This is a genomic window from Actinoplanes octamycinicus, from assembly GCF_014205225.1.
Taxonomy (GTDB): domain Bacteria; phylum Actinomycetota; class Actinomycetes; order Mycobacteriales; family Micromonosporaceae; genus Actinoplanes; species Actinoplanes octamycinicus.
The window spans coordinates 1,877,889-1,933,894 of the sequence record NZ_JACHNB010000001.1; the positions used below are offsets into that span (position 1 = coordinate 1,877,889).

The window sequence follows — 56,006 nt, forward strand, 5'->3', positions numbered from 1 at the left end:
CGACGAGCGGGCGATGGTCCGGATCGACATGAGCGAGTACGGCGAGAAGCACTCGGTCGCCCGGCTGGTCGGCGCCCCGCCCGGCTACGTCGGCTACGAGGAGGGTGGCCAGCTGACCGAGGCGGTGCGCCGCCGGCCGTACAGCGTGGTGCTGCTCGACGAGGTGGAGAAAGCCCACCCGGACGTCTTCGACGTGCTGCTCCAGGTGCTCGACGACGGGCGGCTCACCGACGGCCAGGGCCGGACCGTCGACTTCCGCAACGCCATCCTGGTGCTGACCTCGAACCTGGGCTCGTCGACCGCCGACTTCACGATGAGCGACGAGGAGCGGCAGGACGAGGTGCTGGCCGTGGTCCGGGCCCACTTCAAGCCGGAGTTCCTGAACCGGCTGGACGACATCGTGGTCTTCCACGCCCTGACCAAGGACGACCTGACCCAGATCGTGGACATCCAGCTCGGCCGGCTGCGCGCCCGGCTCGCCGAGCGGCGGCTCACCCTCTTCGTGACCGATCAGGCGGTGGAGTGGCTGGGCGAGCACGGGTACGACCCGATCTACGGCGCCCGCCCGCTGCGGCGGCTGGTCCAGGCCACCATCGGTGACCTGCTGGCCAGAGCGTTGCTGGCCGGGGAGATCCGGGACGGGGACACCGTGGTGGTCTCGCTCAACGAGACGTTCGACGGGCTGGCCGTGCAGCGCGGCTGAGACAAGGGAAAAGGGGCCCCGTCCGGGGCCCCTTTCTCATGCGGCGGTCTCGCGGTCGTCCTATGCGGCGGTCTCGCGGTGCCGGTAGGCGTGGGTCATCAGGACGTCCGTGATGGCGTGCTCGCCCTCAGCGGACCAGATCCTGATCCCGTCCCGATGGAGTTGATAGCGGACGTCCTTGAAACGGGTCCGGGTGTCGTCATGGTGAACGACGGTCAGGGTGTCGGCGTGCGGCATGGGACTCACCGGTCCTTGTCAGGTCTGGGGCGGCCGCGGTGTGGTCACGCGGCCGGCGCAATCGGGAAGGTGCCCGGCAGCGGTCTGCCTCGGCCCCGGCGATGGGTGAGCGGGGCGGGCGACTCGTGCGGGCAGCGGGCGTCGCTGGAGGTCTCAGGTGCCTGCCGGACGCCACGCCCTCGAAGTTTAGGTGCTGGCGTCCAGCGTTGCCGCCCCTCGAACGAGCGACCCGGTCAGCAGGCATAAGCGTCATCGTCGCCCGATGCTGTCACAGCGTCGCGGAGCGTGTACGCCGGTCGCGGGACCTGGCCTCCGGCCGATACCGTGAACGGATCTAGAGGAGGACTCTGTGACCGTTCCCACGTACCCGTCGCCGTACCTCGGGGCGCCGCCGCCACCCCGGCGACCGGCCACCGTGACGATCTCATCCGTGCTGCTCTTCGTGATCGCGGCGGCTCAGGTGGGTTACGCGATTCTCACCTTCTCCGCCCTCAACGGCGCTGGTGACGTCTACGCGCAGGAGTACAGCGGCACCGAGTTCGAGGACTTCGGGCCGGGCATCACCTCACTGTCGGTGATGACCATCGTGATCTACCTGATCATCGCGGTCGGCCTGGCCCTGCTCGGCATCTTCAACCTGCGCGGCAAGCAGCCGTCCCGGGTGATCACCTGGATCGTGGCCGGCCTGCTGATGTGCTGCGCCGTGGTGGTGCCGTACACCGCGATCGTATTGGTCACCCAGTTCGCCACGGTGGCCAGCGAGAGCTCCACCGGGCTGGACCGGCTGCCCAGCCAGCGGGAGCTGGACGCGCGGCTCGCCGACGTGGTGCCGGACTGGTTCGAGTCGGTCGGGGTGCTGTTCACGCTGTTCACGCTCGGGGCGCTGATCGCGGTGATCATCCTGCTGGCGGTGCCGCCGTCGAACCGGTTCTTCAAGCGGCCGGTGGCCGGGTGGGGGCCGTATCCGGCGGGGTACGGGCCGTCGTATCCCGGTGGGTACGGGCAGCCGGGTGGGGGGCAGCCGGGGTTCGGGCAGCCGGGGCAGCCGGTGCCGGGGTTGCCGCCCTATCCGGGGCAGACTTCCGGGGAGGCGCCCGGTTATCCCGGTCAGACGTCGGGTGGGGCGCCCGGTTATCCCGGTCAGACGCCGGGATATCCCGGGGGCGGATCTTCGCCCTATCCGGGGCAGCCGGCCGCCTATCCGGGACAGCCCGGTGCGGGTTATCCGGGGCAGCCCGGTGCCGGGTACCCGGGGCAGCCCGGTGCGGCATACCCGGGGCAGCCCGGTTATCCGGGGGCGTACCCGCAGCCGGGGACACCTTCGCCGTGGCAGCCGGCTCCGGGTCACTCGCCGACGCCTGCCGAGCTGGGGCCGCCCAGCGATCCGTGGCAGGTGCCGCCCGCGCCCGAGGCCGCTCCGCCCACCTCGGGAATCCCGGGGACCGCTCCGGAGGCGCCCCGGCCGGCTGCGGAAGCGCCCGCGGCCGATCCCGCGCCGCAGGCCGCCCCGGGGCCGGCCCAGCCCTTCGCCCAGCCGGAGCAGGACCGGCCCGTTGCCCAGCCGGCGCCGGCCCAGCCCTTCGCCCAGCCGGCGCAGCCCCAGCCTTTCGCTCAGCCGGAGCCGGACCGGCCTTTTGCTCAGCCGGCGCAGGACCGGCCCGCCCAATCGGAGCGGGATCAGCCCGTGGCCCAGCCGGAGCAGGAGCGGCCTGCCGTCCAGCCGGAGCACGGCTCGCCCTCGCCTCACCACGAGCAGGCGCCGCCGCCCGCTGAGGAGCGCCGCCCGCCGCAGGATCCGGCCTGACCCATCCCGCACCCTGATCGCCGAACCGGCCCGTCTGTCCACAGGCGGGCCGGTTCGTTTGTCCACAGGCGTGCCGGTCCGCCCACGTCAGGGCCCGCTCACCGGGTAGGTTCGTGCCCAGCCGACCACCGCGGGAGCCATCGATGTCCTACGCCGCCCAGCCGCCCGTCACCGCGCCACCGCCGCACACCGGGGCCCGGCCGCCGGCGGTGACGACCGCGTCCGCCCTGCTCTGGCTGATGGGCGCGGCCGGCCTCGGCTATGCGATCGCCACCGTCGCGGTCGCCGCCAGCGCGGTCAGCCGCTTCCGCGATGCGGCGTCCGGCGCCGAGGCGGACAACTTCGTGTCGGTGATCTGGCTCGATGCCGCGCTCGCCGCGGTGCTGTCGATCCTGGCCTTCGCGCTCTTCGTGGTGCTCGGCCTGGCACTGCGCCGGGGCAGCCGGGTGGCCCGGATCACCGCGCTGGTGGTGTGCGGTCTCGGCGTGCTGGGCGGGCTCGGGTCGTTGACCACGGTGCTGGTGCAGCGTTCCGGCGACCCGGTGCCGGGTTCGATCGGTGACGCGCTGGGCTCCGCCTATCCGGAGGGCTGGATCGGCCTCAACGTGGTGGTCTGCGCCCTGCAGGTCCTCGGCTACCTGGCCGTCGGCGCCATGCTCCTGACCGCCCCGCGCACCTTCTTCGGCTACGCCCCGCGCCCCGCACCCACCGGCCACCCGTTCCCCGGCCACCAGCCCGCGTTCCCCGGCCAGCAGCCGACCTTCCCCGGTCAGCACCCCGGCTTCCCTGGTCAGCAGTCGGGCTTCCCCGGTCAGCACCCCGGCTTCCCTGGTCAGCAGTCGGGCTTCCCGGGGCAGCAATCCGGCTTTCCCGGTCAGCCGTCCGCGTTCCCGGGGCAGCCGTCCGCGTTTCCCGATCAGTCCTCCCAGCCCGCCGGTCAGCCGACCGCTTTTCCCGGTCAGCCGGCCGCTTTCCCCGGGCAACCCCCTTCGTTCCCTGGCCAGCCTTCCGCAGCGACCGGGCAGCCGTCCTCGTTCGGCTCGCCTGTCGCCCCGGCAGCGCCCGGGCCCTATGGCACCCCTCACGGCGCTCCGACGCACTCTCCTTATGGGACGCCCTATCCCGGGGTCCCCGGAGGCAGTCCCGCGGCGGCTCCGTCGCCCTACGGGCCCGCGGGGCAGTCTTCTCCCTATGCGCCGCCGGGATCGCCGGCCGTGAGTGGTTCTGGCTCGGCGGCAGGCGGCGTGGCTCCGGCCGTGAGTGGTTCTGGCTCGGCTGCGGGCGGCGTGGCTCCGGCCGGGAACGGTTCCGGCTTGGCTGCGGGCGGCGTGGCTCCGGCTGTGAGTGGTTCCGGCTCGGCTGTGAGTGGTTCCGGCTCGGCTGTGAGTGGTTCCGGCTCGGCTGCGGGTGGCTCGGCTGCGGACGGGGGTGGGGCGGGCGCCGGTGGGGCGGTCGGGTTGCCGACTGAGGGCGCTGTCGATGGACCTCCGGCGGGCTCTCCGAACGTCCCGGAAGGATCATCCGGCTGGGATGAGCGATCGTCGGGCGGTGTGACGCACGGTTCAGGACATGAAACGGGATCGCAATCGGCTACGCAGAGTGGCGGTGGCCACAGTGGGCTCGTGCCCCGGTCGGGTGATCCGGTGGTGAACCGGCCCGCGCCTGGATCCGATGACGAATACTGGCGCCGGCCGTCCGAGTGACCTTGTCGGCACCTGCCTAGATCCGGTTCCGTATCGACGACTGTGGGTCACTCGAACGGGTACAGACGGTTTCCTTCACTGTCACCCGATCGGCTGTCCGGATAGCAGGAGATCGGCCGTCCGGTGGGTGTTTTCGCCTGGATGGACAAACGTGATTTCCGAGGCTCACAGCACTCTCACAGCGCGGCTACCAGGTCATCTGGAGGGATGACTGGGTACCGTGGCGGTGTTAGGTGCTTTGAGCTGCATCTATGGTCGCCGGAAAGGTCGAGATCCGTTGTCCGATCGGTAAACCTTGTTTACAGAGTCATGTAGGGCCCTGGGTCAATAGTTCCGTTCCGTCCCGGCGGGGCGAAAGATTCCGGTTTCCTTCTAGCCAGTACGCTCGATGTCATGGAAGCACGGCACGACCTGGGTAAATTCATCACTGAATTGCCCGTCGCACAGCGTGGCGTCGTGCTTTCATCGGGTCGTGAGGCGCGTAGCGACCCGTTGATCGCGCAGCGTGGCGTGATGGTGTCGACGCGTTCCGTGCCGAGTCATCGTTCTGGGTCGGTGAGCCGAAACAATCGATGAATTGACAATGTGGGTTGGCTCACTCCCGAGAAGGGGATCGAGAGCTCGACACGGATGGGTAGCGACCAGATGGCGGCTGAGGCGTTGCAGGAGGCAGAGACCGAAGTCGGTGTTGGCGGAAAGGTTGATCGGATGAGTGGTGCGGTTCGGAGCTCCGGCCCGCGCCCGGGGTTGACCGACACGGCGATCGACGTCGGCCTTACGGCCTGAAAGTTAGCCGGTTCGTTCCTGCTCACATGCAGGAGAATCGATGCAGTTGGTGGAAGGATGGAGATCGTGGGAACTGCGTTGGCGGAAATGACTATGCCTCAGATCTCGCCGCTTGCCGGTGAGCCGATTGAACGCGCCGACGCCGAGCGCCTGGCGGGAGTGCTCAAGGCGCTCGCCGACCCGGCCCGGCTGCGGCTGCTGAGCCTCATCCAGTCCGCGACGGACGGTGAGGCGTGTGTCTGCGACCTGACGGCCCCGCTGGGCCTCTCGCAGCCGACTGTGAGTCACCACCTGCGGATCCTGACCGAGGCGGGTCTGCTGGAGCGGGAGAAGCGGGGAGTCTGGGCGTACTACCGCCTGGTGCCGACCGCCATCGCGACCATCGCCGACCTGCTGACGCCGCCCCGCAAGCGGGCGACGAAGAAGGCTCGCTGATCGATGGGCACTGCCTGGCGTCACTGGAACATGGGGGCGTGACGCCAGGCCGAGGACCTCTTCCCTGGCCACCCCTGGCGATTCGAGGAGGATCGGGTGAACTACGTCCCTGGTGACCTGCGTGATCAGCTCGCGCACGTGGGTTACGACGTGGTCCAGGCCGGCCTCGTGTGCGGATCCGGCGGCAATCTGTCCGCCCGGATTCCGGACGAGGAGGCCATCTGGGTCACCGCCAGCGGCGCCTGGCTCGACCGGCTGAGCCGGGCCAGCTTCGCGCCGGTCCGGATCACGGACGGTGAACCCGCGACGGTCGGCAGCCTGCCGCCGCCGCGCATCGAGCCGACCAGCGAGCTGGCGTTGCATCTCGCGCTCTACCGCGCCCGGCCGGACGTCAACGCCGTGGTGCACCTGCACCCGCAGACCGCGTTGCTGCTGGACGCGCTCGGCGAGCACATCCGGATCGTCACCACCGACCACGCGTTCTATCTGCGCCGGGTGTCGACGGTGCCGTTCCGGTTGCCCGGCACCACCGAGCTGGCCGCGCTGACCGCGGCGATGGCCTCGGACGGCACCGACTGTCTGGTGCTCAGCCAGCACGGGTGTGTGGTGATGGGCGACTCGGTGGAACTGGCGCACAAACGCGCGCGCAACCTCGAGGAGGCGGCGGCGCTGACCTACAAGGCGCTGGCCGCCGGCCGGTTGGAAAATCTCCGGGACTGCCCGGAGGCGTTCCTGGACCGGCTCTCCGGTTCCGCCGTGGTCACGGTTTAGCGGGACCGCACTGACGCTGCCAGCCGGCCATCCCTACGGCCGGCTGGATTTGCGTCGTCCGCTTCACGATCAAACCCCAGGCTTGACGGTACGACCGGCGCGCGCCCCGATGGGCATGCGTCGGCAGCGCCGTGCCCAGCGCGTACGCGAAGCGGATCTTGATCTTGAGGGGTCGGGTGCCGCCGGTGGAGACACGTCGGCCGGCCCCGGGGAGCGGGACCGGCCGAGTGGTGGACGGATCAGGCGCGGCGGTGCGAGCGGGGCCTGCGGTTGTGGTCCTCGTCGTCGTCGTGCTGGGTGACCGCCTCGGCGAGCCCGGCGATGCTGGCCGCGGCCACCACGCCGACCGCGGCGGCCGGCGTCGGACCCGGAGCGGTGCCGTTCTTCTTCGCCCGCCGCTCCCGGATGATCTCGATGAAGATCGGCAGTGCGGAGATCAGCACGATCAGCACGACCACCGGCAGGATGTAGCGGTCGATGTGCTCGCCGACGGCGTCGAAGATCTGCTTGGCCAGGGCGTAGCCGATCAGCATCACGCCGTCGGTCCAGAGGATCGCGCCGACCACGTTCCACACGAAGAACTGGCGGGCCGGCATGCCGAGGGCGCCGGCCACCGGGTTCAGGAAGGTCCGGACAATCGGGATGAACCGGGCCAGGACCACGGCCTTGGCCGGGCCGAACTTCTGGAAGTAGTGCTCGGCCTTCTCCACGTACTCCCGCTTGAACAGCTTGGAGTCGGGACGATCGAACATCCGGCGGCCGTATTTCGCGCCGAGCCAGTGACCGAACTGGGCGCCGACGATCGCGCAGATCGGCGCGCCGATCAGCAGGCCGGCCAGCGAGATCCGGGTCCCGTCGCCGAACAGCGCGTCAGCCACCGGGGACGCCGCGATGCCCGCCAGGAACAGCAGCGAGTCGCCGGGGAAGAAGAAGCCGACCAGCAGGCCGGTCTCCGCGAAGAGGATGGCCCACACGCCGTAAAGGCCGAACGTGTGCAGCAGTTCCGCCGCATCCAGCGGGTTCAGGGCGAGCTGCTCGGTGAGCGCACGGATGTCCACGCCATGCAGGGTACCGGCCCTGCCACCGGCCAAACCTGTACGACTGCTGTGGATACCTTGTGGTCACCGGGCGGAAACGGGGGCGCCGGCCCGGAGTGCGACCGGTGCCCCCGTTCGGGCTCAGAGCCGGGGATCGACCGGTTCCGACTCCGCTGCCAGGATCGCGAAGACCAGCTCGTGCACCCGCCAGGACGGCGCGCCCTCGGCCAGCCGGTCCAGCGCGGCCAGGCCCAGCCCGTGCTCGCGCAGCGCCAGGTTCCGCTTGCGGCCCAGGTTCCGCTGCCGGAGCCGGTCCAGCTGCTCCGGCCGGGTGTACTCCGGACCGTAGATGATCCGCAGGTACTCCCGGCCGCGGCACTTCACCCCGGGCTGCACCAGCCGGCCCTTGCCGTCCACCGCGGCGAGCCCGGCGAACGGCTTGACCACCATGCCCTCACCGCCGGCCCCGGTCAGGGTCAGCCACCAGTCCACGGCCTCCGCCTCGGCGGCCGGGTCGGCCAGGTCGAGCACCATCCGCCGGGTCGGGGTGAACAGCTCCGGGTCGGCGGCCACCAGGCGGTCCGCGATCGCCAGGTGCCAGCCGTGGTCCTTGCCCGCGAACGACACCCCGGCGCCGGCCAGCACCGCGAACGGCGCGAGCGTGATCCCGGTCAGGCCGGCGGTCGGTTTCACGTACGCCCGGTACGCCGCCGAGTAGCCGTCGATCTCCGCCGAGCGCAGGTCGATCCGGTCCCGCAGCGCCGCCACGTCCAGCCCCCGGGCGGCCACCCGGTCGAGCACCTCCCGGGCTGCCGGCAGCGCGGCCCGGCCGGCCGCGCCGACCCCGGCGTAGTGCTCCCGGATCAGGCTGCCCGCCTTCGCCGACCAGGGCAGCAGCTCGGTGTCCAGGAGCAGCCACCCGGTCTCCAGCTCGGCCAGGATCGGCGCCACCGCGGTCCGGACCCGGGCCAGCAGCGGCCCGGTCAGCTCCGGTCCGAAGAACGGGCGGCCGGTCCGGGTCCAGATCGCGTCGCCCTCGCCGGACGCCGAGACCCGGACCACGGCCCGCGAGCCCATGTGCTTCTCCTCGCAGACCACCCGGTCGACGCCGGCCGCGCGCAGGTCGGCGAAGGCGGACGACGGGTGCTCCAGGAAGCCGTCGACGGTCGAGCTGGAGCACGGCGCCATCGTCGGCGGCAGCCAGATCAGGGTCTCCGGGTCGACGGCGAACCGGCCCATCACCTCCAGGGCGGCCGCGGCGTTCTCGGCCGGGACGGTGGTCCGGCCGTACCCGTAATCCAGGTGTTTGCGGCCGGTGACGTCGGCGATGTCCAGCCCGCGGTCCGGCTCCGCCGCGGTGGTGAACAGCGGCCGGACCGGCGCGTAGTACTCCTTCGCGGCCGGGGTGTCGACCAGCTCCCGCTCCGGCCAGCGCAGCGCGGTCAGCGCCCCGCCGAAGACGCACCCGGTGTCCAGGCAGATGGTGTTGTTCAGCCACTCGGCACGCGGGGTCGGCACGTGGCCGTAGACGACGGCGGCGGAACCCCGGTACTCCTGGGCCCACGGGTAGCGGACCGGCAGGCCGTACTCGTCGGTCTCGCCGGTGGTCTCGCCGTAGAGCGCGAAGCTGCGCACCCGGCCGGAGGCCCGCCCGTGGTAGGCCTCCTTCAGCCCGGCGTGCGCCACCACCAGCTTGCCGTCGTCCAGCACGTAGTGACTGACCAGGCCCTCGATGAAGGAGCGCACCTCGGTGACGAACTCGTCCGGCTCGGCGGCCAGCTGCTCCAGCGTCTCCGGCAGGCCGTGGGTGAGCTGCACGTTGCGCCCGTTCAGCTTGCGGGCCAGCTTCTGCTCGTGGTTGCCCGGCACGCAGATCGCGTGGCCGGCCCCGACCATGCCCATCACCAGGCGCAGCACGCCCGGCGAGTCCGGGCCGCGGTCGACGAGGTCACCGACGAAGACGGCCTTACGCCCCTCCGGGTGCGCGGCGTCGACCGGGCGGCCGGCGTCGTCGCGGACCAGCGCGTAGCCCAGCTTGGTGAGCAGGGTCTCCAGCTCGGCGCGGCAGCCGTGCACGTCGCCGACGATGTCGAACGGGCCGTGTTCGTCGCGCCGGTCGTTGAACAGCTTCTCGTAGCGGATCTCCGCGCCGGCGATCTCCTCCTCGCCGCGCAGCACGTGCACCTTGCGGAAACCCTCCCGGGCCAGCTGACCCAGCGAACGTCGCAGGTCACGATGCATCCGGGTGAGGACCCGGCGGTCGAAGGTCCGGTCCGGCCGGGCCTGCGTGCGCTCCCAGGCGAGCGACTCCGGCACGTCCAGGACGATCACCACCGGCAGCACGTCGTGCTCGCGGGCCACCTTGATCAGCGCGGCCCGGGCATGGGTCTGCAGGTTGGTGGCGTCCACCACGGTCAGCCGGCCGGCGGCCAGCCGCTTGCCGGCCACGTAGTGCAGCACCTCGAAGGCGTCCGCGGAGGCGGACTGGTCGTTCTCGTCGTCGGCGACCAGGCCCCGGAAGAAGTCCGAGGAGAGCACCTGGGTCGGCGCGAAGTGGGTGCGGGCGAACGTCGACTTGCCGGATCCGGAGATGCCGACGAGCACGACCAGGCTGAGCTCAGGGATGTCGATCATGCGGTCACCTCCGCCTTCGTGAAGAGTGCCAACTGGGTGGGCGCGCCGGTGGTCTCGTCCTCGTCGCCGACGCCGCGGATGGTCACCGTGTAGCCGTACCGCGTGGCGACATCGCCGGCCCAGGTGGCGAACTCGGCACGGGTCCACTCGAAGCGATGGTCCGAGTGCCGCATCCCGGTCAGCCCCTCGTAGTGCACGTTGTACTCGACGTTGGGCGTGGTCACCACGACGGCGCCGGGCCGGGCACGGCCGAACACGCTGGCCTCCAGGGCCGGCAGGCGAGGCAGGTCGACATGCTCGATCACCTCCATCAGCACCGCCGCGTCGTAACCGCTGAGCCGGTCGTCGTGATAGGTCAGCGCGGTCTGGATCAGCTTGATCCGGTCCCGCTGCCGCTGCGGCATCCGGTCCAGCCGCAACCGGCGGGCCGCCTGGTCGAGCGCCCGGGAGGAGACGTCCGCCCCGACGATCTCGGTGAACCGCGACTCCTTGAGCAGGGCGGTGAGCAGCGCGCCCGGGCCGCAGCCCAGGTCCAGCACCCGGGTGGCGCCGGCCTCGGCCAGCGCGGCGAGCACCGCGTCCCGGCGCTGCGCGGCCAGCGGCGCCTTGCGGGCCACCGGCAGCTCGGCCTCCTCCTCGGTCACCGGCTGGTCGGCGTCGAGCAACTCCAGCGCGGTGGTGGCCAGCGACTTGCGGTGCGCCAGGTAGCGCCGGGCGATCAGCACCTTCTCCGGGTGGCCGGCCAGCCAGCCGGCGCCGGACCGGAGCAGCTTCTCGATCTCGTCCGGGGCGACCCAGTAGTGCTTGCCGTCGTCCAGCACCGGGAGCAGCACGTAGAGGTGGTTGAGCGCGTCGGCGAGGCGGAGCGTGCCGGCCAGGGTCAGGTCGACGTACCGGCTGTCGCCGCCGATCTCCGGCTCCAGCGCGATCGGGGTGGCGGTCACCGTCCACCCGAGCGGGGCGAACAGGCGGGTGACCAGGTCGGTGGTGCCGCGCAGCACCGGCACCCGGATCTCCAGCGGGATCGCCCGGCCGGTCAGCTCGGGGCGGTCCTTCGAAGTGCCGCGCTGGGCGCTGCGGAAGACCTTGGAGAGGGCGCTGGCCAGCAGGCTGGACGCGGCGTAGGGGCGGTCGTTCACGTACTGGCTCAGCTCGAAGGCGTCGGCGCGGGCGCGCAGCTTCTGCGGATCGACGTCCAGCATCAGGGCCGCGGTGCAGCGCTCCTCGGTGGCCTCCGGGAACATGACGTACGCCGTACCGGTGGGCATGTCGAACTGATGGACCCGGTCGGGGTGTTTGACCAGCAGGAACCCCAGGTCGGTGGCGGGCCGGTGGGTGGTCGTCACGGTGAGCAGCACGCGTCGATGGTGACAGCGCCGGGAGATCCGGGCGATCGATTTGCCGGCGGCCGCAATGATTCCGGTGCCCGGTCCCGTCGTAGGAGCGGAGGTGCCCGTGACCTACGAGGAATTCGCCGACAGCCGGCTCAGCGCGTTGCTGCGCTATGCCGTCATGCTGACCGGCGACCCCACCGCCGCGCAGGACCTGGTGCAGGAGACCATGCTCCGGGTCCAGCTGCACTGGCGCCGGGTGGCCCGCAGCGACTCGCCGGACGGTTACGTCCGCCGGATCATGACCAACCAGTTCATCGAGTCGCGTCGCGCCTCCTGGTGGCGCCGGGTGCTGTTGCGGGCCGATCCGGACCCGGTGGTCGCGGCGCCCACCGACCATGCGGCCGAGAGCGCCGAGCGGGACCGGGTCTGGTCGCTGCTGGCCCGGCTGCCCCGCCGGCAGCGCGCCGCCCTGGTCCTGCGCTATTACGAGGACCTGCCCGACCAGGAGATCGCCGACATTCTCGGCTGCGCCGTCGGGACGGTGCGATCGTCCATCTCGCGAGGGCTCGACGCGCTTCGCGCCGAGCTGGTGGAGGCCCGATGAGCAAGGTGGAAGAGGAGCTGCGCGCCGCCTTCGAGCGGCACGAGGCGCTGGTTCCGGATCCGGCGCCGGTGCGCGACCGCATCGACTTCGCTTGGGTACGGGTGAAGCGCCGCCGTGCCAGGCAGCGGGTGATCGGGGCGGCCGCCGCGGTGCTGCTCGCCGGCGTCGGTCTGCCGATCGCGGTCCGCGGCTGGGGACACGGCGAGCCGCCGGCCGGGGAGGTGACCGCGGCGGTGGGCTCGGCGGCCCCGGTCACCGGCCCGGTCGACGTGCTGCTGATCGGCAGTGATCTCCGGCTCGGTGAGGCGTCCGCGCGGGCGGACACCGTCATGCTGCTGCACGTGCCGGCCGACCGCGGCGCGGCGTGGATGGTGAGCCTGCCCCGTGACGGGATCGTCGACATCCCCGGTCACGGCACCGACAAGCTCAACAAGACGCTGACGCTGGGTGGTCCGCGGCTGACCGCCCAGACCGTGACGAGGCTGACCGGGATCGAGCCGGATGCCGCGGTGGTGGTCGACCTCACCGCCCTGAGCGCGGTGACCGAGGCGGTCGGTGGCGTGACGATGTGCCTGCACGGGACGATCCCGCCGGCGTTCGGGCGCAAGGGCTTCCCCGCGGGCTGCCACCACATCGGCGGGGACGATGTCACGCCGTTGCTGCGAGCCCGGATCGGTCTGCCGAACGGTTCCTACGACCGCGACGAGAATGCTCAGAAGTTTCTCCGCGCCCTGACCGGCAAGCTGACCGCCGGCGGCGCGGTGGATCCGGCCCAGCTGCGCCGGTTGCTGGCCGCGGCGCGGGACGGCGTCCGGATCGACGGAGACCTGGCCGGTCTGCTGCGGGTCGTCGAGGCGCTCGGCAGACCCGAGGTGATCGGGATCCGCGAGCCCTCCTTCGCCAGCCGGGCCTCGGGCGAGGAGATCTATCCGATCGTGGGGAAAAGCCTGTACCAGGCGATCCGTGACGATCGGCTCGAGGAGTGGGCCACCGCCAACCCCCGGCTGGTGTCCCGCCAGCCGGCCGGTCAGCGGTAGTCGTCGTCGAACTCGACGATGCGGTGCTGCTCCGTGGCGTCCCACTCGTTCGCCTCGGTGAACGTCGGCGGCTCGTCCGGCTCGTCGTCCTGCCAGGCCGGGACCGCGCTCACCGCCTGCTCGGCGGCGTCCACCTCGGGTGTCTCCAGGTCGGCTTCCTCCATCAGGCGGGTCATCCTCGGCTCCCCTCTCGTGTCGCCGGCTCCTGTCTCATGGTGCGCGCATGCCCGCTCGGATGCCGCACAAACCGGCACCGGCCCGCGGGGTCACCGACGGTGGCGGGTCCGCCCGCCACCGGCGCGTCTGTCGGCAGCTGCGTCAGCACCAGGCACGATGCGGTCGGCACAGGGGCATACCGCGCACCGCGGCGGTTCCGTTTCGCCGGTTACGTCAGGCCCGGGGAGCGAATTTCGGGGCGATTTCCGTTACGCACCGCGACTGCGGAATACTGCCTGCTGGAGGACAGCGCGGTCCTGCCCTCTGCTGCCCGCATGCAATAGCAAGGAGCGCACCGATGCCTATCGCTTCTCCCGAGGTCTACGCCGAAATGCTCGATCGCGCCAAGGCCGGCGCGTTCGCCTACCCGGCGATCAACGTGACGTCCTCGCAGACCCTCAACGCGGCCCTGCAGGGCTTCGCGGAGGCCGGCAGCGACGGCATCGTTCAGATCTCCACCGGTGGCGCGGAGTACGCGTCCGGCCCGACGATCAAGAACATGATCACGGGTGCGGTCGCGCTGGCCGAGTACGCCACCGAGGTCGCCAAGAACTACCCGGTCAACATCGCGCTGCACACCGACCACTGCCCCAAGGACAAGCTGGACAAGTACGTCCGTCCGCTGATCGCGATCTCGCAGGAGCGGGTCAACAAGGGCCTGGCCCCGCTGTTCCAGTCGCACATGTGGGACGGCTCGGCCGTGCCGCTGGAGGAGAACCTGGAGATCGCCGAGGAGCTGCTGGCCGCCGCCGCGGCTGCGAAGATCATCCTGGAGATCGAGGTCGGCGTCGTCGGTGGCGAGGAGGACGGCGTCTCCGCCGCGATCGACGACAAGCTGTACTCGACCGTCGAGGACGGCCTGGCCACCGCCGCCAAGCTGGGCCTGGGCGAGCGGGGCCGCTACCTGACCGCGCTGACCTTCGGCAACGTGCACGGCGTCTACAAGCCGGGCAACGTCAAGCTGCGCCCGGAGATCCTCAAGGAGATCCAGGACGCGATCGGCGCGAAGTACGGCAAGGAGAAGCCGCTCGACCTGGTCTTCCACGGCGGCTCCGGCTCGCTGCTCTCGGAGATCCACGGCGCCCTGGACTACGGCGTGGTGAAGATGAACATCGACACCGACACGCAGTACGCGTTCACCCGCCCGGTCGTCGACCACATCATGCGCAACTACGACGGTGTGCTGAAGGTGGACGGCGAGGTCGGCAACAAGAAGGCGTACGACCCGCGCGCCTGGGGCAAGCTCGCCGAGAACGGTCTGGCCAAGCGCGTCGTCGAGGCGTGCGAGCACCTCCGGTCGACCGGAACCACTCTCTCGAAGTAATCCACCGGCAGCGGCCGGTCCCCGTTGGCGGGGACCGGCCGCTGTTGTCTTGCGTGGTTACGCAACGACATGGGTACGATCGTGCGGTCTTGATCAAGGGACGGTGATCGTGCTCGCTATCGAGGGCTGGAAACCCGAGTGGCATCACGATGCCGAGGCCCTCGCCGCCACGCATCGACACATGTTCGTGCGGCTGATCGGCCGGAGACTGCGATCGAGCTGGCTGCTCTGGGATGTCGCCCAGCGGGGCTGGTTCGCCGACGGTCCGGTCATCCTCGACTTCGGACTGAGTCGCGTCGAGATCACTCACCGTAAATTCGATGAGTGCGCGATCACCTGGGACCAGATCGACCGGTCGGTCCCGATCGACATGTACGAGCACTTCGACTGGCGGTCCGACCCGCACACCGCGCTGCGCAAGGCCCGGGGCCGCCCGCTCCGCGCGGTCAACGTCATCGAGCGGACCACGACGGCCGACTGGCGTCCCCGGGTGCTGCACGCGATCGAGTTCCTGTTCGACGGCGCCCGCCTCGCGATCTACAACGCGATGGACGAGAACGGGCTCACCGACGTACCGGAGGCGGACCTGCCGGCGGTGCACTGGCGCCGCGTGCACATCGCCTGACCGGCAGCCCCGGTCAGAGGCCGCCCATCCCGGTGGTGTCGCCGTTGTGCCGGGTCACGCCGCTCTCGTAGCCGGTCTGCGCGGGACCGTGGTGACCCCGGTCGCCGCTGTTGCCCCGGCGCTTGTAGGCGGCCGCGGCGGCGAAGCCGGCCACCACCCCCAGCAGGATGATCAGGAACGTCATCATGTCGTGCTCCTCGTGTCAGTAACTGCCGCTGCTGCCGCTGTCTCCGCCGCCGCCGAACGAGCTGCCCCCGCTGTCACCCCACGAGGACGATCCACTGTCACCCCAGGACGACGACGATCCGCCGTCGCTCCACGAGGAGCCGCTGTCGCCCGAGGAGGACGACCCGCTGTCGTGGTGGTGCCCGTGTCCGTGCCCGTGGTGCTGGTCGCCGCTGTCGTCGGAGTAGATCGGCGACGAATCCGTGTAAGAGGTCCCGCCATCCGGGGTGTCGTAGAACACGGTCCCGGCACCGCCCCGCGTGCTGTGGTGGTGCCGGCGCTGGACCGGACGGCGCTGCTGCCGCCCGGTCACGAACGTCATGAGTGCGATGGCCGCAACGGCCACCAGAACCAGGAGGATAATCGCCATGCCCGCAGTGTGGGGTACCCTGCCAACCCCGGCTGAGCAGGCGTTATTTGACCAGCGCCGCCATCGCCTCGTCAAGCGAGTCGGTCACCACGATCAGACCGGACTGATCGCCGTGCGGTGACCGGGCGAGCAGCGTGCCCAGCAGGTCGACCACCGGCAGCTTGGTCCAGTGCTCGACGCCGAGGAAGACGAACGCCCCGGACGGCCCGTCGGTGCGGTAGAACGTCTTCGTCGCGGCCTGGAAGACCTCCTGCACGGTGCCGGCCCAGCCGGGCGCGAAGACGATCCCGCCCCGGGACAGCCGCAGGATCGAGTCCTCCCGGACCGCGTTGGAGAAGTACTTGCCGATCTGCCCGGCGAACAGGTTGGCCGGCTCGTGGCCGTAGAGCCAGGTGGGCAGCGCCAGCCCGCCGTGCCGCAGCCGGTCGGCCAGATCCACCGCGGGCAGCGGGTAGGACGCCCGGACGCCCAGCGCCGCGGCGGTGTAGGGGTCGTGGTCCAGGAAGTCCGGCGCGGGGGCCAGCATGTCGATCGCGGCGGCCAGGTCCCGCTCGGTCCGGGAGGCGAAGTACGCCCCCAGGTTCGCCGCCTCCATCACGCCCGGACCGCCGCCGGTGACGATCAGCCGCCCGCTTCTCGCCAGCCGCCGGGCCAGCGTCGCGGCCATCCGGTACGGCTCCGACCCGCGCGGCTCGGCGTGCCCGCCCATGATCCCGACCGCGCCGGCCGCGCCGTGCACCGACGCCCAGGCGGCCAGCGCCTTGCCCAGCGCGTTGTCGATCCCGGCGTCGTGCAGCCGCTGGGCGACCGCCTCACGCACGTCCGGGACCGCCCCGCCGTGGTCGAGGAAGTGCCGATAGACGATCGTGTCGTACATCCCGGCGAAGCCGCCCTCGGCGAACCCGGCGGCCAGGTCCTCCGGGGTGTAGAGCAGCGCCGGATGGGTCGGGTAGGGGCAGCTGCGGAACGACGGGATCAGGTGCGCGCCGCGCCGGATCAGGTCGGTCTCCACCTCCGGCGAGGCCAGGTGACAGCCGACGAAGAGCGTGTCCCGGACGTCGACGGCGGACAGATCGGGGGGATGACGGTCCAGGCGCAGACCGAGAACGATCAGTCCGGCCAGGGAGTTCCTGACCAGGTGGGTGTCGAACTCCTCGCGGGATTCGATCTCGAAGGCGGTGGCGTCGAACGGCGCGTCGCCGCCGAGCACCGGTTGCAGGGGATCGGGCATGGCGTCCATGGTGCGCCAACGCCGCCCGCCGATGGCGCACACCCCGAACGTTGACGGGAAACATAGAGTTGTCCCATGCGTGCTGCATCGGGATCGATGTTCGGTTTGGCCTACGGCGATGCGCTCGGGAAACCCACCGAGTTCATGGACTACCCGGCCATCGTGTCCCGCTACGGCCCGGCCGGCCCGCGGCAGCTCGTCGGCGAGCCCGCGCTGGTCACCGACGACACGCAGATGGCGCTCGCGGTCGGCGAGGCGCTCCTCGAGGTGCCGGACCCGACCGCCGGCCGGCTCGAGCCGGTGCTCCGCCGCCGGTTCCTGGCCTGGGCCTACAGCCCGGAGAACGACCGCGCCCCCGGGATGACCTGCCTGCGGGCGATCGGTGAGCTGGCCAAGGACGGGCCGTGGATCGAGGCGACCCAGTCCGACTCCAAGGGCTGCGGGGCGAACATGCGGGTCACCCCGGTCGGGCTGGTCCCCGGGCTGACCGACGACCAGCGGGCCGGGGTGGCGCAGTTCCAGGCCGCGCTGACCCACGGCCACCCGACCGGCCTGGCGGCGAGCGAGCTCACGGCGTACGCGGTGCATTGGCTCCGCGGCGGCCTCGCGCCGGCGGACCTCCTCGCCGCGCTCCGCGATCGCTGCGATGAGCAGCGGAAGATCTACCGGGGGGACTGGCTGGGCGATCTCTGGCAGCGACCGATGACCTCGTCGCCGGAGGACTTCATCGCGAAGGGCTGGGACGAGTGCGCGGCCGCGCTCGACAAGGTCGCCGAAGGGCTCGCCGCCGGGCGGTTCGAGGGCGACCCGTGCCTGGTCACCGGCGCCGGCTGGATCGCCGAGGAGGCCCTGGCCACCGCGCTCTACTGCTATCTGATCTCCCCGGACGAGCCGGTCACGGTGCTCGGCCGGGCCGCCGCCTCGTCCGGCGACTCGGACTCGATCGCCTGCCTGGCCGGCGCGTTCGCCGGCGCGGCCCGCGGCCTGGGCGCCTGGCCCGCCGACTGGCAGACCCAGATCGAGTACTCGGACCGCCTCATGCGCCTCGGCACCGCCTGGGACTGACCACGGTTCTCGTGCGTTGCCGCTGCCTTCCGCCAGCCGCCGGAATGATCTGGGCGGGACCGGGTTGAATGAGGGCATGCAGAACCTCCTTCCCGAGCCGCCGGCCACCCGACTGCCCGCCGACGCCGACGCCGACCAGGCCCTCGCGGCCGCCGCGGCGGCCGGCACCGACGAGGCGTTCAAGGCGGTCGCGGCCAGGTTCCCGGCCTACAGCGCGGCGTGGGCGCCGCTGGCCGCGAACGCCCTCACCGCCGGCGAGCCGGTGACCGCTTATGCCTATGCCCGCACCGGCTACCACCGCGGCCTCGACGCGTTGCGCCGCAACGGCTGGAAGGGCCACGGCCCGGTGCCCTGGTCGCACGAGCCGAACCAGGGCTTCCTCCGGTGCCTGCACGCGCTGTCCCAGGCCGCCGCCGCGATCGGCGAGGCGGACGAGGCGGCGCGCTGCGCCCAGTTCCTCAGGGACAGCGACCCGGCCGCCGCCGACGCCCTGTCCTGAAGAACGAGACGGCTTGAACGAGACGGCTTGAACGAGACGGCTTGAACGAGCCGGTCTGAACGAGACGGTCTGAACGAGACGGCCTGAATGAGACGCTCTGGATGAGACGGCCCGGTCGAGAAAAACTCGACCGGGCTGAACAAAATCGCGCAAAGCCATCTCAAAAGGCACGCCCTCCCAGGGGGAGCCCCCTCAGCCAGTGTGCCGGTGCGGGCCGATCTTGCGGCGCCGGGCTGTGGAGGACTCGCTGGTGTGGACAAACCGACGAACCTCCGCCCGAGCGTGCTACGCGTAGACGGCCAGGTACCCGCCTCGGTCGAGACACCCTTGGGAGCCAGCCGACCCACCGCGACCCGCCCAGCGGTCCGGGGCCAGGGCGCGCACCAGTGGTCCGGTGCCACGGCGCGCGCCTCCACGGTTTGAGGGCCACGCCGCGCGCCTCGCGGTTTGAGGGCGACGCCGCGCCTCGCGGTTTGAGGGCGACGCCGCGCCTCACGGTTTGAGACGACGCCGCCTCGCGGTTCGAGAGCCACGCCGCGCCTCACGGTTTGAGGGCCACGCCGCGCGCCTCACCGTTTGAGGGCCGCGGCGCGCGCCCCGCGGTCCGGCTGAACGCCAGCGGTGAAATTGTGCCGGCACGGCTACGGGTGGCCTACCCGTAGACCGCCCAGGCGCCCGCCTCAGTCCACCAGGACCGCTTCCGGGTGGTCGACCCCGCCACCCCGTCGTCCAGGAACTGCAGCTCACCCTCGCGCGGCAGCACCGACACCGCACGCCCCCGAGCCCGGCGCACCTCCACCCGTACCCGAGTCCCCCTGAACCGCTGTTTGACCACGACCGGGACCGCGACCGCGACCTCGACCCGGCCGTCTGCCGGGTCGCCGTCGGCGAGCAGCCGCAGGCCGTCGAACTCGGCGTAGCCGCCGCCGTTGCCGATGACGCAGGCCAGGATCGGCTCCTCGCCCTCGCTCAGCACGCTGTCGTCGACCTCGACCCGGCCCCGCCACGGGACCGCGGCGCCGTTGTCGTCGGCGCCGCCGAGCAGCGCGCCGTCCAGGGTCACCGAGCCGCCGTCGTTGCGCAGCAGGTCGAGCCGCCGGACCTGGCCGGCCAGTACCGCCTTCGCCACCTCGGACGGGGCGCGGGGCAAGCCGAGTTGCGCGGCCAGGTCGCCGTTATGGGACGGGTCGAGCGGCAGGATGGCCAGCGGCGGCAGGTCCGGCACGGTCCGGGTGGCGGCCAGGTCGCCGGGGCGCTTGCTGGGCGGCGGGGCCCAGCGTCTCACCATCCGGCGGACCACGGCGCGCAGCTGGCCGTCGGTGGCGCTGGCGATCACCAGGCGCCGGTCGTCACCGGCGGCCGGCCAGGTCAGGCCGTCCTCGCGGGCCGGCCCGTCGAACCGGGCCAGCACCGCGTCGATCTCCTGATCCGAGCCGGCCTGCACCGTCTCCACCTGGGCACCGCCGTCGCGGAGTGCGTCCGCGCAGGCCAGCACCGGGGTCCGCGGGGTGGCGCAGACCGCGGCGCAGCCGCCGCAGCCCGAGCCCGAGCCGGAGCCGGAGCCGCACGAGTCGCCGGAGCCCTCGGCCAGGCTGAGGATGACCACGTCCATCAGGCGTCGCCGAGCACCGAGTGCCGCTCGATGACCGCCTCGCGGCCGGGGCCGACGCCGACGATCGAGATCCGGGCGCCGATCCGGGCCTCGACGAACTCGACGAAGTCCTGCGCCTCGCGGGGCAGGTCGGCGAACTTGCGACAGCCGGAGATGTCCTGTTTCCAGCCGGGCAGCGTCTCGTAGATCGGCTTGGCGTGGTGGAAGTCGGTCTGGTTGATCGGCATCTCGTCGTGGCGGACGCCGTTCACCTCGTAGGCCACGCAGACCGGGATCTCGTCCAGGCCGTCGTAGTTGTCCAGCTTGGTCATCGCGAAGTCGGTGACCCCGTTGATCCGCTGCGCGTAGCGGCCGATCACCAGGTCGAGCCAGCCGATCCGGCGCGGACGGCCGGTGGTGGTGCCGTACTCGTGGCCGACCTCGCGCAGGTAGTCGCCCCACTTGTCGTGCAGCTCGGTGGGGAACGGGCCCTCGCCGACCCGGCTGGTGAACGCCTTGAGCACGGCGACCACCCGGTCGATCCGGGTGGGCGGGATGCCGGAGCCGGTGCAGGCGCCGCCGGCCGTCGCGTTCGAGCTGGTCACGAACGGGTAGGTGCCGTGGTCGACGTCGAGCAGGGTGGCCTGCCCGGCCTCGCAGAGCACCACCTTGTCGTTGTCGATCGCCTGGGACAGTTCCAGCGCGGTGTCCGCGACGTAGGGCCGGAGCCGGTCGACGTAGGAGAGCAGCTCCTGGACGACGTCCTCGGCCTTGACCGCGCTGCGGTTGTAGATCTTCGACAGCACCTGGTTCTTGAACGCCAGGGCGGCGGTCACCTTCTGCCGGAGGATCGACTCGTCGAAGAGGTCCTGCACCCGGATGCCGACCCGGTTCATCTTGTCGGCGTAGGTCGGGCCGATGCCGCGACCGGTGGTGCCGATCCGCCGGGCGCCCAGGAAGCGCTCGGAGACCTTGTCCATCGAGCGGTTGTAGGACGCGATCACGTGCGCGTTCGCGCTGATCCGCAGCCGGGACGTGTCGATACCGCGGGCTTCCAGGCCGTCGATCTCCTGGAACAGCACGTTCAGGTCGACGACGACGCCGTTGCCGATCACCGGTACGACGTTCGGGGAGAGGATCCCGCTCGGGAGCAGGTGGAGTGCGTATTTCTCGCCGTCGATGACGACGGTGTGGCCCGCGTTGTTGCCACCGTTGAACTTGACCACGTAGTCGAGCCGGTCGCCCAGCAGGTCCGTGGCTTTGCCCTTGCCCTCGTCGCCCCATTGGGCGCCGATCAAAACGATCACCGGCACTTTTGGATATGCCTTTCCCCAAGGTCGTACCTCGGAGGAGCCCGGGTACTGCCGAAGTTTACGCGACGTAGGATGGGCGGTCGTGCGCGTACTTCTGATCGGCTCTGGTGGGCGCGAGCACGCGCTTGCCGTCGGGCTCGCCGCCGACCCGTCCGTCGAGTTCCTGGCCGCCGCGCCGGGCAACCCCGGGATCGCCCAGGTGGCGGAGTTGCATCCGGTGACCGCCACCGATCCGGCCGCGGTCGCGGCGCTCGCCGTCGAGCTGAGCGCCGACCTGGTCGTGATCGGCCCGGAGGCCCCGCTGGTGGCCGGCGTCGCCGACGCGGTCCGGGCGAAGGGCATCGCCTGTTTCGGGCCGTCCGCCGCCGCCGCGCAGCTGGAGGGTTCCAAGGCGTTCGCCAACGAGGTGATGGAGGCCGCGGGCGTGCCGACCGCGCGGTCGTTCGCGTGCACCACGGTCGACGAGGCGAAGGCCGCCCTGGCCGAGTTCGGCGCCCCCTATGTGGTGAAGAACGACGGCTTGGCCGCGGGCAAGGGTGTCGTCGTCACCGACGACCTGGACACGGCGGTCCGGCACGCCGAGGAGTGCGGCAAGGTCGTCATCGAGGAGTTCCTGCCTGGTCCGGAGGTCTCGCTCTTCGTGATCACCGACGGGACCGCGGTCGCCCCGCTGATGCCGGCCCAGGACTTCAAGCGGCTCAAGGACGGCGACGCGGGTCCGAACACCGGCGGGATGGGCGCTTACGCCCCGCTCGACTGGGCGCCGGCCGACCTGACCGAGCGGGTGCTCCGGGAGACCGTCGAGCCGACCCTGGCCGAGATGCGCCGGCGCGGCACCCCGTTCGCCGGGTTGCTCTACGTCGGTCTCGCGCTCACCCCGGACGGCCCCAAGGTCATCGAGTTCAACGCCCGTTTCGGCGACCCGGAGACCCAGGTCGTGCTGGCCCTGCTGGCCACGCCGCTGGCCGGGCTGCTCAAGGCGGCCGCCACCGGCACGCTGGCCGGTCACCCGCCGCTGATCTGGCACGACGGCGCCGCGGTCACGGTCGTGGTGGCCAGTCACAACTACCCGGGCACGCCGCGCACCGGTGACGTGATCACCGGTGCCGAGGTGCCGGGGGTGATCCACGCCGGCACGGCTCGCGACGCCGAGGGCCGGCTGGTCTCGGCCGGCGGCAGGGTGCTCAGCGTGACCGCCACCGGTGCGGATCTGGCCGCCGCGCGCGAGGCCGCCTATGCGCTGGTCGGCGGCGTCTCCCTGGCCGGCGCGCAGTTCCGCTCGGACATCGCGCTGCGCGCGGTCAACCACGAGATCAAGATCTGATTCCGGTACGACGAGAGCCGCCGTGGCGATGCCCGCGGCGGCTCTTTGTCGTACCGGAAAGGGTGTGTGGCGACCGTGACCGGACCGCACCCCTGGGCAACGGCGGTGATCAGGCCTTGGGGATGTCGAAGAGCTTCGCGATGCTGGCGGCCAGCGCCAGGTCGCCCTTCGCCTTGATCTTGCCGGTCATGAACAGCATCATCGGGTTGCCGTCGCCGGCCACCACCTTGAGGAAGGTCACCGCGTCCATGGTCATCGCGAGCTTGGGCTCGCGGACCGGCTCGTTGGTGACGGTGCAGGCGCCGTTCTCGATCACGGTCTCGTAGGTGTTCGAGGCGCCGTTCGGCCCGGTGATGATCCAGTGGATGACGGCCTGGGCGTCGCCCGCCTTCTCCGCGCGGAACAGGGTGGGCATCCGGTTGAAGACCTCGTCCAGGATCTTGCCCCGCGAGTCCGACGCCATGATCTCGCTGATCTTGGAGTCCGGAGTGGACTTGACGAGCTGCGCGAACTCCTTCGGGCCGATCGAGGAGAGCGACTCAAGGTTGAATTCAGTCATCGGTGGACCTTTCGGATGAGCGTCGAACTTACTCGCCAGTAACCTTAGCGAGAATGCCGCCTTTTCGTGCAGTCTGCCACTCTCAAACAAGTGTTGGACGGTCCTATACTCCCCAACATGCCTTTGGGGGATGCCTCGCTGCGCGCACTGGCCCACCCGGTCCGGTTGCGGATCATGTCGCTGCTCACCGGCGCCGAGCTGACCGCCGCCGACATCGCCCGGGAGCTCGGCATCACCCACGCCAACGCCAGCTACCACCTGCGCAACCTGCTCGCCGGCGGCCTGATCGTGACGGCCGGCGAGCAGAAGATCCGCGGGGGCCTGGCCAAGCGGTACCGCTACGACGTGTCCCGGCGGTTCACCCCGGAGCAGGCCGGGCTCTTCTATCCGGCGGCGGCCGACGAGCTGACCCGGCGGGCCCGGGCGCGCCGGCCCGAGGGCCTCGGCGTGCTGGGTGACGCCGAGGTCTGGGTCGACCCCGAGGTCTGGCGGGACGTGCACGACCGGATCAGCGCCGCACTGCACGACCTGCATGCCGCGGCCCGGCCGGCGGGCACCGCCGGGACGATCCGGACCAGCACCACGGTGGCGCTCTTCGAGATGGACCCGGACGGGCGGCGGTGAGGGTCCCGGCGCCGCTGCGCCGCCCGGCGTTCCGGCTGCTCCTGGCCGGTCGTGCGGCGGACGCCTTCGGCAACGCGTTCGCCACCTTCGCGCTGACCTTCGCGGTTCTCGACCTGACCGGCCGGACCGGCGACGCCGGGCTGGTGGTCGGCGTGCGCACCCTGCTCAACGTGGTGTTCCTGCTCTTCGGTGGCGTCCTCGCCGACCGGTTGCCGAAAAATCTGCTGATGGTCGGCGCCAACCTGGTCGCCGCGCTCACCCAGGGCACCGTCGCCACCCTGGTGCTGACCGGCTCGGCGACCGTCCCGCTGCTGGTCGCGCTCGCCGCGGTGAACGGCTCGGTGGCCGCGGTGGCCATGCCGGCGAGCGCGTCGCTGCTGCCCCGGACCGTCGCGGAGGACGAGCGGCAGCAGGCCAACGCGCTGAACCGGCTGTCGCTGAGCACCGCGATGATCATCGGCGCTCCGCTGGGCGGCGTGCTGGTCGCGGTGGTCGGCCCGGGCTGGGCGATCGCCGCCGACGGCGGCACGTTCCTGGTCTCCGCATGCTGCTTCGCCCTGATCCGGCTGCCGGCCGCGGCCGCCGAGCGGCCGCCGGCCAAGCCGGGCGTGCTGCACGAGCTTCGCACCGGCTGGACCGAGTTCCGCTCGCACACCTGGCTCTGGGTGGTGGTGGCCGGCGCCTGCGTGATGAACATGGCCTGGTCCGGCGCCACCCACATCCTCGGTCCCGCGGTCGCCGCCGAGACCATCGGCCGGCCGGCCTGGGGCGTGGTGCTGGCCGTGCAGACCGCCGGGATGATCGCCGGGAGCCTGCTCGCGATGCGCTTGCGGCTGCGGCGCTTCCTCCGGTACGGCGTGATCGCGCTCACCGCGATGGCCGGGCCGCTGATCGTGCTCGGCCTCGACCCGCACCTCGTGCCGCTGGCCGGGGCGGCCTTCCTGGCCGGCGTCGCGCTGGAGATCTTCAGCGTCGGCTGGGAGACCACGATGCAGGAGCACATCCCGGCCGACCGGCTGGCCCGGGTCTACTCCTACGACATGGTCGGGTCGTTCCTGGCCGTGCCGGTCGGCGAGATCGCGATCGGCCCGCTCGCCGACCGGTTCGGCCCGCAGCCGACCCTGCTCGGCGCGGCCGCGGTGCTGCTGCTCGCCGTGGTCGGGATGGTGAGCAGCTCAGACGTCCGCAACCGGCGTCACCGGCTGCCGGGGGCGGCACCCGGGCACATGGAAGAATCAGTGTCGTGACCATCCCGAACGTGCTTGCCAGCCGCTACGCCTCCGCCGACCTCGTCACGCTCTGGTCCCCGGAGGAGAAGATCCGGATGGAGCGCCGGCTCTGGCTGGCCGTCCTGAAGGCCCAGCGTGATCTGGGCGTCGCGGTGCCCGAGGGCGCCGTCGAGGCCTACGAGTCCGTCCTCGACCAGGTCGACCTCGCGTCCATCGCGGCCCGCGAGCGGGTCACCCGGCACGACGTCAAGGCGCGCATCGAGGAGTTCTCCGAGCTGGCCGGCTTCGAGCAGATCCACAAGGGAATGACCTCCCGCGACCTCACCGAGAACGTGGAGCAGCTGCAGATCCGGGCGTCGCTGGAGCTGATCCGGGACCGGGTGGTGGCCGCGCTGGCCCGGCTCGCCGCGCTCGCCGTCGAGCACTCCGACCTGGTGTTGACCGGGCGCTCACACAACGTGGCGGCGCAGGCGACCACGCTGGGCAAGCGGTTCGCGTCGGCGACCGAGGAGCTGCTGATCGCGTACGAGCGGCTGGAGGACCTGCTCGGGCGGTACCCGTTGCGGGGCATCAAGGGCCCGGTCGGCACCGCGGCCGACCAGCTCGACCTGCTGGACGGCTCCGCTGCCGCGCTGGAGCAGCTCGAGGCCAAGGTGGCCGAGCACCTGGGCTTCTCCCGGGTGCTGAGCAGCGTCGGCCAGGTCTACCCGCGCTCGCTCGACTTCGACGTGGTGTCCGCGCTGGCCCAGATCGTCGCCGGCCCGTCCTCCCTGGCCACCACGATCCGCCTGATGGTCGGCCAGGAGCTGGTCACCGAGGGCTTCAAGCCGGGCCAGGTGGGCTCGTCGGCGATGCCGCACAAGATGAACACCCGCTCGTCGGAGCGGGTCAACGGCCTCGCCGTGATCGTCCGGGGTTACCTGTCGATGGTCGGCGAGCTGGCCGGCGACCAGTGGAACGAGGGCGACGTGTCCTGCTCGGTGGTGCGCCGGGTGGCCCTGCCGGACGCGTTTTTCGCCACCGACGGGCTGTTCCAGACCTTCCTCACCGTGCTCGACGAGTTCGGGGCCTATCCCGCGGTGATCGCCCGCGAGCTGGACCGGTTCCTGCCGTTCCTGGCCACCACCAAGATCCTGGTGGCCGCGGTGCGCAAGGGCGTCGGCCGCGAGGTCGCCCACGAGGTGATCAAGGAGCACGCGGTCGCCGTGGCGCTGGCCATGCGGGAGAAGGGCGTGGCGGTCAACGACCTGTTCGACCGGCTCGCCGAGGACGGGCGGCTGCAGCTGACCCGCGCGGAGATCGACACGCTGGTCGCGGACCGGGCCGCTTTCGTGGGCGCGGCGCCGGCCCAGGTGCGTGCGGTCGCCGACCGGGTCGCCGCGATCGTCGACCGCCACCCGTCGGCCGCCGGCTACACCCCCGCGCCCATCCTTTGAACTGGTGGAACAGTTGACCAGGTAGGCTCCTTCGTGCTTACACCTATCAGTCAGGAGTGCCCGTGGCTCGCGTCGTGGTCGACGTCATGCTCAAGCCGGAGATCCTGGATCCGCAGGGTCAGGCGGTGGCCAATGCCCTGCCCCGGCTCGGCGTCACCGATGTCTCCTCTGTCCGCATCGGCCGTCGGATCGAGATCGAATTCGATGGCGAACCCGACCTGGATCGGGCTCGCGAGATCGCCGACAAGCTGCTCGCCAACCCGGTGATCGAGGACTACCAGGTCCGGGTTGAGGCTGCGGCGGAGGTCGCCTGACCATGCGGATCGGTGTGGTCACCTTCCCCGGATCACTGGACGACGGGGACGCCGCCCGCGCCGCCCGGATCGCCGGCGCCGAGGCCGTCCGCCTCTGGCACGGAGACCCGGATCTGCACGGCGTGGACGCTGTCGTGCTGCCCGGCGGCTTCTCGTATGGCGACTATCTGCGCTGCGGCGCCATCGCACGATTCGCTCCGGTGATGGAGACGATCGTCGACGCGGCCCGCGGCGGCCTGCCGGTTCTCGGCATCTGCAACGGTTTCCAGGTCCTCTGCGAGGCGCACCTGCTGCCCGGCGCGCTGACCCGGAACCAGCACCTGCACTTCCGTAACCGGGACCAGTGGCTCAAGGTCGAGTCGACGAACACCGCCTGGACCAACGGTTTCACCCCGGGCCAGGAGATCCTCATCCCGGTGAAGAACGGCGAGGGCTGCTTCGTCGCCGATCCGGCCACGCTGGACCGGCTCGAGGGCGAGGGCCGGGTGATCGCCCGGTACATCAACGGCAACCCGAACGGCTCGCAGCGCGACATCGCCGGGATCACCAACGAGGCCGGCAACGTCGTCGGCATCATGCCGCACCCGGAACACGCCGTGGAGGCGCTGACCGGCCCGTCGCTCGACGGCCTCGGCTTCTTCACCTCCGTCCTGCGGGCCCTGGCGGGGGCGTCGGCGGGCGGCTCGCAAGCAGGGGGACAGCAGTGACGCAGCAGCAGACGGGACCAGTCAAATCGGAGACCGCCTTCGCTGCGACTGACGTCCTGGCCGAGGGCTTCGCCGACGGGCCGGACACCGTGCAGAAGGCGGAGCAGTCCTCGGACGATCTCCAGCCGTACGCCGACCTGGGCCTCAAGGACGACGAGTACGCGAAGATCAAGGACATCCTCGGCCGCCGGCCGACCGCGTCCGAGCTCGCGATGTACTCGATCATGTGGAGTGAGCACTGCTCGTACAAGTCGAGCAAGGTGCATCTGCGCGAGTTCGTCGCCAAGGTTCCGAAGAACACCCGGATGCTGGCCGGCATCGGGGAGAACGCGGGCGTCGTCCAGGTCTCCGACGACCTGGCGGTCACCTTCAAGGTCGAGTCGCACAACCACCCGAGTTACGTCGAGCCCTACCAGGGCGCGGCGACCGGCGTCGGCGGCATCGTCCGGGACATCCTGGCGATGGGTGCCCGCCCGATCGCGGTGATGGACCCGCTGCGCTTCGGCGCGGCCGACCACCCGGACACCGCCCGGGTGCTGCCCGGCGTGGTCGCCGGCATCGGCGGCTACGGCAACTGCCTGGGCCTGCCGAACATCGGCGGCGAGATCGTCTTCGACCCGTGCTACCAGGGCAACCCGCTGGTCAACGCGCTGTCGATCGGCGTCCTGCCGGTCGAGCGGCTGCAGAAGAAGGAGGCGACCGGCGCCGGCAACATCGTCGTGCTGCTGGGCGCCCGGACCGGCCGCGACGGCATCGGCGGGGTCTCCGTGCTGGCGTCCGCCACCTTCGACGAGGAGGCCGAGCAGCGCCGCCCGTCGGTGCAGGTCGGCGACCCGTTCATGGAGAAACTGCTGATCGAGAGCTGCCTCGAGCTCTACGACGCCGGCCTGGTCACCGGCATCCAGGACCTCGGTGGCGCCGGCCTGACCTGCGCGCTCACCGAGACCGCCGCGGCGGCCGGCACCGGCATGCGGGTCTGGCTGGAGCGGGTTCCGCTGCGCGAGGCCTCGATGTCGCCGACCGAGATCCTGGCCAGCGAGTCGCAGGAGCGGATGCTCCTGATCGTCACGCCGGAGAACTTGGACGCGGTCCTCAAGGTCGCCGAGAAGTGGGGCGTCTGGGCCACCGCGATCGGCGAGGTCACCGCCCGCGCCGAGGACGGCACCCCGGGCCGCCTGGTGATCACCTGGAACGACCACGTCGTGGTGGACGTGCCCCCGGGCTCGCTCGCCGACGACGGCCCGGTCTACGAGCGGCCGCTGCGCGAGCCGTCCGACCTGATCCTGCTGCAGGCCGACCGGGCCGAGACGCTGCCGCGTCCGTCCACCGGGGACGAGCTGCGGGAGACCGTGCTCCGGATGATCGCCTCGCCGAACCTGTGCGACAAGACCTGGGTCACCGAGCAGTACGACCGCTACGTCCTGGGCAACACCGTGCTGGCCCAGCCGGAGGACTCCGGCGTGCTGCGGCTCGACGAGGAGACCAACCTCGGCGTGGCGCTGTCGGTGGACGGCAACGGCCGGTTCGCGCGGCTCGACCCGTACGAGGGGGCCAAGCTGGCGCTCGCCGAGGCGTACCGGAACGTGGCCGTGACCGGCGCCGAGCCGATCGCGGTGACCGACTGCCTGAACTTCGGCTCGCCCGAGGACCCGGCCGTGATGTGGCAGTTCGCCCGGGCCGTGCAGGGTCTGGCGGACGGCTGCCAGCAGCTGGGCACCCCGGTGACCGGCGGCAACGTCAGCTTCTACAACCAGACCGGCGCCGCGGCGATCCACCCCACCCCGGTGGTCGGCGTGATGGGCCTGTTCGACGACGTCACCCGGCGGATCCCGATGGGCTTCAAGGCCACCGGCGAGATCCTCTTCCTGCTCGGCGAGACCCGGGCCGAGCTGTCCGGCTCGGAGTGGGCCTGGGTGACCCACGGCCACCTCGGCGGCCGCCCGCCCAAGGTCGACCTGGCCGCGGAGCAGGCGCTGGGCAAGCTGATGGCGCGGGCGTCGCAGACCGGTCTGGTCAGCGCGGCGCACGACCTCTCCGACGGTGGTCTGGCCCAGTCCCTGGTGGAGAGCTGCCTGCGCTACGGCACCGGCGCGACGGTGACCGTCGAGTCCGCCTTCGTCGAGCTGTTCAGCGAGTCGGCCGGGCGGGCCCTGGTCGCTGTGCCGCGGGGCCACGAGAAGGCGTTCGTGGCGCTCGCCGCCGAGCAGGGCGTCCCGTGCGCCAAGATCGGTGTCACCACCGACGCGGCGGCGCTCGAGGTGACCGGCCAGTTCTCCATCCCGCTGGACGAGCTGCGGACGGCGTACTCGAGCACCCTGCCGAAGCTGTTCGGTGAGCCGGCCGCCGCGCCGCAGGCCGACGAGGTTCGCTCGGTGACGCTGGAGCTCGGACCGATCGAGTCCTGACCGGCGACGGAACGACAAGGGCCCCGCGCGACGCGCGGGGCCCTTTGTTCGCTGTTACCTCAGGTCACTCGTCCCAGTCGCGGTTGCCGCCGCGACGGTTCGGATCCTGACCGTACGTGCCGCCGCGCTGCTCGTAGCCGCCCTGGTTGCCGTAGCCGCCCTGGCCCTGCTGCGGCTGGGCCTGGCCGTAACCACCCTGGTCGTAGCCACCCTGGCCGCCGTAACCGGCCTGGTCGTAACCGCCGTGACCCTGGTCGTAGCCACCGTGGCCCTGGTCGTAGCCGCCCTGGTCGGCGTAGCCACCGTAGTTGGCGCCGCCGCCGCCGTAGGTGCCGCCGCCGCCCTGGTTGCCGTTGTCCCAGCCGGCCTGGTCGCCGTAGCCGGCGCCGTACCCGTCGTGCTGGTCGTAACCGCCGTTGTCCGGCTGGTAGAGGTTGGTGTGCTCGTCGTAGCGCTGCGCGGGCTGCTGCTGCTCCGGCTGGTACATGCTGGTGTGCTCGTCGTAGCGCTGCTGGCCGTTGTCGTAACCGCCGGCCTGCTGAGCGCCGTACTGCCCGCCGCCGTAGCCGCCGTCGGCGTAGCCACCCTGGTTGTCCCACTGGTCGCTGCCCACGCCGCCGCCGACGAAGCCGCCCTGCGGCGGGACCGGGGCGCCGTACGGGTCCGGGAACTCGTCCTCGACCGGGGCGCGGTGGATCATCGTGGGCGCGTCGCTGAGACCCGCGGCGCCCATCCCGGCGCCGGCCACCATGGTGGCGTCGTTACGACCGGCGCCCACCGGGGCGGCCACCCGGGTGGCGTCCGCGCCGTACCGGCCGGGGCCGGCCGGGGTGCCGGTCGGGCCGCCGCCGAAGCCGGCGTCGCCGTCCGGGTCCTCGTTGTTCCGCGCGCTCTTGCGGCGCATCAGGACCAGCACCATCGCGCCGATGCCGGCGGCGACCAGCAGACCGCCGACCACCAGCAGCATCCAGGAGACGCCGCCCTCCTCGGAGGCTTTGGTGGTGTCGGCCGCCACGGTGTTCGCCGGGCCGGTGGTGGCGTCGCCGGTGGCCTCGTCGTCGGTGGCGTCGTCGGCCGGCGTCGCGCTGACCGAGGTGCTCGGTGAGGCGCTCGCCGAGGCGGACGCGCTGGCCACCGGCTTGAGGGTGACGGTCGCGGTGACGCTCTTGTTGGCCCGGCCGGTGACCGTGGTCTTGGCGCCCTTGTACCCCTCCAGCACCGCGCCCACCGTGATCGGGCCCGGCACGATCGGCTGCGCGTCCGACGAGCTGAAGGCGAACTGCCCGTCCCCGTCGGTGGTCGCCTGGTAGGTGTGGTTCTGGCTGTCGGTCATCGCGACGGTGGCGCCGGCCAGCCGGGTGCCGTCCGTGGCGCGCACCTTGCCGGAGACCTGGCGGACCGCCTGCGGCGCCTCCGGCCCCTTGACCGTGATCTCCACCGACCGGGAGGTGGGCGGGGAGCCGGGGGCGGTCGCGGTCACCTGGAAGGTGACCGTCTGGTTCTGGCCCTGGCCCACCTGCGGCAGCACGATCTGCGCGGTGTGCGACTTCGTCTCGCCGGGCTTCAGCGGGTCGGTCGTGCTCCCGCAGCCGTTGCACCCGCTGCCGCCGGACTGGCTCGTGACCACGAGAACATCGGTGTTGCCCTGGCCCTCGCCGCTGCCGCCGCCGTTCGAGTCCCCGGGGTTACCAACCGTGTATTCCACGGTTACAGTAGCTCCGGAGTCACCGCTCAACGACCCTGGCAGGTCCACGGTGGGTGAGGCAGCCAATGCGGCTGTCTGCACGCCGGCCACCAGGCCGGCGACCAGCGCCAGGAACGCACCGGCCTGAACTGCCCGGCCTCGTAGGTGCGTTGTCACGTCCACCGCCTTCCGTGTCGCTCGGTCTCCGGCTTCCTGCCCGTCAGATCTCCCGCGACTCATACGCCGTCGGCAACTATGCCTTGTCACACGTCTTTTGCGCGACCCAGGGGAGTGTGCCGTTGTCGGTGAACCGCGTCGTATCGTCCCGACATGTCGCCTGCGCACAATAATTCCGAGTCGGTCTCCCTGGCGTTGGACGCGCTGGACCGGGGTGCGGAACCTGACCGTCCGGTGCTGCGTGACGCGGTCCGGGCCCTGCTGACCGAGTTGTCCCGCCGCGCGCCTGGCCGTTCGGTGGAGGTACGTATTCCGCCTTTCGGTGCGATTCAGTGCGTGCCCGGTCCGCGGCACACCCGCGGCACACCGCCCAATGTGGTGGAAACGGATCCGACGACCTGGCTGCTCGTGGCCACCGGCCGCCTGGACTGGGCGGAGGCTCTCCGCGACGGGCGGCTGCGGGCCAGCGGGATCCGCACCGATCTCACCGAGTACCTGCCGCTGACCCCGGAATGAGCCCGGACCGGGCGGCTCTGGGCTCGCGTACACTGGGCGGTCGGAGCGAGCGGAGTTCGGGCAGACCAGCGGTGGTCACGCTTCGAGCAGTTCGTGCGAACCGACATGAGGGAGCGAGCAGGTGCCCCGAGGCGACGGCCGATTGACCGACGATCTCGACCCCCAGGAGCGCGGCCCCCAGGATGCCTGTGGCGTCTTCGGCGTCTGGGCCCCCGAGGAAGAGGTCGCCAAACTCACGTACTTCGGGCTTTACGCACTGCAGCACCGCGGTCAGGAGGCCGCCGGCATCGCGGTGAGTGACGGCTCCGGGGTCGTGGTCTACAAGGACGTCGGCCTCGTCTCCCAGGTCTTCGACGAGCCCACCCTGGCCAGCCTGCGCGGCCACCTCGCGATCGGCCACGCGCGCTACTCCACCACCGGCGGGTCCAACTGGGAGAACGCCCAGCCCACCATCCGGGCCACCACGGCCGGCACCACGGTCGCGCTGGCCCACAACGGCAACCTGGTGAACACCGCCGAGCTGGCCAAGGAGGTCGCCGACCGCGGCCTCGAGGTCGGCGACGCCACCTCGGACACCGCGCTGGTCACCACGCTGCTGGCCGGCCGCCCCGACCTCTCGGTCGAGGCCGCCGCGATGGAGGTGCTGCCCACCCTGCGCGGCGCGTTCAGCTTCGTCTTCATGGACGAGCACACCCTCTATGCCGCGCGTGACCCGCAGGGCGTGCGCCCGCTGGTGCTCGGCCGGATGGAGCGCGGCTGGGTGGTCGCCAGCGAGACCGCCGCCCTGGACATCACCGGCGCCAGCTTCGTCCGCGAGGTGGAGCCCGGCGAGATCATCGCGATCGACGAGCACGGCCTGCGCTCCTCGCGGTTCGCCGCCCCGGAGCCCAAGGGCTGCCTCTTCGAGTATGTGTACCTCGCCCGCCCGGACACCACGATCGCCGGCCGCAACATCTACGCCGCTCGCGTCGAGGTCGGCCGCAAGCTGGCCAAGGAGCACCCGGTCGAGGCCGACCTGGTGATCGGCGTCCCGGAGTCCGGCATCCCGGCCGCGATCGGGTACGCCGAGGCGTCCGGCATTCCGTACAGCGCCGGCTTCATGAAGAACGCGTATGTCGGCCGCACCTTCATCCAGCCCTCGCAGACCATCCGCCAGCTCGGCATCCGCCTGAAGCTGAACCCGCTGCGCGAGGTGGTCCGGGGCAAGCGGATCGTGGTGGTCGACGACTCGATCGTCCGGGGCAACACCCAGCGCGCCCAGATCCGGATGCTGCGCGAGGCCGGCGCCCTCGAGGTGCACGTGCGGATCTCTTCGCCGCCGGTGAAGTGGCCGTGTTTCTACGGCATCGACTTCGCCACCCGGGCCGAGCTGATCGCCAACGGCCTGGAGCTGGACGGCATCCGCCGCTCGATCGGCGCCGACAGCCTGGGTTACGTCTCGCTGGACAACCTGGTCCTGGCCACCGAGCAGCCGCGGACCAGGCTCTGCATGGCCTGCTTCGACGGGGAGTACCCGATCGAGCTGCCGGCCGCCGACCTGATCGGCAAGCACGTGCTGGAGGGTGTCGGCAAGCGGGCCGAGCAGGCGACCGAGGCTGCGGTCAACGAGCTCGAGACCGATTACGAGGCTCGCGAGCACGCCGACGACCACGCGGCACCGGCGCCGCTGGTGGCCAGTCCGGGCGGCGCTTCGGCGCTGCACCATCCGTGACTTTTCCGTTTTTCGCAGAACCGCTAAGGGGAGAACCGTGACGCACGTGTCCGAGCGCAGTGCCGGATCGAACGGCGCTGAGGGCGGCGACCGACAGCCGTGGACGGCGGGCGCCGGCCGCGGGCCGCGCAAGCGCTCCGCGACGTACGCGGCGGCGGGTGTCTCGATCGACGCCGGCGACCGGGCCGTCGAGCTGCTCAAGTCCAAGGTCAAGAAGACCACCCGTCCCGAGGTGATGGGTGACCTGGGCGGCTTCTCCGGCCTGTTCCGGCTGAACACCGCGAAGTACAAGAGCCCGATCCTGGCCTCGTCCACCGACGGTGTCGGCACCAAGCTGGTGATCGCCCAGCAGCTCGACATCCACGACACGATCGGCATCGACCTGGTCGCCATGGTCGTCGACGACCTGGTGGCCTGCGGCGCCGAGCCGCTGTTCCTGCTGGACTACATCGCTTGCGGCGAGGTGGTGCCGGACAAGATCGCTGAGATCGGCGCGGGCATCGCCGACGGCTGCCGGTACGCCGGTTGTGCCCTGCTCGGCGGCGAGACCGCCGAGCACCCGGGCGTGCTGCGCCCGGACGAGTACGACGTCTCCGCCACCGGCGTCGGCGTGGTCGAGGAGAGCGAGATCCTCGGCAAGGAGCGGGTCGAGGTGGGCGACGCGGTGATCGCGATGCGCTCGTCCGGCCTGCACTCGAACGGCTACTCGCTGGTCCGCCACGTGCTGCTGGGCGCCGGCCGGATGCGCCTGGACACCGTGGTCGACGACTTCGGCACCTCGCGCACCCTGGGGGAGGAGCTGCTCACCCCCACCAAGATCTACGCCAAGGACTGCCTGGGCCTGATCGAGGAGACCGACATCCGGGCGTTCTCGCACGTCACCGGCGGCGGCATCCCGGGCAACCTGGTCCGGATCCTGCCCGAGCACGTGGACGCCGTGGTGGACCGGTCCACCTGGCGCCCGCAGCCGATCTTCGACCTGATCCAGGCCAAGGGCCGGATCGAGGACTCGGAGATGGAGGCCACCTTCAACATGGGCGTCGGCATGTTCGCGATCGTCTCGTCCGACGACGCCGACCGCGCGATGGCCTACCTGGCCGGCCGTGGTGTCGAGGCCTGGCAGGTCGGCGAGGTGCTGGAGGGCACCGGCCAGGTGCAGATGATGGGCTCCTACACCCGGGGCTGACAGTGAGTAACGGTGGCCGCTCATACGTGAGTCTGGTTCGCCATAGGTCCAGCGTGAAATGATCCGTGTGTGCCGATGTCCGGCACATACGGATCTTTCGCATGAGTTCTGGACCGCGAGGCCTAGCCTGGCCCTGGTGTCATGGGTGCCGGACGGGAGGTGCGCGATGGCGGACGCGTGGAGCGGGATGCGGGGCATCTCCGCGGATCCTACTTACGTCGTGATGCAGCCGACTACTCTGTGCAATCTTGACTGCGGCTACTGTTACCTCCCGTTCCGGCGGGAGAACCAGCGGATGCCCGTCGCGGTGGCCGAGGCGGTGGCCGCGGAGGTGGCCGACCTCGCCCGGTCCGGCCGGTTCTCGGTGGTCTGGCACGGTGGCGAGCCGCTCGCGGCCGGTCCGGCTCACCTGGCCGCGCTGTTCGCGCCGTTCGGCGCCGGCGTGGAGCACCACGTGCAGACCAACGCGACGCTGATCGACGACGCCTGGTGCGAGTTCTTCCTGGCGCACGACGTCCGGGTCAGCGTGAGCGTGGACGGCCCCCGGGCCCGCAACGGCGACCGGGTGGACCGGGCCGGCAAGCCGGCCTACGACCTGATCAGCAAGGGGATCGAAGCGCTGCGCCGGCACGGCATCCCGTTCTCCGCCCTGTGCGTGGTCGCCGACCCACGCCCCGGCGTGGCCGCCGAGCTCTACGAGTACTTCCTGGGCCTGGGCTGCGAGGTGCTCGGCATCAACGTGGAGGAGCAGGAGGGCGTCAACCTCCGGCTGAACCGGCACGACCCGGCCGCGGTGAGCGCCTTCTGGGCCGAGCTGGTCGGCGCCTGGCGCGCGGCACCCCGGATCCACCTGCGCGAGGTGGAGTGGTCGCTGCGCTACGCCGCGGCGGTCCTGGACGGCACCGCCGACGCCCTGCTGCCCCGGCAGCTGGATCCGATCCCGACGGTGGCGCACGACGGCTCGGTGGTGCTGCTCTCGCCCGAGCTGGCCGGCTTCCACGATCCCCGGTACGGCGACTTCACCAGTGGCAACGTGCTGACCACCCCGCTGCGCCAGATCCTCACGGGCGCGACGGCCACGCCGTGGATCGGGGAGTTCCTGGACGGGGTCGAGGCGTGCCGGCGGAGTTGTCCGTACTTCGGCTTCTGCGGCGGCGCCCACGCGGCGAACCGCTACTTCGAACACGGCAGGTTCGACGTCACCGAGACGAACCACTGCCGGAACAGCAAGATTCGCCTACTGGAGGGAGTGCTGGATCATGCCCGAGATCACGAGCCCACGGCTGTCTGACGGCGTGGAGACGGATCCGGTGACGGCACGGGTGCACGAGACCCGGGACGGGCTGGCCGCGCTCATCGCGGAGGCGGAGACGGCCCGCAGGCAGCGTGCCGAGGAGGCAACGCCGGAGAGCGGCTCGGCGGTGTGCGCCTGGAACCACTTCGAGAACATTCCTACGTTCTACAACTGGAACAACCGGCCACGGTGAAGCCAGCCCGGCCCTCGCGAGGCACTGCGAGAGCCGGATGAGCCCACGCGAACAGCACACGCGGGTGGGCGGCAGCTGGCGACGCTGAAGCGAAGCCGGGGCCCATGCGAACGAGACACGCGATGGGTAACCCGGCGACGCTGAAGCGAGGCTCGGTCGAAGCCCACGCGGACAGCGCCCGCGTGGGCTTCAGTGCAACCGTAGGAGTTCGGTGACCGCGACACACGGGAGCACGCGGGTCATTCCGCGTGCTCTGTGCAATACGGGTCAAAGCCGCCTTGGAGGCGACCAGGAATCCTGGTCGTCGTCAGCGTCGTCCTCGTCATCGTCGACGAACTCATCGTTGTCGTCGTCGAAATGACGGTCGGACTGGCGTGTCCCAGCCAGTTCGCGCTGCAAGGCGGTGAGGTCGGTGTTCGGGGAGTGATACTTCAACTCCCGCGCCACCTTCGTCTGCTTGGCCTTAGCACGGCCGCGCCCCATGGCTCGACCCCCTCGCACAGAATTCGGGGCAGCCCGAAGGCGGGCCCCGATGACGTCAGGCATCTCTCGTGGGTCTTACGGTACATGGACGATGCCGTCTTCGGCACCTCGGGTTGCGTGTGACACTGCCGCGCGTCGCGGTTCTCTTTCTCCGACGCCGCGCGGCAGGCCCTGAACCGGTCCAGTGAGGGGTCTACCGGAGGTAGATCGAGCGCAGTCGGCCGACCTCCGCCATGCGGCGCTCAGCCAGCCGGTCGGCGGCCACCGCCGGCGGCACGCCCTCGTCACCGGCCAGCTGGAGGATCCGGCGGGTGGTGTCGAAGATGCCGGTCGCCCGGAGTTTCGCCCGGTCGAAGTTGAAGCCCTCGATCTCGTCGGCCACCTGGATCACGCCGCCGGCGTTCACCACGTAGTCCGGGGTGTAGAGGATGCCGCGGTCGTCCAGCAGCTTGCCGATGCCCGGGTGGGCGAGCTGGTTGTTGGCCGCGCCGGTGACCACCTTGGCGCGCAGCACCGGGACGGTGTCGTCGTTCAGCGCGCCGCCCAGCGCGCACGGCGCGTAGACGTCCAGGTCGGCGGTGATCAGCGCCTGGTTGTCCGCGGCCAGCTCGATCTCCGGGTGCGTGGTGCGGGCCCACTCCAGGGCGGCCGGGCTGACGTCGGTGGCGACCACCGTGGCGCCGTCCTCGATCAGGTGGCCGACCAGGTACTTGCCGACCTTGCCGAGGCCGGCCACGCCGACCGTGCGGCCGGCCAGAGTGGGACTGCCCCAGGTGTGCTCGGCGGCCGCGCGCATGCCCTGGAAGACGCCCCAGGCGGTGAGCACCGAGGAGTCGCCGGCGCCGCCGTGCTCGACGCTGCGGCCGGTGACGTAGCGCGTCTCCCGGGCGATCACGTCCATGTCCGGTACGTAGGTGCCGACGTCGCAGGCGGTGTAGTAGCGCCCGCGGAGGGACTCGACGAACCGGCCGTACGCCCGCAGCAGCGCCTCGGACTTGACGGTGGCCGGGTCGCCCCAGATCACCGCCTTGCCGCCGCCCAGGTCCAGGCCGGCCAGAGCGTTCTTGTACGCCATCCCGCGGGACAGCTTCAGCACATCGGCGAGGGCAGCTTCCTCGCTCTCGTACGGGTAGAACCGGGTGCCGCCGAGCGCCGGCCCGAGGGCCGTCGAGTAGATCCCGATGATCGCCTTCAGACCGGTGACCCGGTCCTGGCAGAAGACAACCTGTTCGTGCCCGGTGGCGTCATTGCCGTCGGTGTCGAACACACCCATCGTTCGTTCTCCTGATTCCTCGTGTGGGCCTTCGTGGGGCCCCGGACCGGCGGGGTGGGCCGGATAGGGCGAGCGTAGTCGCGCGGACGGCACGGCGATTACGCCCGCGCGGGAAGTTCCCTCACGCCGGATTCGTGAAAGGATCGCGCCGTGCCGTCACTGTTCGCGTCGTACCTACGGGTTTACGAGCCGCTGACCGCCTTCGACCGGGAGCGGCAGGTCTTCTGGCGCCGATACGCCAAGGAGGGCCGGGATCTCGGTCCGGTCGAGGGCCCGGTCCGCCAGCGCACCGCCGTCCTTGAGGCGCTCGGGGCCGGCTGGACCAGGCTGCCCGACCTGCCCGACGAGGCGTACGTGCTGGAGTGGGAGAACTCGCTGCTGATCTGCCCGTGGAACCTGCGGTTGCGGGTCGCCGAGGCGGCGCTGAACGCGCGGGACGGCGTGCCCGCGGTGCTGGCCGACGCCTTCGTCCCGCCGGTGCTGGCCGGCCAGGCCAAGGCGGTGGTGGAGGACTGGCGCAGCGGGGCCCGGGTGCTGGAGCAGGGCGTGCCCCGGGTGCACGAGCAGATCGCCACCTGGGGGGTGCCGCTGCGCTGGTTCGCCTTCGTCGACCTGGACGAGCGGGAGATCTCGCTGACCGCCCGCCGGCGCACGCTGCGTTACCGCACGGAGATCTCCAAGGCTCGCCGCCGGGCGCACCGGGCGGTCTCGGTGCTGCGCAAGTCGCTGGGCGACGCGCCGATCACCGAGGCGGTCGAGGAGGGCACCCGGTGGCTGGAGGAGTTCCATCCCCGGTCGGTCGTCGAGCTCGACTACGGCGGCCTGGTCAACCTCCTTCCGGAGGACAAACTCCACGAGGATGATTCACCCGGACTGGTGGCTGCCGGACTGTCGGCACTCTCCCGTGGCGACGCCGACGCGGCCAGCGAGGCGTACGAGAAGCTGGTCGCTAGATGGCGAGTTGTCCAGCTTCTGGAGCGGTGTAACTGACCTGCCGAAATAGGACAGATCAGGAAGTTTTACCGCCGATGAGAGCGCTCCCGAAGCGAACACTCTTCGTGATCAGTGGCAGGCGAAGCGTGATAATCGGACTAAACGAGACACTATCTGGCGTAGAAAACACGTAAAAATCGGGCATGCTTCATCCGTCTATCTGGGGACGTTCGTCCGTTCGGCCCATGTCGGACATCGGGGACTAGCCGGACCATGAGAGACGCACCGGCCGGCGGGACCCCGGCCGATGTTTTTAGGTACCTGTGGAGGAGTGACCGATGGCATCGCGTACGCACGATCCTGAGCCGCTACTAACGCCGGCCGAGGTGGCGTCGATGTTCCGTGTCGACCCGAAGACCGTCACCCGGTGGGCGAAGGCGGGCAAGCTCAGCGCCATTCGCACGCTCGGCGGCCACCGTCGCTACCGGGAGTCGGAGGTTCGCGCCCTGCTGCAGGGGCAGATTCCCACGCAGCGTCAGGGTGACTGACCGGTTCGACCTAGATCGTTGTAAGGGGCGTGCGCTGGGGAAGGCGTATCGCCCCTTCTTCGTTTCCCCCGTTGTCGTCTCACTGATCCAGCGGCCCGTTTCCTAGATCAACGAGGCGGTCGCGGTCAGGATACGAGGACGGCGACGGTTCCTTCGGTGCCCCGGCGGAGCCGGCTGCCGAGCATGGTCAGCCGCCCGATCAGCCCGTACTTCCGCTTCAGCGTCTCGCCGACGCGCAGCCGGTCGGCCAGGTCGCCGATCCGCGCGGTGGCCTCGATCGCCTCGCCGGTCGGGTTGCCCCGCATGTCGCAGGCGGCCACGGTGACCCGCCCGTTGTTGCGGATGCGCTTCAGCTTGCCGGTGCCGGCCACCGTCCAGAACGCCAGGCCACCGGCGTCGGGCACCACCCAGAGCGGGGTCGGCACCGCGCGCCCGTCCTTGCGGAACGTCGTGAGCAGGACGTATTTCTCCGAGCCGAGTTGCTCCAAGGTGGGCATGCCCACAAGAGTAATGACCATGGAGCAGCCGACGATCGGCGACGCCTTCGGCGACATGATCAGAGACGCGTACGCGGTACGCACCGGAATCGGGCCCCGCCCGCTGGCCGGCGGGCGCCTGCCCCGCCCGGTGATCGAGGTGATCGAGCGCGACGACGGGCTGATCAACGGCGCGCCGGCCGACCACTACCTGGACGAGCCGGCGGCCTGGCAGCCGCACGACCACCGGGCGCTGCGGCTCTGCCGCGGCCACGTGCTGGACATCGGCGTCGGGGCCGGCCGGATCGCGCTCGAGCTGCAGCGCCGCGGCATGGCGGTGACCGGCCTGGACACCTCGCCCGGGGCGATCGAGGTGGCCCGCAAGCGCGGCCTGCGGGACACCGTGCTGAGCACCGTCGACGGGTATGCCCGCGCGACCGCCCGTTACGACACGTTCCTGCTGCTCGGCAACAACCTGGGCCTGCTCGAGGGCCCGGAGCGCGCGCCGGCTTTCCTGGCGGCGCTGGCCCGGCTGGCGAACCCGGGCGCGCGGATCATCGCCCAGGGCGCCGACCCGTACGGCACCAAGGACCCGGTGCACGTGGGCTACCACCAGCGCAACCGGGCCCGCGGCCGGCTCGGCGGCCAGCTGCGCCTGCGCCTGCGCTACCGGATGGTGGCCAGCGACTGGTTCGACTACCTCAACTGCTCGGTCGACGAGCTGGCCGGGCTGCTCGACGGCACCGGGTGGCGGCTGAAATCCGTCGACCGCAAGGACCACCCGTACTACCTTGCGGTCATGGAGCAGGATCATTGACCGAACTTTCCCGTGACCAGGTCCGCCTCAGCCGGCGGATGTCCCTGGTGCTGCGGCACCGGCCCGAGGCGGCCGGCCTGACGCTGGACGCGAACGGCTGGGTGCCGATCGCCGATCTCCTCGCCGCCCTGCGGATCAGCCGGGCCGAGCTGGACCACGTGGTGGCCTTCAACGACAAGTCCCGTTTCGCGGTGGCCACCGGCGCGGACGGGGTGGACCGGATCCGGGCCAGCCAGGGCCACTCCCGCCGGGTGGCGGTCGACCTGGACCTGCCGCCGGCCGAGCCGCCCGCGGTGCTCTATCACGGCACCCCGCGCGACAACCTCGCGGCGATCCGGCGCGACGGGCTGCGCCCGCGCTCGCGGCACCACGTGCACCTGTCCGCGGACGTGCCGACCGCGCTGACCATCGGCCGCCGGCGGTCGGCCGACGTGGTGGTGTTCGCCGTGGCGGCCGGCGTGATGGCCGCCGAGGGACACGTCTTCCACCGGAGCGCCAACGGGGTCTGGCTGACCGCGGTGGTCCCACCACAGCACCTTTCGGTAAAACGGACAAATCCGTAATCTCCCAGGTTGAGCGTCCCTCCACAATGGTCGTTCCCCTGGATCACCGGACATCTCCCGGCTGGTCTCGTTAGCGTGGACGGATGGGGACGGTCACGCGGCGTCATCTCACCGATCTCCCCAGCACACCCGGACTCCTCAGCGCCCTCCTTCTGGTCGCCATCCTGGCCGCGCTCTCCCTCGGACTGCCGGCGCTCGACCGCGCCGTCCCGTCCCAGCGGGCGGTGCCTTCCGGGGAGCCGTACCGGGTCGGTGCCGGGGTCACCGTGCTGCCACCGGCGGGCGCGACGCTGGACGTCACCGGGACCCGGCCGGGCGACGACCGCGGCACCGCGCTGTTCCGGCTCGGCCGGGTGCGGTACTCGATCGTGGTCCAGCCCTTCGACGGCGACCTGACCGCGGCGGCCGTCCGGCTCCGGCAGCGGATCACCGGCAACTCCGGCTACCAGGTGACCGGCACCCAGCTCGCGGTCTCCACGGCCGGCGGCCTGGCCGGCCTGCAGGGCGGCTACACGGCCGGCGACCGGGGCGGCCGCTACGCGGTCTTCGTGGCGCACGGGCTCAGCGTCGAGGTCACGGTCAGCGGCGCCGACCTGGACCTGGACCACACCCTGCCGGCCATCGACGCGAGCACCCGGACCCTGCGCTACGAGGGCGGCCGATGAGCGACCCGGTCCGCCCCGGCCCGGTCCGGGCGGGCGCCCTGACCCGGCTGCCCGCGTTCTGGGTGGTGATCACCCTGCTGGCCGCCGGCGCGGTCCGGATGTCCCAGCTGGTGAGCCGGTTCCTGACCGCGTACCCGATCGCCACGCTCACCGCCCTGGCCCTGTTCGCGCTGCTCGCCGTCCCGTTCTGGCTGTTCGTCCAGGAGCTGGACTTCCTGGAGCGGGAGCCGGCCGGCCTGCTGGTGGTGGCGTTCGCCTGGGGCGGCCTGGTGGCCACCACCGTCTCCATCCCGGGCAGCACCGCCCTGGAGAACCTGATCGCCAAGCTCGGCTCGCCCGGCCTGGCCGCCGACTGGGGCGCCGCGCTGGCCGGGCCGACGGTCGAGGAGATCGCCAAGACCCTCGGCGTGGTCGCCATCGTGCTGATCGCCCGCTCCCAGGTGAACAGCGTGCTGGACGGCGTGGTCTACGGCGCGCTGGTCGGGCTGGGCTTCCAGATCGTCGAGGACATCGTCTTCGCGATCGGCGCGGTGGCGCTGGCCGGGCAGGGCGACGAGGTGCAGCCGGTGATCACCACGTTCCTGGTCCGCGGGTTCCTGGCCGGGGTGTGGAGCCACACGCTGTTCGGCGCGCTGGCCGGCGCCGGCATCGGTTACCTGGTGGTCGCCACCGACCGGGGCTGGCCGCGCCGGATTACGATGGCCGCGCTGGCCCTGTTCGGCGCCTGGGCCTCGCACGTGCTGTGGAACTCGCCGCTGTTCCGCGACGGGCTCGGCAACGGCGCGGTGGCGCTGCTCGCGGTGCTGGTGTTCAAGGGCCTGCCCCCGCTGCTGCTGATCCTCTGGCTGGTCCGCCGGGCGCACGACCGGGAGGCGGAGTTCTACGTGGCGCGGCTGGCCGGGCTCGACGACCCCGAGGTGATCACCGAGGGCGAGTTGCGGGCGCTGGGATCGGGTTCGCGCCGGGCCGCGGCCCGCCGTCATGCCGCGGACCGCGCGGGGCGCAGAGCCAGGGCTACGGTACGCCGTCTGCAGCGTGCCCAGGCCCGGCTGGCGGTCGAGCTCAGCCGGGCCCCGGACGTCGCCGGAGAGCGCCACTCGCCGGCCGGCCCGCACCACGCCGAGGTGCGCGCCCACCGGGCGGTCCTGGTCGCGCTCGGGCATCCGGAAGCGGTCGAGGGCACCCGGTCCTGGCGGCACACCGCCTCGACGATCGGCACCGCGGCGGTGGCGATCGCCGTGCTCTGGGTCGCGCTGTCCGCCCTCGGCGGCGCCTGAGGCGTCCCGGCGGCCGGACTCAGGCGGTCGGCGGGATGCCGCCGTCGCCGTCGACGATCGTGTCCGGGGTGCCGTCCTCGTCCAGGTCCACCATCGTCACGTCGACCTTGCCGTCGCCGTCGGTGTCGAACTGGAACAGGTCCGGCTTGCCGTCCCCGTCGGTGTCCGACACCCACACGTCGATCTTGCCGTCGTGGTTGGCGTCGCTGGTGATCAGGTCGACGCGGTCGTCGCCCCGGGTCTCGACGATCTCCTGCGGCTCGCTCATCTCGTCTCCTTCAGCTCGGACTCCGCACGACTGTGCCGCTTCGTCACCCCCGGCACAACCGCCACATCAATACCCGGCACACGCAAGCGGCAGTCCGCCCGCTGTGACGGGTATCGCTGGTACCGGCCGCGACCGGGGGTAACGTACGCCGTCGTGGATATCGCGGCAGACGGCATGCAGCACCTCTTCACCAGCAACGGGGGCGGTGCGCTCGCCGAGCGGATGGGCATCGTGATCACCGAGGCGAGCGCCGAGCGGGTGGTCGGGACGATGCCGGTCGAGGGCAACACCCAGCCGTACGGTCTGCTGCACGGCGGGGCGTCCTGCGTGCTCGCCGAGACCCTCGGCTCGGTCGGCGCGGTGCTGCACGGGCAGACCGTGAACCGGCCGTTCGCGGTCGGCGTGGACATCAACGCCACGCACCACAAGGCGGCCCGCTCCGGGCTGGTCACCGGGACCGCGGTGCCGGTGCACCGGGGCCGCGCGGTCGCCACCTACGAGGTGGTCCTGGAGGACGAGGCCGGCGAGCGGGTCTGCACCGCCCGGATCACCTGTCTGCTGCGCGGCGCTTGATCAGTAAGGGTTCTGCACTGATCAACAGGCAGTCCTTGACGGTTCCGCGTACGGTTCTCAACGTGACCGAAGTACCACAGCATGCGTTCGACGACGCCACGCAGATCCTGACCTGCGCTCTCAGTGGTGACAGCGATGCTGTGGCCAGCACCTTCGACGCCGTCGTCTCCCGCGACGGCGTGGTCGGCGCCTGGGACGTCGCGTGGTGCCTGGCCGCGACCATGGTCGGTGGCCTGCCGGGCGGTGGCGGCTGGACCCTGGAGTTCCCCGGCATCGACGACGCGCGGTATGACAAGCGCTGGGTCGCCCGTTTCGTCAGCGCGTATGTGAACGGCGACTTCCCGACCGGCGAGGCGCTCTTCGGCGCCGCGATCGCCGACGGCCAGCTGCCGGAGTGCCTGCTCGCTCTGGCCGGCTCCACGGTGGCCACGCTGCGTCATCGGGCGGCGTGACTCAGCCCTTCTTGTGGTACAACGCCTTCGCGTACTGCGTACCGGCGGCGGTGTTGTACATCGACGCGAGCGACATGAAGAACTGGTTGTCGGAGATCGCCCGGGACGCCTGGGCGGTGCCGGCGTAACGGATGTCCGCCTCCGCCTCGGACAGCCCGCGCGCCTTGAACTGCCGGCGCATCGCCAGCTTGCCGCCGCGGAAGGCGTCCGCGGCCTCCTCGGCCAACTTCATGAAGGACATCGCCTTCTCACTCAGCGCCTCGGCCAGGTTGTAGGCCGTCTGCTCTTCCTCGTTGGTGAAGGTCTGCACGACGCTGCGCCTCCTCGCGAACCGGGGTCCAGAGCGGACCGATCCCGATAACACTCTGATTGAGGCGGCCGCCGCCTTCAAGAGCCGACGCATGCCGGTGGACAGCCGATCCACCGTGGAGAGTGACCGCCATCACAGCCAATGCGACCGTCAATGGGTCGAAACGGGGAGGCGCGCCGGAACGGTACCGTTCTACGATGGGCCGTCCTTCGGTGATCGACACCGCCGAATCCGCTTCTCACGGGGGAACGCCTTCATGTTCTTGACCAGTCGCAAGGCTCTCGCCACGATCGGCGCCACCGCCGCCGCGGTGGTGGCCACCACCACCCTCTTCGCCGCTCCGGCGCAGGCGGCCACCGCCGGCCTGGCCCGGGTGTCCGGCACCACCGTCAAGTTCAACGCGCTGATGACCAAGTCGAACTCGCTGGTCATCACGGTCTCCGGCCGCACCGTCACGCTGAACGACAAGGTCGCCATCAAGGCCGGCAAGGGCTGCAAGGCGGTCAAGGGCGACAAGACCAAGGTCAAGTGCACCACCAGCTCGAAGCCGAAGAAGCTGGTCATCGCTCTCGGCGACAAGAACGACAAGGTCTACAACAAGACCGGCATCTACATGCTGGCCGACGGCGGCTCCGGCAACGACACCCTCTGGGGCGGTAGCGGCGCCGACCAGCTGCAGGGCGCGTCCGGCGTGGACAAGCTCTACGGCCAGAACGGCAACGACAAGCTGTTCGGCGAGACCGGCAACGACCTGCTCAGCGGTGGCGCCGGCGACGACAACATCTACGGGGGCACCGGCAACGACAAGGCCTGGGGCAACGCCGGCAAGGACCTGATCACCGGCGACGCGGGCACCGACGGCGCCTGGGGCGGTGCCGGCGACGACACGATCTACGGCTACGCCGGCAACGACTGGCTGTACGGCGAGGACGGCGTCGACGTGATCTTCGGCGACGACTACAAGATCGGCTCCTACGGCACCGACACCATCGACGGCGGCAACGGCAACGATGGCATCGCGGCCGGTTACGGGTACGACAAGGTCTACGGCAGCAACCAGGACGACATCCTCTGGGGCGCCTACTTCGACCCGTACTCGGACGACCTGCACCCGGTCGGCATCGCCGGCCCGGACTACCTCAACGGCGGCAACCACGCCACCCGCGGCGACGCCTGCATCACCGCCGGCGGCGCCACCTACAGCGAGTGCGAGTACACCTGGGCGGACGCCACCGTCTCCTCGCTCGACGCCAAGTCGACCCGCCCGGAGATCCCCGCCGACCTGAAGAAGCGCCTCACCGACGCCATCCGCTGACCCTCAGCACGGCATCACCACAGCGCACCACAGCGGCGCCCGGCGGTCCTCCGCCGGGCGCCGCCCCTTTTCCCGAGAGGGGCGCGGCGCCGCCTTCTTTTCCCGAGAGGGGCGGCGCCGCCCACTTTCCTGAGAGAGGCGCGGCCCCCCTTCCTAGGAGAGGGCGCGGCGCTGCTCCCTCTCCCGGAAAGCCCGCACTCGGCACACGGTCCGCTTCCCGCCCGCTCAAACCCTTCCCGGTACGACCGGAGCACCGCGGCCGCGACGGTGGGACTCAGCCGCCGCTCCACCGGGCACAAGGCGGCGTGAGGCCGGCTGTCGACGCGGCGAATGCAGTGTTGCGACAGCAGCCATCGTCCGAAAGGGATCACTGCGGAGCGCTGCCCGCGATGACGCGACCGGAGTGCCGCCGATGCATCTCCGATCGCATCCGGGACGCTGTCCGCACCGGGAGCAGATTTCGGCGGCGATGACGCGGCCCGAGAGCGCCGATGCATCCCCGATCGCATCCGGGACGCTGTCCGACCGTGAGGAGATTTCTGGTGGTGATGACGGTGGGATCTTCCGGGCGCCGATTGCGCCGCGAGCAAAGCTGTGGCGGCGATCACGGCTGGATTTCCGGACGCTGATCGCAGCGAGAGCGGAGCTGTGGCCGCGGTGGAACTCTCGGACGCTGATCGGATGGCGAGCAAGGTGTGGCCGCGTTCACAGATCGATTTTCGCGGCTCGCCGGCGAATGGCCCGGTGCCGAAAATGACGAAGCCCCCGACCGCGACAGCGGCGAGGGCTTGCGTACCGAGTTTCAGTGAGAGTGGCCAGGGGCGGGGTCGAACCGCCGACCTTCCGATTTTCAGTCGGACGCTCGTACCAACTGAGCTACCTGGCCGCGCTTGGTGCTTTGCGGTCCTGACGGGACTTGAACCCGCGACCTCCGCCTTGACAGGGCGGCGAGCACTCCAACTGCTCCACAGGACCTTGCTATTCACTTCTGCCTTACCGCTGGTGTGTCAGCGATTTGCGTCGCTAACCTTACCAGTACCCCCAACGGGATTCGAACCCGTGCTACCGCCTTGAAAGGGCGGCGTCCTAGGCCACTAGACGATGAGGGCAACTCCGCCATCATTGCACATCGAGCTGGCGACTCGATCAGCAACGTTTGGTGGCCTTCGCCCCAACCGCGCCCCGTTGAGGCCTGCAAAGCATATGTGATCCACCGAGCGCCCGCCAAATCGGTATCCCCCTTTTCGTTCGCAAGTCGCTGACCTGCGAAAACGAGGGGCTTAGATCGATGCCAGCAAGTGCAACGCCTCGCCCAGGCCGGTCAGCCGGGTGACCCCGATCGGAAGATCGTCTTCCGGCCAGCCCGGACCGGCGGCTGCGACCACGATCGGCGGGCATGGGGCGTCCCGGACCCGGGTCAGCTGCTCGACGGTCCCGGTGCGCGGCGTCTGCGACCAGAGCACCACGGCGGCCGGCCCGGTCCGCCCGATCGCGTCCAGCAGTGCCGCCGAGGGCAGCCGGGCGCCGAAGAGCCGGCACGGCACCCCGGCCTCGCCCAGCGCGGCGGCGAGCGCCTCCAGGGCGAGCGTGTGCTGCTCCTCGTCGGCGGCGGCGAGCAGGATCCGCGGCACGCCGGCCGGCCGCGGCGTGGTGGCGAGCACCTCGGTGACCGTCCGGGCGAGCAGGTGCTCGACCTCGATGTAGCGCTGGGTCGTCTGATAGCGATCACCGATGCCGACCAGCACCGGGGACACCACGTCGGCCCAGGCGGCCACCACGCCGCGCTGGGTGATCGCCGCGCAGAGGATGTCCCGCATGGCCGGCGCGTCCAGCCGCAACGCGGCCCGGGCCAGCCCGCGAGCGGCCGCGTCCAGCCGCACCGGGGCCGGATGCAGGGCCGGATCACCCTGCGGGGCGTTCCGGGCCCAGGCGGCGGCCTCAGCGGGCGCCACGCCCTGCGCGGTGAGCCGTTGCATGACCTGCAACCGGCCCATGTCCTCGGCCGTGTAGCGCCGGTGGTGCCCGGGCTCGTGCCGGCTGGGGCCGAGCCCGTACCGCTGGTGCCAGGTGCGCAGGGTGGTGACCGCCACACCCAGGCGACGGGCGGCGGCTCCGGCGCTCAGCGCCTCATCGGCCACCCGGCCCCTCCGACAGAAGCGCGTCCGGCCGCCCGGAGGCAGACCGTTCCGAGGAGGGCCGCCCGGAGGCAGGCCGTTCCGATGAAGGCCGCCCCAAGGAGGCCGGCTCAGCGAAGCGCCGCGCCGGATGCACCGGCTCAGCGAAGGACCGATCCGCGGTCACCGGCGAGGCGGGGAACTGGTCCGCGGTCACCGGCGAGGCCGAGTACTGGTCCGCGGTCACCGGCGAGGCCGAGTACTGGTCCGCGGTCACCGGCGAGGCGGACGGCTGGTCCGCGGCGACCGGCGCCGCGGCGGGCCGGCCGGGCAGGCTCGCCACCAGCACCTCGAACACCCCGGCCAGCCAGGGCGCGTAGGACTGCGGCGAGGCCGGCAGGTCGGCCCGCAGCGCCGGCACCGAGACCCACCGCAGCTCGGCGATCTCGGCCGGGTCCGGGGCCGGCTCGACCCCCTCCGGCAGTCGTCCGACCAGTACGTGGTCGTACTCGTGCTCGACCCGGCCGGTGACCGGATCGACCGCCCGGTAGGTGTAGGTGCCGACCTCGGCCAGCGCGACGCCGCGTACCGAAAGCTCCTCGGACAGGCGGCGACCAGCCGCCTCCGCGACCGTCTCGCCGGGCCCGGGGTGGCCGCAGCAGCTGTTGCCCCAGCGCAGCGGGAAGCGGGTCTTCACCGCGGCCCGTCGCTGGAGCAGCACGCGTCCCTCGGCGTCCTGGAGGAAGACCGAGAAGGCCCGGTGCAGCCGCCCCGGCTCCTGGTGCGCGTCGGCGACGGTGGTCGAGCCGATCGCCCGGCCGTCGGTGTCGACCAGCTCGACCAAGTGGTTCTCCCGCAGGCTCATCCGCGTCCTCCTGTGATCCGGCTCGCGGCCAGCTTCCCGGAGATGAGCACCATCGGCACGCCGACACCGGGTTGTGTGCCCGAACCGGTGAAGACCACGTTCGGTAGCTCGGGGTGCAGGTTCGCCGGGCGGAACGGCCCGGTCTGGGAGAACGAGTGCGCGGCCGCGAACGGTGTGCCGGCGGCCATCCCGTCGTCCGCCCAGTCGGCCGGCGTGATGATCCGCTCGACCTCCACGCCGTCCCGGAAACCGACGTATCCGCGCTGTTCCAGCGTCTGCAGCAGCTCGTCGGCGTAGCGCTGGGCGAGGCCGCCGCGCCAGTTCATCGGGCCGGTCTCGAGGTTCGGCGCGGGGGCGAGCACGTAGTACGTCTGCTTGCCGGGCGGGGCCGCGTCCGGGTCGGTGTGGGTCGGGTTGGTGACCAGCAGTGACGGGTCGCTCATCAGCAGCCCGCGGTTGATCACCTCGTCGAAGGTGCGCTTCCAGCCCGTACCGAAATGGATGTTGTGATGGGCGATCTTCGAGTACGCCTGCGTCGAACCGATGTGCAGCACCACACAGGACGGTGAGTACTTGAGGCGGCGCGAGCGGCGCGGCGGGAGCAGGTCGCGGTAGGCGATCGGCAGGTCCGGGTTGAGCACCACGGTGTCGGCCGGGATCAGCTCGCCACCGACGGTGAGCACGCCGGTCGCCCGGCCGTGCTGGGTGACCACCCGCTCGACCGTGGTGTCGTAACGGAACGTCACGCCATGTTTCTCGGCGGCGCCGGCCAGCGCCCGGGGCACCGCGTGCATGCCGCCCTTGGGGTAGTACACCCCGACCACCGAGTCGAGGTAGGCGATCACCGCGTAGACCGCGAGCGCGTCGTGCGGGGCCATCCCGGCGTACATCGCCTGGAACGAGAAGATCCGCTGGGTACGCGGGTCCCGGAAGTAGTCGTTGATCTTCGGCTGGAGTTTGCGGAACGCGCCCATCCCGAGCAGCCGCAGCAGGTTCAGGTTGAGCAGGTCGAGCGGGCTGTCCAGGTTCCGGTCGATGAAGTGGTCGCGCTCCAGCTGCCACAGCTGCCGGGTGAAATCGACGAACCGCAGGTAACCGTCGGCCTCGCGGGCGCCGCAGACGCCGGCGATCTCGGCGGCCATCCGGGTGGTGTCGGAGCGGACGTCCAGGGTGGAGCCGTCCGGATAGTACGCCCGGTAGGCCGGGTCGATCGGGGTCAGCTCCAGCCAGTCGGAGAGTTTCTCGCCGACCGCCGCGAGCGGCTCGGCGATCAGGTCCGGCATGGTCAGCACGGTCGGGCCGGTGTCGAACTCGAAGCCGCCGACCGAGAGCCGGCCGGCCCGGCCGCCCGGCACCGGCTCCCGCTCCACGACGGTGACCTCGCGCCCGGCCGCGGCCAGGTGCAGCGCGCAGGACAGGCCGGCCAGGCCGGCCCCGACTATGACGACCCGATCGGTGGGTCCGGTGACAGTGCGCACGCCGCGGCTCCAGGGGGTGAACGACGGAGGGGGATTCATCATGCCGGGCGCTGCGTCGCGGTGGTGGCCAGCTCGATCAGGGCGGCCCGGGCCTCCGGATCGATCGGCGCCGACGCCAGGGCGGTGAGGCCCTCGGTGACCCGCACCCGGATCATCTCCTCGACCCGCGCCGGGGCGCCGGTCTCGGCGACCACCTGTGCCTTCCGCTCCAGACTCGCACCGTCCAACTCGGACAGCTGCGCCGGGGTGGCCAGCCGGCGGGCCAGCATGAGCAACGCGGTCGGTTTCCCGGTGCGCAGGTCGTCGCTGGCCGGCTTGCCGGTCACCGCCGGGTCGCCGTAGACCCCGAGCAGGTCGTCGCGCAGCTGGAACGCCTCGCCGACGGTGGCGCCGTAGACCCGGTAGGCCTCGGCCACCTCGGGGTCGTCCACCCCGGCCAGGGCCAGGCCGTAGTCGAGCGGCCAGTGCACGGTGTAGCTCGCGGTCTTGTGCCGGGCCACCAGCAGCGCCCGGTCCACCGACCAGGCCGACGGGTCGGTCTCGCCGAGCACGTCCAGGTACTGCCCGGCGATCGCCTCGATCCGCATCCGGTCATACCGGGTACGGACCTCGAGCAGGGTGGTGGCCGGCACCGGGGTGCGGGCCAGCAACTGGTCGGCCCAGACCAGGCAGAGGTCGCCGACCAGGACCGCGGCCGACGAGCCGAACCGGGTGCCGTGCCGGGCCTCGAAGACCTTGTGCGCCGTGGGACGGCCGCGCCGGGTGGCCGAGCCGTCCATCAGGTCGTCGTGCACCAGGGCGAAGGTGTGCATCAGCTCCAGCGCGCCGAGCGCCGGCAGTAGCGCCTCGGGGGAGGCGGCCGGACCGGCGACACCGCGCCAGCCCCAGAAGGCGAACGTCGGCCGCAACCGCTTCCCGCCGGCCAGCACCAGGTCCCGGGCGGTCCGGGCGAAACCGCCCAGCGCCGGGTCGATGGTGTCCAGCGAGGCGATCTGGGAGGCGAGGAAGTCGGCGAGCGTCCCCTCGACGGCACGGACCAGCCCGGCGTGGGAGAGGTGCTGGCGGGGTATCGCACTCAGGCGATTTCCCTCGAGGGTGTCATTGGCCACGCTCAGTACCGTACCCTAACTTTCGGATGTTGCGTCGATTCGTGCGTCGATTTAACCGGAGGACCGGGATGGATACCGATCTGGCCGCTGCCTATGAGCGCTGCCGTGAGCTGCACCGCGAGCACGGACGCACGTACTACCTGGCGACCCGGTTGCTACCGGCCTGGAAGCGCCGGCATGTGCATGCTCTGTATGGATTCACCCGATTCGCCGACGAGATCGTCGACCGGACCGAGTCGCTGCCGCCCGCCCAGCGCGCCGCGGAGCTCGAGGCCTGGTCCGCCGGGTTCCTGGCCGGCCTGCGCGGCGAGCCGGTCGACGACCCGCTGCTGCCGGCCGTCCTGCACACCATCGCGGTCTTCGACCTCGACCTGGAGGACTTCGAGAAGTTCCTGCGCAGCATGGCGATGGACCTGACCGTCACCAGCTACCCCACCTACGCCGACCTGCTCGACTACATGGAGGGGTCGGCCGCCGTGATCGGCACCATGATGCTGCCGATCCTCGGCTCCTCCGACCCGGCCGCCGCGCACGAGCCGGCCCGGCAGCTCGGCCTCGCCTTCCAGCTCACCAACTTCATCCGGGACGTCGGCGAGGACCTCGCCCGCGGCCGGATCTACCTGCCCGAGGAGCACCTGGCCGAGTTCGGCGTCACCCCGGACGACCTGGCCGCCGGGGTGGCCACCTCGCCGATCCGCGCGCTGATCAAGGCCGAGGTGGCCCGGGCCCGGGAGCACTACGCGGCCGCCGCGCCCGGGATCCCGCTGCTCGAGCCGGCCTCCCAGGCCTGCATGCGGACCGCGTTCCAGCTCTACGGGGGGATCCTCGACGAGGTGGAGGCGGCCGGCTACGACGTCTTCGCCCGGCGCGCCACGGTGCCGAACCGGCGCCGGGCCGCGGTCGCCGTCCGCAGCCTGCTCACCCGGCCCGGCACCCCGGTCCAGCTGGCGGCCTGAGATGCCGGCCCGGATCGCGCTGCTCACCCGGGACCTGCGGATCCACGACAATCCGCTGCTCAGCGGCGAGGGCGAGGTCGTCCCGCTGTTCGTGCTCGACCCACGCCTCGGCGGGCTCTCCGCCAACCGGCAGCGGTTCCTGCACCAGTGCCTCGCCGACCTGCGCGCCACCCTCCGGGAGCGGGGCGGCGACCTGGTGATCCGGACCGGCGACCCGGTGGCCGAGACGGTCCGGCTGGCCCGGGAGGTGGGCACCACCACGGTCGGGGTCGCCGGGGATGTGACCGATTACGCCCAGCGGCGCGAGCGGCGGCTCCGGGACGCCGGGCTGGACCTGCGGATCACCCCCGGCGTCACGGTGCTGCCGCCCGGGGCGGTGCGGCCGGGCGGCGGAGGAAACTCGTACCGGGTGTTCACGCCGTACTGGAAAGCCTGGGAACGAAGCCGGTGGCGCGTGCCTGCCGCGACCCCGCACCGGATCGCGATGCCCGACGGCATCGCGCCGGGACCGCTGCCCGAGACGCCCGCCGGCGAGTCACCGGACGCGCTTCCCGGTGGCGAGACCGAGGCCCGCCGCCGGCTCCGGGCCTGGTCACGGGAGATCTCCCGGTACGACGAGGAGCACGACGACCTGGCCGCCGACAACACCAGCCGGCTCAGCGCCTACCTGCGGTTCGGCTGCCTGTCCCCGCTCGAACTGGCCCTCATGGCGAAGGCCGACGACTCCCCGGGCGCACAGGCCTACCTGCGCCAGCTCGCCTGGCGGGACTTCTACTACCAGGTCACCGCGGCGTTCCCGAAGATCTCCACGCAGGCGATGCGGCCCACCGCGGACACCGGCTGGCGCTACGACGAGGACGCCCTGCGGCACTGGCAGGACGGCCTGACCGGGGTGCCGATCGTCGACGCCGGGATGCGCCAGCTGCGCGCCGAGGGCTGGATGCACAACCGGGCCCGGCTGATCACCGCGGCCTTCCTGACCAAGCACCTCGGCATCGACTGGCGGCCCGGCCTGCAGTGGTTCTTCCGCTGGCTGAACGACGGCGACGTGCCGAACAACTCCGGCAACTGGCAGTGGACCGCGGGCACCGGCAACGACACCCGGCCGTACCGCAGGTTCAATCCGATTCGGCAGGCGCAGCGATTCGACCCGGAAGGCGGGTACGTTCGTCGGTACGTACCGGAGCTGAAAGACATCGACGGCGGAGCCGTGCACCAGCCGTGGCGTCTGCCCGAGCCGGTGCGCCGCGGCCTCGACTATCCCGGACCGCTGGAGTCACACCGGGACGAGGCAGTCTGGCTGCGGGACTGAGCTGCGGGGTCCACCGGCTGGTTGCGTCCGTCAAACGTCCTCACCGGTGGACCCCGCGTCGGTTACCCGCTTTGCCCGCGCTTGATGCGCCGGCGGCCGGGCATGCGTGTTTCCCGCGGGTCGGTTGCGGCGGCACCGGAGAAATCACCCCGACGGACCTTCCGAACCCGGGCTCGCGCCGTTCACTGCGCCGGTCCTCACAACTTTCCCCGGCTCCGGCGGGCGGGGTTTCTGCTTAGCTGGATCGCATGGCTGAAGCGCGGCAAGTGGACGTGGTGGTCGTCGGACTCGGTGTCGGCGGCGAGGAGGTCGCCGGCCGGCTGGCCGCGGCCGGACTGGACGTGATCGGCGTCGAGCACCGCCTGGTCGGCGGCGAGTGCCCGTACTGGGGCTGCATCCCCACCAAAATCATGGTCCGCGCCGGGAACGCGCTGGCCGAGGCCCGCCGGATCCCCGGCCTCGCCGGATCGTCCACGGTGGAGGCGCACTGGGCGCCGGTCGCCCGCCGGATCCGGGACGAGGCCACCGACGACTGGAACGACAAGGTCGCGGTCGACCGCTTCACCGGCAAGGGCGGCACGTTCGTCCGGGGCACCGCGTCGCTGACCGGTCCCGGCCGGGTGCGGGTCGGGGACCAGGAGTTCGCCGCTTCGCGCGGCGTGGTCATCGCGACCGGCACGGCCGCGGTCATTCCACCCATCGAGGGGCTTTCCGGTACGCCGTACTGGACGAATCGCGAAGCCGTCGAAGCGGCCACCCTGCCGGCGTCGATGCTGGTGCTCGGCGGTGGCGCGATCGGCTGCGAGTTGGCCCAGGCGTACGCGCGGTTCGGGGTGCGGGTCACCGTGATCGAGGGGTCACCCCGGCTGCTCGCCCAGGAGGAGCCGGAGTCGTCCGAGGTGGCCCGGGCCGCCCTGGAGGCCGACGGGGTGCACGTCATCACCGGCGCCCGGGCAGCGCGGGTGGCCCACGAAGACACGTTCCAGGTGACGCTGACCGACGGGACCGTGCTGACCGGCGAGAAACTGCTGATCGCCACCGGCCGCGCGGCCCGGCTCAGCGAGCTCGGCCTGGAGACGGTGGGGCTGGACCCGGCCGCGCGCCACCTCACCACCGACGACCGGATGCGCGCCGGCGAGAAGATCTGGGCGGTCGGCGACGTGACCGGCCACGGCGCCTTCACGCACATGGCGATGTACGAGGCGGACATCGCGGTGCGGGACATCCTCGGCGAGGGCGGACCGGGCGCGGACTACCGGGCGCTGCCCCGGGTCACCTTCCTGGACCCGGAGATCGGGGCGGTCGGGATGACCGAG

Annotated in this window: 55 protein-coding genes, 3 tRNA genes and 1 pseudogene (2 of these 59 cut by a window edge); 35 read left to right on the forward strand and 24 right to left on the reverse strand. The window is 71.4% G+C overall.

Annotated elements, in window-relative coordinates; all coding sequences use genetic code 11:
* Positions 1–703, forward strand: partial view of an ATP-dependent chaperone ClpB gene (gene clpB, locus BJY16_RS08415; RefSeq protein WP_185038521.1) — the final stretch only. The gene continues 1,883 nt to the left of window position 1, outside the view; 703 of the gene's 2,586 nt are visible here — the last part of the coding sequence; its start codon lies off the left edge, out of view; the stop codon is at positions 701–703.
* Positions 704–763: 60 nt separating this feature from the next.
* Here clpB and BJY16_RS08420 read toward each other — a convergent pair whose 3' ends face one another.
* Positions 764–949, reverse strand: coding sequence for a hypothetical protein (locus tag BJY16_RS08420; RefSeq protein ID WP_185046994.1), 186 nt, complete (start codon positions 947–949; stop codon positions 764–766).
* 340 nt (positions 950–1,289) lie between these two features.
* Between BJY16_RS08420 and BJY16_RS08425 the strand changes: the two genes are divergently transcribed.
* From BJY16_RS08425 to BJY16_RS08440, 4 genes are all read left to right on the forward strand, one after another.
* Positions 1,290–2,744: a hypothetical protein gene (locus BJY16_RS08425; RefSeq protein ID WP_185038522.1), complete on the forward strand. Its 1,455-nt coding sequence runs from the start codon at positions 1,290–1,292 to the stop codon at positions 2,742–2,744.
* Positions 2,745–2,887: 143 nt separating this feature from the next.
* A complete protein-coding gene (locus tag BJY16_RS08430; RefSeq protein ID WP_185038523.1) occupies positions 2,888–4,447 on the forward strand; it encodes a hypothetical protein in 1,560 nt (519 codons plus the stop codon).
* An 843-nt stretch (positions 4,448–5,290) separates the two neighbouring features.
* Positions 5,291–5,668, forward strand: a complete 378-nt coding sequence (locus BJY16_RS08435) for an ArsR/SmtB family transcription factor (protein ID WP_014440216.1) — start codon at positions 5,291–5,293, stop codon at positions 5,666–5,668.
* 96 nt (positions 5,669–5,764) lie between these two features.
* The gene (locus BJY16_RS08440) at positions 5,765–6,439 is read left to right on the forward strand and encodes a class II aldolase/adducin family protein (RefSeq protein WP_185038524.1); all 675 of its coding nucleotides are present in this window, start codon (positions 5,765–5,767) and stop codon (positions 6,437–6,439) included.
* Between the two features lie 239 nt (positions 6,440–6,678).
* Here BJY16_RS08440 and BJY16_RS08445 read toward each other — a convergent pair whose 3' ends face one another.
* From BJY16_RS08445 to BJY16_RS08455, 3 genes are all read right to left on the reverse strand, one after another.
* The gene (locus BJY16_RS08445; RefSeq protein ID WP_185038525.1) at positions 6,679–7,497 is read right to left on the reverse strand and encodes a DedA family protein; all 819 of its coding nucleotides are present in this window, start codon (positions 7,495–7,497) and stop codon (positions 6,679–6,681) included.
* 120 nt (positions 7,498–7,617) lie between these two features.
* Entirely contained in the window at positions 7,618–10,110 is a 2,493-nt protein-coding gene (locus BJY16_RS08450) for a polynucleotide kinase-phosphatase (protein ID WP_185038526.1), read from the reverse strand.
* Entirely contained in the window at positions 10,107–11,468 is a 1,362-nt protein-coding gene (locus tag BJY16_RS08455; protein ID WP_185038527.1) for a 3' terminal RNA ribose 2'-O-methyltransferase Hen1, read from the reverse strand. Before BJY16_RS08455 ends, BJY16_RS08450 begins: the two co-directional genes overlap by 4 nt.
* 97 nt (positions 11,469–11,565) lie before the next feature.
* Between BJY16_RS08455 and BJY16_RS08460 the strand changes: the two genes are divergently transcribed.
* A complete protein-coding gene (locus BJY16_RS08460) occupies positions 11,566–12,048 on the forward strand; it encodes a SigE family RNA polymerase sigma factor (protein WP_185038528.1) in 483 nt (160 codons plus the stop codon).
* Complete coding sequence (locus BJY16_RS08465; RefSeq protein ID WP_185038529.1) at positions 12,045–13,085, forward strand: LCP family protein; 1,041 nt, start codon at positions 12,045–12,047, stop codon at positions 13,083–13,085. The genes BJY16_RS08460 and BJY16_RS08465 overlap by 4 nt, the downstream gene beginning before the upstream one ends.
* Here BJY16_RS08465 and BJY16_RS08470 read toward each other — a convergent pair.
* Positions 13,076–13,261, reverse strand: coding sequence for a hypothetical protein (locus BJY16_RS08470; protein WP_185038530.1), 186 nt, complete (start codon positions 13,259–13,261; stop codon positions 13,076–13,078). The two genes, BJY16_RS08465 and BJY16_RS08470, sit on opposite strands and share 10 nt — an antisense overlap.
* Positions 13,262–13,320: 59 nt before the next feature.
* Here BJY16_RS08470 and fbaA point away from each other — a divergent pair, with 59 nt between their 5' ends.
* Both fbaA and BJY16_RS08480 read left to right on the forward strand, forming a co-directional pair.
* Complete coding sequence (gene fbaA / locus BJY16_RS08475) at positions 13,321–14,625, forward strand: class II fructose-bisphosphate aldolase (RefSeq protein ID WP_260418518.1); 1,305 nt, start codon at positions 13,321–13,323, stop codon at positions 14,623–14,625.
* 103 nt (positions 14,626–14,728) lie between these two features.
* Positions 14,729–15,250, forward strand: a complete 522-nt coding sequence (locus BJY16_RS08480) for a hypothetical protein (protein ID WP_239177470.1) — start codon at positions 14,729–14,731, stop codon at positions 15,248–15,250.
* A 13-nt stretch (positions 15,251–15,263) separates the two neighbouring features.
* On the opposite strand, the gene BJY16_RS08485 is transcribed toward BJY16_RS08480, so the two are convergent.
* From BJY16_RS08485 to BJY16_RS08495, 3 genes are read right to left on the reverse strand one after another with little or no spacing between them, the layout of a single operon-like run.
* Entirely contained in the window at positions 15,264–15,437 is a 174-nt protein-coding gene (locus BJY16_RS08485) for a hypothetical protein (protein WP_185038532.1), read from the reverse strand.
* A gap of 15 nt (positions 15,438–15,452) precedes the next feature.
* A complete protein-coding gene (locus tag BJY16_RS08490; RefSeq protein WP_185038533.1) occupies positions 15,453–15,845 on the reverse strand; it encodes a hypothetical protein in 393 nt (130 codons plus the stop codon).
* Positions 15,846–15,888: 43 nt separating this feature from the next.
* The gene (locus BJY16_RS08495) at positions 15,889–17,076 is read right to left on the reverse strand and encodes an LOG family protein (RefSeq protein WP_185038534.1); all 1,188 of its coding nucleotides are present in this window, start codon (positions 17,074–17,076) and stop codon (positions 15,889–15,891) included.
* A gap of 75 nt (positions 17,077–17,151) precedes the next feature.
* Here BJY16_RS08495 and BJY16_RS08500 point away from each other — a divergent pair, with 75 nt between their 5' ends.
* Both BJY16_RS08500 and BJY16_RS08505 read left to right on the forward strand, forming a co-directional pair.
* Positions 17,152–18,141, forward strand: a complete 990-nt coding sequence (locus BJY16_RS08500) for an ADP-ribosylglycohydrolase family protein (protein ID WP_185038535.1) — start codon at positions 17,152–17,154, stop codon at positions 18,139–18,141.
* 76 nt (positions 18,142–18,217) lie between these two features.
* Positions 18,218–18,640 carry a DUF3151 domain-containing protein gene (locus tag BJY16_RS08505; RefSeq protein WP_185038536.1) on the forward strand — a complete coding sequence of 141 codons (423 nt, stop codon included), beginning with the start codon at positions 18,218–18,220 and terminating at the stop codon, positions 18,638–18,640.
* Between the two features lie 652 nt (positions 18,641–19,292).
* Here BJY16_RS08505 and BJY16_RS08510 read toward each other — a convergent pair.
* Both BJY16_RS08510 and BJY16_RS08515 read right to left on the reverse strand, forming a co-directional pair.
* Positions 19,293–20,255, reverse strand: coding sequence for a diacylglycerol kinase family protein (locus BJY16_RS08510; protein WP_185046338.1), 963 nt, complete (start codon positions 20,253–20,255; stop codon positions 19,293–19,295).
* Complete coding sequence (locus BJY16_RS08515) at positions 20,252–21,544, reverse strand: adenylosuccinate synthase (RefSeq protein ID WP_185038537.1); 1,293 nt, start codon at positions 21,542–21,544, stop codon at positions 20,252–20,254. The genes BJY16_RS08510 and BJY16_RS08515 overlap by 4 nt, the downstream gene beginning before the upstream one ends.
* An 82-nt stretch (positions 21,545–21,626) precedes the next feature.
* Here BJY16_RS08515 and purD point away from each other — a divergent pair, with 82 nt between their 5' ends.
* Positions 21,627–22,868 carry a phosphoribosylamine--glycine ligase gene (gene purD, locus BJY16_RS08520; RefSeq protein ID WP_185038538.1) on the forward strand — a complete coding sequence of 414 codons (1,242 nt, stop codon included), beginning with the start codon at positions 21,627–21,629 and terminating at the stop codon, positions 22,866–22,868.
* A 109-nt stretch (positions 22,869–22,977) separates the two neighbouring features.
* Here purD and BJY16_RS08525 read toward each other — a convergent pair whose 3' ends face one another.
* Positions 22,978–23,427 (reverse strand): SCP2 sterol-binding domain-containing protein, encoded by a 450-nt coding sequence (locus tag BJY16_RS08525; RefSeq protein WP_185038539.1) that lies wholly within the window; start codon positions 23,425–23,427, stop codon positions 22,978–22,980.
* A 117-nt stretch (positions 23,428–23,544) separates the two neighbouring features.
* Between BJY16_RS08525 and BJY16_RS08530 the strand changes: the two genes are divergently transcribed.
* The 6 genes from BJY16_RS08530 to purL all read left to right on the forward strand — a co-directional run bounded on the left by BJY16_RS08530 (position 23,545) and on the right by purL (position 30,142).
* Positions 23,545–24,051, forward strand: coding sequence for an ArsR/SmtB family transcription factor (locus BJY16_RS08530; RefSeq protein ID WP_185038540.1), 507 nt, complete (start codon positions 23,545–23,547; stop codon positions 24,049–24,051).
* A complete protein-coding gene (locus tag BJY16_RS08535) occupies positions 24,048–25,298 on the forward strand; it encodes an MFS transporter (RefSeq protein WP_185038541.1) in 1,251 nt (416 codons plus the stop codon). The genes BJY16_RS08530 and BJY16_RS08535 overlap by 4 nt, the downstream gene beginning before the upstream one ends.
* Complete coding sequence (gene purB / locus BJY16_RS08540; protein WP_185038542.1) at positions 25,295–26,716, forward strand: adenylosuccinate lyase; 1,422 nt, start codon at positions 25,295–25,297, stop codon at positions 26,714–26,716. Before BJY16_RS08535 ends, purB begins: the two co-directional genes overlap by 4 nt.
* A gap of 62 nt (positions 26,717–26,778) precedes the next feature.
* A complete protein-coding gene (gene purS, locus BJY16_RS08545) occupies positions 26,779–27,030 on the forward strand; it encodes a phosphoribosylformylglycinamidine synthase subunit PurS (protein ID WP_185038543.1) in 252 nt (83 codons plus the stop codon).
* Positions 27,027–27,737: a phosphoribosylformylglycinamidine synthase subunit PurQ gene (gene purQ, locus BJY16_RS08550; protein WP_185046339.1), complete on the forward strand. Its 711-nt coding sequence runs from the start codon at positions 27,027–27,029 to the stop codon at positions 27,735–27,737. Before purS ends, purQ begins: the two co-directional genes overlap by 4 nt.
* 56 nt (positions 27,738–27,793) lie before the next feature.
* Positions 27,794–30,142 (forward strand): phosphoribosylformylglycinamidine synthase subunit PurL, encoded by a 2,349-nt coding sequence (gene purL / locus BJY16_RS08555; RefSeq protein ID WP_221502448.1) that lies wholly within the window; start codon positions 27,794–27,796, stop codon positions 30,140–30,142.
* 64 nt (positions 30,143–30,206) lie between these two features.
* On the opposite strand, the gene BJY16_RS08560 is transcribed toward purL, so the two are convergent.
* On the reverse strand, positions 30,207–31,847 hold the full coding sequence (locus BJY16_RS08560) for a carboxypeptidase-like regulatory domain-containing protein (protein ID WP_185038545.1): 1,641 nt from the start codon (positions 31,845–31,847) through the stop codon (positions 30,207–30,209).
* Between the two features lie 309 nt (positions 31,848–32,156).
* Between BJY16_RS08560 and BJY16_RS08565 the strand changes: the two genes are divergently transcribed.
* From BJY16_RS08565 to amcA, 5 genes are all read left to right on the forward strand, one after another.
* Positions 32,157–32,519, forward strand: a complete 363-nt coding sequence (locus tag BJY16_RS08565) for a sterol carrier family protein (protein WP_185038546.1) — start codon at positions 32,157–32,159, stop codon at positions 32,517–32,519.
* A 121-nt stretch (positions 32,520–32,640) separates the two neighbouring features.
* Entirely contained in the window at positions 32,641–34,230 is a 1,590-nt protein-coding gene (purF, locus tag BJY16_RS08570; RefSeq protein ID WP_185038547.1) for an amidophosphoribosyltransferase, read from the forward strand.
* A gap of 37 nt (positions 34,231–34,267) precedes the next feature.
* Positions 34,268–35,416, forward strand: coding sequence for a phosphoribosylformylglycinamidine cyclo-ligase (purM, locus tag BJY16_RS08575; RefSeq protein WP_185038548.1), 1,149 nt, complete (start codon positions 34,268–34,270; stop codon positions 35,414–35,416).
* Positions 35,417–35,603: 187 nt separating this feature from the next.
* Complete coding sequence (gene amcB / locus BJY16_RS08580) at positions 35,604–36,707, forward strand: cyclophane-forming radical SAM peptide maturase AmcB (RefSeq protein ID WP_307835765.1); 1,104 nt, start codon at positions 35,604–35,606, stop codon at positions 36,705–36,707.
* A complete protein-coding gene (gene amcA / locus BJY16_RS08585) occupies positions 36,676–36,903 on the forward strand; it encodes a multiple cyclophane-containing RiPP AmcA (protein WP_185038549.1) in 228 nt (75 codons plus the stop codon). Before amcB ends, amcA begins: the two co-directional genes overlap by 32 nt.
* 267 nt (positions 36,904–37,170) lie before the next feature.
* Here amcA and BJY16_RS08590 read toward each other — a convergent pair whose 3' ends face one another.
* The gene (locus BJY16_RS08590; protein ID WP_185038550.1) at positions 37,171–37,386 is read right to left on the reverse strand and encodes a DUF3073 domain-containing protein; all 216 of its coding nucleotides are present in this window, start codon (positions 37,384–37,386) and stop codon (positions 37,171–37,173) included.
* Positions 37,387–37,579: 193 nt separating this feature from the next.
* Positions 37,580–38,659 (reverse strand): Glu/Leu/Phe/Val family dehydrogenase, encoded by a 1,080-nt coding sequence (locus BJY16_RS08595; RefSeq protein ID WP_185038551.1) that lies wholly within the window; start codon positions 38,657–38,659, stop codon positions 37,580–37,582.
* A gap of 150 nt (positions 38,660–38,809) precedes the next feature.
* On the opposite strand from BJY16_RS08595, the gene BJY16_RS08600 reads away from it, so the two are divergent.
* Positions 38,810–39,649: a DUF8083 family protein gene (locus tag BJY16_RS08600; protein WP_185038552.1), complete on the forward strand. Its 840-nt coding sequence runs from the start codon at positions 38,810–38,812 to the stop codon at positions 39,647–39,649.
* A 281-nt stretch (positions 39,650–39,930) separates the two neighbouring features.
* Complete coding sequence (locus tag BJY16_RS08605; protein WP_014687221.1) at positions 39,931–40,140, forward strand: BldC family transcriptional regulator; 210 nt, start codon at positions 39,931–39,933, stop codon at positions 40,138–40,140.
* A 125-nt stretch (positions 40,141–40,265) separates the two neighbouring features.
* Here BJY16_RS08605 and BJY16_RS08610 read toward each other — a convergent pair whose 3' ends face one another.
* Positions 40,266–40,637, reverse strand: coding sequence for a PPOX class F420-dependent oxidoreductase (locus tag BJY16_RS08610; RefSeq protein ID WP_185038553.1), 372 nt, complete (start codon positions 40,635–40,637; stop codon positions 40,266–40,268).
* A gap of 19 nt (positions 40,638–40,656) precedes the next feature.
* Between BJY16_RS08610 and BJY16_RS08615 the strand changes: the two genes are divergently transcribed.
* The 4 genes from BJY16_RS08615 to BJY16_RS48325 all read left to right on the forward strand — a co-directional run bounded on the left by BJY16_RS08615 (position 40,657) and on the right by BJY16_RS48325 (position 43,938).
* A complete protein-coding gene (locus BJY16_RS08615; protein WP_373873455.1) occupies positions 40,657–41,433 on the forward strand; it encodes a class I SAM-dependent methyltransferase in 777 nt (258 codons plus the stop codon).
* Positions 41,430–41,996 carry an RNA 2'-phosphotransferase gene (locus tag BJY16_RS08620; RefSeq protein WP_185038554.1) on the forward strand — a complete coding sequence of 189 codons (567 nt, stop codon included), beginning with the start codon at positions 41,430–41,432 and terminating at the stop codon, positions 41,994–41,996. The genes BJY16_RS08615 and BJY16_RS08620 overlap by 4 nt, the downstream gene beginning before the upstream one ends.
* An 83-nt stretch (positions 41,997–42,079) precedes the next feature.
* Positions 42,080–42,661, forward strand: a complete 582-nt coding sequence (locus tag BJY16_RS08625; protein WP_185038555.1) for a hypothetical protein — start codon at positions 42,080–42,082, stop codon at positions 42,659–42,661.
* Positions 42,658–43,938 (forward strand): PrsW family intramembrane metalloprotease, encoded by a 1,281-nt coding sequence (locus BJY16_RS48325; protein WP_185038556.1) that lies wholly within the window; start codon positions 42,658–42,660, stop codon positions 43,936–43,938. The genes BJY16_RS08625 and BJY16_RS48325 overlap by 4 nt, the downstream gene beginning before the upstream one ends.
* A gap of 19 nt (positions 43,939–43,957) precedes the next feature.
* On the opposite strand, the gene BJY16_RS08635 is transcribed toward BJY16_RS48325, so the two are convergent.
* Positions 43,958–44,206, reverse strand: a complete 249-nt coding sequence (locus BJY16_RS08635) for a hypothetical protein (protein ID WP_185038557.1) — start codon at positions 44,204–44,206, stop codon at positions 43,958–43,960.
* Positions 44,207–44,380: 174 nt separating this feature from the next.
* Here BJY16_RS08635 and BJY16_RS08640 point away from each other — a divergent pair, with 174 nt between their 5' ends.
* Both BJY16_RS08640 and BJY16_RS08645 read left to right on the forward strand, forming a co-directional pair.
* On the forward strand, positions 44,381–44,779 hold the full coding sequence (locus tag BJY16_RS08640) for a hotdog fold thioesterase (protein WP_185046342.1): 399 nt from the start codon (positions 44,381–44,383) through the stop codon (positions 44,777–44,779).
* A gap of 62 nt (positions 44,780–44,841) precedes the next feature.
* Positions 44,842–45,231 (forward strand): hypothetical protein, encoded by a 390-nt coding sequence (locus BJY16_RS08645; RefSeq protein WP_185038558.1) that lies wholly within the window; start codon positions 44,842–44,844, stop codon positions 45,229–45,231.
* 1 nt (position 45,232) lies between these two features.
* Here the strand turns inward: BJY16_RS08645 and BJY16_RS08650 are convergent, their stop codons facing one another.
* Positions 45,233–45,541 (reverse strand): hypothetical protein, encoded by a 309-nt coding sequence (locus tag BJY16_RS08650; RefSeq protein ID WP_185038559.1) that lies wholly within the window; start codon positions 45,539–45,541, stop codon positions 45,233–45,235.
* A 256-nt stretch (positions 45,542–45,797) separates the two neighbouring features.
* On the opposite strand from BJY16_RS08650, the gene BJY16_RS08655 reads away from it, so the two are divergent.
* Positions 45,798–46,856, forward strand: coding sequence for a calcium-binding protein (locus BJY16_RS08655; protein WP_185038560.1), 1,059 nt, complete (start codon positions 45,798–45,800; stop codon positions 46,854–46,856).
* An 812-nt stretch (positions 46,857–47,668) separates the two neighbouring features.
* Here BJY16_RS08655 and BJY16_RS08660 read toward each other — a convergent pair.
* The 7 genes and pseudogenes from BJY16_RS08660 to BJY16_RS08690 form a co-directional block, all read right to left on the reverse strand.
* Positions 47,669–47,742, reverse strand: a tRNA-Phe gene (locus BJY16_RS08660).
* A gap of 15 nt (positions 47,743–47,757) precedes the next feature.
* A tRNA-Asp gene (locus tag BJY16_RS08665) sits at positions 47,758–47,831 on the reverse strand.
* Between the two features lie 61 nt (positions 47,832–47,892).
* Positions 47,893–47,965: transfer RNA gene (locus BJY16_RS08670), tRNA-Glu, on the reverse strand.
* Between the two features lie 171 nt (positions 47,966–48,136).
* Positions 48,137–48,994 carry a MerR family transcriptional regulator gene (locus BJY16_RS08675; RefSeq protein WP_185038561.1) on the reverse strand — a complete coding sequence of 286 codons (858 nt, stop codon included), beginning with the start codon at positions 48,992–48,994 and terminating at the stop codon, positions 48,137–48,139.
* A 265-nt stretch (positions 48,995–49,259) separates the two neighbouring features.
* Positions 49,260–49,835 (reverse strand): annotated as a pseudogene (gene idi / locus BJY16_RS46980) (isopentenyl-diphosphate Delta-isomerase); the annotation flags it as partial.
* Positions 49,832–51,313, reverse strand: a complete 1,482-nt coding sequence (gene crtI, locus BJY16_RS08685) for a phytoene desaturase family protein (RefSeq protein WP_185038563.1) — start codon at positions 51,311–51,313, stop codon at positions 49,832–49,834. The pseudogene idi and the gene crtI, both read right to left, overlap by 4 nt.
* Positions 51,314–51,351: 38 nt before the next feature.
* Positions 51,352–52,422, reverse strand: coding sequence for a polyprenyl synthetase family protein (locus BJY16_RS08690; protein ID WP_185038564.1), 1,071 nt, complete (start codon positions 52,420–52,422; stop codon positions 51,352–51,354).
* Between the two features lie 68 nt (positions 52,423–52,490).
* Here BJY16_RS08690 and BJY16_RS08695 point away from each other — a divergent pair, with 68 nt between their 5' ends.
* The 3 genes from BJY16_RS08695 to BJY16_RS08705 all read left to right on the forward strand — a co-directional run.
* Positions 52,491–53,378, forward strand: coding sequence for a phytoene/squalene synthase family protein (locus BJY16_RS08695; RefSeq protein ID WP_185038565.1), 888 nt, complete (start codon positions 52,491–52,493; stop codon positions 53,376–53,378).
* Between the two features lies 1 nt (position 53,379).
* Complete coding sequence (locus BJY16_RS08700; protein ID WP_185038566.1) at positions 53,380–54,690, forward strand: cryptochrome/photolyase family protein; 1,311 nt, start codon at positions 53,380–53,382, stop codon at positions 54,688–54,690.
* 248 nt (positions 54,691–54,938) lie between these two features.
* Positions 54,939–56,006, forward strand: partial view of a dihydrolipoyl dehydrogenase family protein gene (locus tag BJY16_RS08705; protein WP_185038567.1) — the 5' portion only. The gene runs 294 nt beyond the window's last position; only the first 1,068 of its 1,362 coding nucleotides appear in the window; its start codon is at positions 54,939–54,941; its stop codon lies off the right edge, out of view.

What these genes read in the sequence shown, in the direction of transcription:
- BJY16_RS08430 (WP_185038523.1), top strand. Translation starts at nt 2,888, where the DNA reads ATGTCCTACGCCGCCCAGCCGCCCGTCACCGCGCCACCGCCGCACACC.
- BJY16_RS08435 (WP_014440216.1), top strand. Translation starts at nt 5,291, where the DNA reads ATGGAGATCGTGGGAACTGCGTTGGCGGAAATGACTATGCCTCAGATC.
- BJY16_RS08450 (WP_185038526.1), bottom strand. Translation starts at nt 10,110, where the DNA reads ATGATCGACATCCCTGAGCTCAGCCTGGTCGTGCTCGTCGGCATCTCC.
- BJY16_RS08465 (WP_185038529.1), top strand. Translation starts at nt 12,045, where the DNA reads ATGAGCAAGGTGGAAGAGGAGCTGCGCGCCGCCTTCGAGCGGCACGAG.
- BJY16_RS08470 (WP_185038530.1), bottom strand. Translation starts at nt 13,261, where the DNA reads ATGACCCGCCTGATGGAGGAAGCCGACCTGGAGACACCCGAGGTGGAC.
- fbaA (WP_260418518.1), top strand. Translation starts at nt 13,321, where the DNA reads ATGCCGCACAAACCGGCACCGGCCCGCGGGGTCACCGACGGTGGCGGG.
- BJY16_RS08485 (WP_185038532.1), bottom strand. Translation starts at nt 15,437, where the DNA reads ATGATGACGTTCCTGATCATCCTGCTGGGGGTGGTGGCCGGCTTCGCC.
- BJY16_RS08490 (WP_185038533.1), bottom strand. Translation starts at nt 15,845, where the DNA reads ATGGCGATTATCCTCCTGGTTCTGGTGGCCGTTGCGGCCATCGCACTC.
- BJY16_RS08495 (WP_185038534.1), bottom strand. Translation starts at nt 17,076, where the DNA reads ATGCCCGATCCCCTGCAACCGGTGCTCGGCGGCGACGCGCCGTTCGAC.
- BJY16_RS08500 (WP_185038535.1), top strand. Translation starts at nt 17,152, where the DNA reads ATGCGTGCTGCATCGGGATCGATGTTCGGTTTGGCCTACGGCGATGCG.
- BJY16_RS08505 (WP_185038536.1), top strand. Translation starts at nt 18,218, where the DNA reads ATGCAGAACCTCCTTCCCGAGCCGCCGGCCACCCGACTGCCCGCCGAC.
- BJY16_RS08525 (WP_185038539.1), bottom strand. Translation starts at nt 23,427, where the DNA reads ATGACTGAATTCAACCTTGAGTCGCTCTCCTCGATCGGCCCGAAGGAG.
- BJY16_RS08530 (WP_185038540.1), top strand. Translation starts at nt 23,545, where the DNA reads ATGCCTTTGGGGGATGCCTCGCTGCGCGCACTGGCCCACCCGGTCCGG.
- BJY16_RS08565 (WP_185038546.1), top strand. Translation starts at nt 32,157, where the DNA reads ATGTCGCCTGCGCACAATAATTCCGAGTCGGTCTCCCTGGCGTTGGAC.
- amcB (WP_307835765.1), top strand. Translation starts at nt 35,604, where the DNA reads ATGCGGGGCATCTCCGCGGATCCTACTTACGTCGTGATGCAGCCGACT.
- amcA (WP_185038549.1), top strand. Translation starts at nt 36,676, where the DNA reads ATGCCCGAGATCACGAGCCCACGGCTGTCTGACGGCGTGGAGACGGAT.
- BJY16_RS08590 (WP_185038550.1), bottom strand. Translation starts at nt 37,386, where the DNA reads ATGGGGCGCGGCCGTGCTAAGGCCAAGCAGACGAAGGTGGCGCGGGAG.
- BJY16_RS08595 (WP_185038551.1), bottom strand. Translation starts at nt 38,659, where the DNA reads ATGGGTGTGTTCGACACCGACGGCAATGACGCCACCGGGCACGAACAG.
- BJY16_RS08605 (WP_014687221.1), top strand. Translation starts at nt 39,931, where the DNA reads ATGGCATCGCGTACGCACGATCCTGAGCCGCTACTAACGCCGGCCGAG.
- BJY16_RS08610 (WP_185038553.1), bottom strand. Translation starts at nt 40,637, where the DNA reads ATGCCCACCTTGGAGCAACTCGGCTCGGAGAAATACGTCCTGCTCACG.
- BJY16_RS08615 (WP_373873455.1), top strand. Translation starts at nt 40,657, where the DNA reads ATGGAGCAGCCGACGATCGGCGACGCCTTCGGCGACATGATCAGAGAC.
- BJY16_RS08625 (WP_185038555.1), top strand. Translation starts at nt 42,080, where the DNA reads ATGGGGACGGTCACGCGGCGTCATCTCACCGATCTCCCCAGCACACCC.
- BJY16_RS48325 (WP_185038556.1), top strand. Translation starts at nt 42,658, where the DNA reads ATGAGCGACCCGGTCCGCCCCGGCCCGGTCCGGGCGGGCGCCCTGACC.
- BJY16_RS08635 (WP_185038557.1), bottom strand. Translation starts at nt 44,206, where the DNA reads ATGAGCGAGCCGCAGGAGATCGTCGAGACCCGGGGCGACGACCGCGTC.
- BJY16_RS08640 (WP_185046342.1), top strand. Translation starts at nt 44,381, where the DNA reads ATGCAGCACCTCTTCACCAGCAACGGGGGCGGTGCGCTCGCCGAGCGG.
- BJY16_RS08655 (WP_185038560.1), top strand. Translation starts at nt 45,798, where the DNA reads ATGTTCTTGACCAGTCGCAAGGCTCTCGCCACGATCGGCGCCACCGCC.
- BJY16_RS08695 (WP_185038565.1), top strand. Translation starts at nt 52,491, where the DNA reads ATGGATACCGATCTGGCCGCTGCCTATGAGCGCTGCCGTGAGCTGCAC.
- BJY16_RS08700 (WP_185038566.1), top strand. Translation starts at nt 53,380, where the DNA reads ATGCCGGCCCGGATCGCGCTGCTCACCCGGGACCTGCGGATCCACGAC.